The sequence below is a fragment of the Streptomyces lacaronensis genome, assembly GCF_047337785.1.
Classification (GTDB): Bacteria; Actinomycetota; Actinomycetes; order Streptomycetales; family Streptomycetaceae; genus Streptomyces; species Streptomyces lycopersici.
Genome location: NZ_JBLHDK010000003.1, coordinates 3,469,726 through 3,526,505 on the forward strand (window position 1 = coordinate 3,469,726; position 56,780 = coordinate 3,526,505).

General features: G+C 72.9%; 47 protein-coding genes and 1 pseudogene (2 of these 48 only partly in view). 24 read left to right on the forward strand and 24 right to left on the reverse strand.

The genetic code is table 11. From position 1 onward, the window contains the following. On the forward strand, positions 1-1,398 hold the 3' portion of the coding sequence (locus ACMTAK_RS14615; RefSeq protein WP_413806648.1) for an MMPL family transporter. Its footprint begins 912 nt before the window's first position; 1,398 of the gene's 2,310 nt are visible here — the last part of the coding sequence; the start codon falls outside the window, past its left edge; it ends in the stop codon at positions 1,396-1,398. A gap of 550 nt (positions 1,399-1,948) precedes the next feature. Continuing rightward, the gene (gene erm / locus ACMTAK_RS14620; protein ID WP_413806649.1) at positions 1,949-2,893 is read left to right on the forward strand and encodes an ErmE/ErmH/ErmO/ErmR family 23S rRNA (adenine(2058)-N(6))-methyltransferase; all 945 of its coding nucleotides are present in this window, start codon (positions 1,949-1,951) and stop codon (positions 2,891-2,893) included. Here erm and ACMTAK_RS14625 read toward each other — a convergent pair. From ACMTAK_RS14625 to ACMTAK_RS14640, 4 genes are all read right to left on the reverse strand, one after another. After that, positions 2,794-3,846, reverse strand: a complete 1,053-nt coding sequence (locus tag ACMTAK_RS14625; RefSeq protein ID WP_413806650.1) for a CDP-alcohol phosphatidyltransferase family protein — start codon at positions 3,844-3,846, stop codon at positions 2,794-2,796. The genes erm and ACMTAK_RS14625 overlap by 100 nt on opposite strands. A gap of 159 nt (positions 3,847-4,005) precedes the next feature. Beyond that, positions 4,006-5,292 (reverse strand): ABC transporter substrate-binding protein, encoded by a 1,287-nt coding sequence (locus ACMTAK_RS14630; RefSeq protein WP_413806651.1) that lies wholly within the window; start codon positions 5,290-5,292, stop codon positions 4,006-4,008. Continuing rightward, positions 5,292-6,143, reverse strand: a complete 852-nt coding sequence (locus ACMTAK_RS14635) for a carbohydrate ABC transporter permease (protein WP_413806652.1) — start codon at positions 6,141-6,143, stop codon at positions 5,292-5,294. Before ACMTAK_RS14635 ends, ACMTAK_RS14630 begins: the two co-directional genes overlap by 1 nt. Then, positions 6,140-7,009, reverse strand: coding sequence for a carbohydrate ABC transporter permease (locus ACMTAK_RS14640; protein WP_413812889.1), 870 nt, complete (start codon positions 7,007-7,009; stop codon positions 6,140-6,142). Before ACMTAK_RS14640 ends, ACMTAK_RS14635 begins: the two co-directional genes overlap by 4 nt. A 382-nt stretch (positions 7,010-7,391) precedes the next feature. Here ACMTAK_RS14640 and ACMTAK_RS14645 point away from each other — a divergent pair, with 382 nt between their 5' ends. Then, positions 7,392-8,306 (forward strand): phosphotransferase enzyme family protein, encoded by a 915-nt coding sequence (locus tag ACMTAK_RS14645; protein WP_413806653.1) that lies wholly within the window; start codon positions 7,392-7,394, stop codon positions 8,304-8,306. A 487-nt stretch (positions 8,307-8,793) separates the two neighbouring features. Here ACMTAK_RS14645 and ACMTAK_RS14650 read toward each other — a convergent pair whose 3' ends face one another. Both ACMTAK_RS14650 and ACMTAK_RS14655 read right to left on the reverse strand, forming a co-directional pair. Further along, positions 8,794-9,435, reverse strand: a complete 642-nt coding sequence (locus ACMTAK_RS14650; protein WP_413806654.1) for a TIGR03086 family metal-binding protein — start codon at positions 9,433-9,435, stop codon at positions 8,794-8,796. Between the two features lie 121 nt (positions 9,436-9,556). Beyond that, positions 9,557-10,279: an exonuclease domain-containing protein gene (locus ACMTAK_RS14655; protein ID WP_413806655.1), complete on the reverse strand. Its 723-nt coding sequence runs from the start codon at positions 10,277-10,279 to the stop codon at positions 9,557-9,559. Positions 10,280-10,458: 179 nt separating this feature from the next. Here ACMTAK_RS14655 and ACMTAK_RS14660 point away from each other — a divergent pair, with 179 nt between their 5' ends. Then, positions 10,459-11,268, forward strand: coding sequence for a FadR/GntR family transcriptional regulator (locus ACMTAK_RS14660; protein WP_413806656.1), 810 nt, complete (start codon positions 10,459-10,461; stop codon positions 11,266-11,268). Then, positions 11,265-12,101 carry an ABC transporter ATP-binding protein gene (locus ACMTAK_RS14665; RefSeq protein WP_413806657.1) on the forward strand — a complete coding sequence of 279 codons (837 nt, stop codon included), beginning with the start codon at positions 11,265-11,267 and terminating at the stop codon, positions 12,099-12,101. The genes ACMTAK_RS14660 and ACMTAK_RS14665 overlap by 4 nt, the downstream gene beginning before the upstream one ends. Positions 12,102-12,165: 64 nt before the next feature. Here ACMTAK_RS14665 and ACMTAK_RS14670 read toward each other — a convergent pair whose 3' ends face one another. From ACMTAK_RS14670 to ACMTAK_RS14680, 3 genes are all read right to left on the reverse strand, one after another. After that, positions 12,166-13,413 (reverse strand): SAV2148 family HEPN domain-containing protein, encoded by a 1,248-nt coding sequence (locus ACMTAK_RS14670; RefSeq protein WP_413103700.1) that lies wholly within the window; start codon positions 13,411-13,413, stop codon positions 12,166-12,168. 89 nt (positions 13,414-13,502) lie between these two features. Continuing rightward, positions 13,503-14,834 carry a copper amine oxidase gene (locus ACMTAK_RS14675; protein WP_413806658.1) on the reverse strand — a complete coding sequence of 444 codons (1,332 nt, stop codon included), beginning with the start codon at positions 14,832-14,834 and terminating at the stop codon, positions 13,503-13,505. A gap of 92 nt (positions 14,835-14,926) precedes the next feature. After that, positions 14,927-15,724 carry a Tat pathway signal sequence domain protein gene (locus ACMTAK_RS14680; protein WP_413812890.1) on the reverse strand — a complete coding sequence of 266 codons (798 nt, stop codon included), beginning with the start codon at positions 15,722-15,724 and terminating at the stop codon, positions 14,927-14,929. Between the two features lie 245 nt (positions 15,725-15,969). Here ACMTAK_RS14680 and glgX point away from each other — a divergent pair, with 245 nt between their 5' ends. The 5 genes from glgX (at position 15,970) to treZ (ending at position 24,985) form a co-directional block, all read left to right on the forward strand. Then, the gene (glgX, locus tag ACMTAK_RS14685; RefSeq protein ID WP_413806659.1) at positions 15,970-18,114 is read left to right on the forward strand and encodes a glycogen debranching protein GlgX; all 2,145 of its coding nucleotides are present in this window, start codon (positions 15,970-15,972) and stop codon (positions 18,112-18,114) included. A 176-nt stretch (positions 18,115-18,290) separates the two neighbouring features. After that, positions 18,291-20,741 carry a malto-oligosyltrehalose synthase gene (treY, locus tag ACMTAK_RS14690; RefSeq protein WP_413806660.1) on the forward strand — a complete coding sequence of 817 codons (2,451 nt, stop codon included), beginning with the start codon at positions 18,291-18,293 and terminating at the stop codon, positions 20,739-20,741. Between the two features lie 224 nt (positions 20,742-20,965). After that, positions 20,966-21,724 (forward strand): lytic polysaccharide monooxygenase auxiliary activity family 9 protein, encoded by a 759-nt coding sequence (locus ACMTAK_RS14695; RefSeq protein ID WP_413806661.1) that lies wholly within the window; start codon positions 20,966-20,968, stop codon positions 21,722-21,724. A gap of 493 nt (positions 21,725-22,217) precedes the next feature. Continuing rightward, the gene (locus ACMTAK_RS14700; RefSeq protein WP_413806662.1) at positions 22,218-23,126 is read left to right on the forward strand and encodes a GNAT family N-acetyltransferase; all 909 of its coding nucleotides are present in this window, start codon (positions 22,218-22,220) and stop codon (positions 23,124-23,126) included. 101 nt (positions 23,127-23,227) lie between these two features. Beyond that, a complete protein-coding gene (treZ, locus tag ACMTAK_RS14705) occupies positions 23,228-24,985 on the forward strand; it encodes a malto-oligosyltrehalose trehalohydrolase (protein ID WP_413806663.1) in 1,758 nt (585 codons plus the stop codon). Positions 24,986-25,029: 44 nt separating this feature from the next. Here the strand turns inward: treZ and msrB are convergent, their stop codons facing one another. The 4 genes from msrB to ACMTAK_RS14725 all read right to left on the reverse strand — a co-directional run bounded on the left by msrB (position 25,030) and on the right by ACMTAK_RS14725 (position 28,461). Further along, on the reverse strand, positions 25,030-25,437 hold the full coding sequence (msrB, locus tag ACMTAK_RS14710; protein ID WP_262699380.1) for a peptide-methionine (R)-S-oxide reductase MsrB: 408 nt from the start codon (positions 25,435-25,437) through the stop codon (positions 25,030-25,032). Positions 25,438-25,451: 14 nt separating this feature from the next. Then, entirely contained in the window at positions 25,452-26,873 is a 1,422-nt protein-coding gene (murC, locus tag ACMTAK_RS14715) for a UDP-N-acetylmuramate--L-alanine ligase (protein ID WP_413806664.1), read from the reverse strand. Positions 26,874-27,027: 154 nt separating this feature from the next. Beyond that, positions 27,028-27,504, reverse strand: coding sequence for an indole-3-glycerol phosphate synthase (locus tag ACMTAK_RS14720; protein WP_413806665.1), 477 nt, complete (start codon positions 27,502-27,504; stop codon positions 27,028-27,030). 75 nt (positions 27,505-27,579) lie between these two features. Then, complete coding sequence (locus tag ACMTAK_RS14725; protein ID WP_413806666.1) at positions 27,580-28,461, reverse strand: pyrimidine reductase family protein; 882 nt, start codon at positions 28,459-28,461, stop codon at positions 27,580-27,582. Positions 28,462-28,528: 67 nt separating this feature from the next. Between ACMTAK_RS14725 and zapE the strand changes: the two genes are divergently transcribed. Both zapE and ACMTAK_RS14735 read left to right on the forward strand, forming a co-directional pair. After that, complete coding sequence (gene zapE / locus ACMTAK_RS14730) at positions 28,529-29,653, forward strand: cell division protein ZapE (RefSeq protein WP_413806667.1); 1,125 nt, start codon at positions 28,529-28,531, stop codon at positions 29,651-29,653. Positions 29,654-29,762: 109 nt separating this feature from the next. Further along, a complete protein-coding gene (locus tag ACMTAK_RS14735; RefSeq protein WP_413806668.1) occupies positions 29,763-31,190 on the forward strand; it encodes a PhoX family protein in 1,428 nt (475 codons plus the stop codon). A gap of 73 nt (positions 31,191-31,263) precedes the next feature. Here ACMTAK_RS14735 and ACMTAK_RS14740 read toward each other — a convergent pair whose 3' ends face one another. From ACMTAK_RS14740 to ACMTAK_RS14750, 3 genes are read right to left on the reverse strand one after another with little or no spacing between them, the layout of a single operon-like run. Further along, the gene (locus tag ACMTAK_RS14740; RefSeq protein WP_167442760.1) at positions 31,264-31,416 is read right to left on the reverse strand and encodes a hypothetical protein; all 153 of its coding nucleotides are present in this window, start codon (positions 31,414-31,416) and stop codon (positions 31,264-31,266) included. Positions 31,417-31,426: 10 nt separating this feature from the next. Further along, the gene (locus tag ACMTAK_RS14745; protein WP_413806669.1) at positions 31,427-32,095 is read right to left on the reverse strand and encodes an ABC transporter; all 669 of its coding nucleotides are present in this window, start codon (positions 32,093-32,095) and stop codon (positions 31,427-31,429) included. Next, a complete protein-coding gene (locus tag ACMTAK_RS14750) occupies positions 32,092-33,054 on the reverse strand; it encodes an ABC transporter ATP-binding protein (protein WP_413806670.1) in 963 nt (320 codons plus the stop codon). The genes ACMTAK_RS14745 and ACMTAK_RS14750 overlap by 4 nt, the downstream gene beginning before the upstream one ends. Before the next feature lie 363 nt (positions 33,055-33,417). On the opposite strand from ACMTAK_RS14750, the gene ACMTAK_RS14755 reads away from it, so the two are divergent. Then, entirely contained in the window at positions 33,418-34,161 is a 744-nt protein-coding gene (locus ACMTAK_RS14755) for a peptidyl-tRNA hydrolase (protein WP_413812891.1), read from the forward strand. 95 nt (positions 34,162-34,256) lie between these two features. Here ACMTAK_RS14755 and ACMTAK_RS14760 read toward each other — a convergent pair whose 3' ends face one another. Continuing rightward, positions 34,257-35,168 carry a class I SAM-dependent methyltransferase gene (locus ACMTAK_RS14760; protein ID WP_413806671.1) on the reverse strand — a complete coding sequence of 304 codons (912 nt, stop codon included), beginning with the start codon at positions 35,166-35,168 and terminating at the stop codon, positions 34,257-34,259. A gap of 285 nt (positions 35,169-35,453) precedes the next feature. Here ACMTAK_RS14760 and ACMTAK_RS14765 point away from each other — a divergent pair, with 285 nt between their 5' ends. After that, entirely contained in the window at positions 35,454-36,524 is a 1,071-nt protein-coding gene (locus tag ACMTAK_RS14765; RefSeq protein ID WP_413806672.1) for an NAD-dependent epimerase/dehydratase family protein, read from the forward strand. Positions 36,525-36,552: 28 nt separating this feature from the next. Here the strand turns inward: ACMTAK_RS14765 and ACMTAK_RS14770 are convergent, their stop codons facing one another. Then, the gene (locus ACMTAK_RS14770; RefSeq protein ID WP_413806673.1) at positions 36,553-37,668 is read right to left on the reverse strand and encodes a sensor histidine kinase; all 1,116 of its coding nucleotides are present in this window, start codon (positions 37,666-37,668) and stop codon (positions 36,553-36,555) included. Further along, positions 37,661-38,539, reverse strand: a complete 879-nt coding sequence (locus tag ACMTAK_RS14775; RefSeq protein WP_413806674.1) for a response regulator transcription factor — start codon at positions 38,537-38,539, stop codon at positions 37,661-37,663. The genes ACMTAK_RS14770 and ACMTAK_RS14775 overlap by 8 nt, the downstream gene beginning before the upstream one ends. 116 nt (positions 38,540-38,655) lie before the next feature. Here ACMTAK_RS14775 and ACMTAK_RS14780 point away from each other — a divergent pair, with 116 nt between their 5' ends. From ACMTAK_RS14780 to ACMTAK_RS52665, 4 genes and pseudogenes are all read left to right on the forward strand, one after another. After that, positions 38,656-39,378: a glycosyltransferase family 2 protein gene (locus ACMTAK_RS14780; RefSeq protein ID WP_413806675.1), complete on the forward strand. Its 723-nt coding sequence runs from the start codon at positions 38,656-38,658 to the stop codon at positions 39,376-39,378. 155 nt (positions 39,379-39,533) lie between these two features. Beyond that, positions 39,534-40,160 (forward strand): TIGR04282 family arsenosugar biosynthesis glycosyltransferase, encoded by a 627-nt coding sequence (locus ACMTAK_RS14785; RefSeq protein WP_413812892.1) that lies wholly within the window; start codon positions 39,534-39,536, stop codon positions 40,158-40,160. Then, complete coding sequence (locus ACMTAK_RS14790; RefSeq protein ID WP_413806676.1) at positions 40,157-40,990, forward strand: methyltransferase domain-containing protein; 834 nt, start codon at positions 40,157-40,159, stop codon at positions 40,988-40,990. The genes ACMTAK_RS14785 and ACMTAK_RS14790 overlap by 4 nt, the downstream gene beginning before the upstream one ends. 516 nt (positions 40,991-41,506) lie before the next feature. Beyond that, positions 41,507-42,502: pseudogene (locus ACMTAK_RS52665) on the forward strand (glycosyltransferase 87 family protein); the annotation flags it as partial. Between the two features lie 226 nt (positions 42,503-42,728). On the opposite strand, the gene ACMTAK_RS14800 reads toward ACMTAK_RS52665, so the two are convergent. Then, complete coding sequence (locus ACMTAK_RS14800; protein ID WP_413806677.1) at positions 42,729-43,319, reverse strand: hypothetical protein; 591 nt, start codon at positions 43,317-43,319, stop codon at positions 42,729-42,731. Between the two features lie 26 nt (positions 43,320-43,345). After that, positions 43,346-44,629, reverse strand: a complete 1,284-nt coding sequence (locus tag ACMTAK_RS14805) for a molybdopterin-dependent oxidoreductase (RefSeq protein WP_413806678.1) — start codon at positions 44,627-44,629, stop codon at positions 43,346-43,348. Positions 44,630-44,782: 153 nt separating this feature from the next. On the opposite strand from ACMTAK_RS14805, the gene ACMTAK_RS14810 reads away from it, so the two are divergent. Further along, a complete protein-coding gene (locus ACMTAK_RS14810; RefSeq protein ID WP_413806679.1) occupies positions 44,783-46,261 on the forward strand; it encodes a hypothetical protein in 1,479 nt (492 codons plus the stop codon). 143 nt (positions 46,262-46,404) lie between these two features. Then, on the forward strand, positions 46,405-47,661 hold the full coding sequence (locus ACMTAK_RS14815; protein WP_413806680.1) for a polysaccharide deacetylase family protein: 1,257 nt from the start codon (positions 46,405-46,407) through the stop codon (positions 47,659-47,661). Positions 47,662-47,697: 36 nt separating this feature from the next. Here the strand turns inward: ACMTAK_RS14815 and ACMTAK_RS14820 are convergent, their stop codons facing one another. Next, positions 47,698-49,677 carry a transglycosylase domain-containing protein gene (locus tag ACMTAK_RS14820; RefSeq protein WP_413812893.1) on the reverse strand — a complete coding sequence of 660 codons (1,980 nt, stop codon included), beginning with the start codon at positions 49,675-49,677 and terminating at the stop codon, positions 47,698-47,700. Positions 49,678-50,135: 458 nt separating this feature from the next. Between ACMTAK_RS14820 and ACMTAK_RS14825 the strand changes: the two genes are divergently transcribed. The 4 genes from ACMTAK_RS14825 to ACMTAK_RS14840 all read left to right on the forward strand — a co-directional run bounded on the left by ACMTAK_RS14825 (position 50,136) and on the right by ACMTAK_RS14840 (position 55,610). Next, positions 50,136-51,470: an MbnB/TglH/ChrH family RiPP precursor modification enzyme gene (locus ACMTAK_RS14825; RefSeq protein WP_413806681.1), complete on the forward strand. Its 1,335-nt coding sequence runs from the start codon at positions 50,136-50,138 to the stop codon at positions 51,468-51,470. Positions 51,471-51,475: 5 nt separating this feature from the next. Next, positions 51,476-52,474 (forward strand): TIGR04222 domain-containing membrane protein, encoded by a 999-nt coding sequence (locus ACMTAK_RS14830; RefSeq protein ID WP_413806682.1) that lies wholly within the window; start codon positions 51,476-51,478, stop codon positions 52,472-52,474. 378 nt (positions 52,475-52,852) lie between these two features. Then, positions 52,853-53,659: a TIGR04222 domain-containing membrane protein gene (locus ACMTAK_RS14835; RefSeq protein ID WP_413806683.1), complete on the forward strand. Its 807-nt coding sequence runs from the start codon at positions 52,853-52,855 to the stop codon at positions 53,657-53,659. 325 nt (positions 53,660-53,984) lie between these two features. After that, the gene (locus ACMTAK_RS14840; protein ID WP_413812894.1) at positions 53,985-55,610 is read left to right on the forward strand and encodes an alpha/beta hydrolase; all 1,626 of its coding nucleotides are present in this window, start codon (positions 53,985-53,987) and stop codon (positions 55,608-55,610) included. 216 nt (positions 55,611-55,826) lie between these two features. Here ACMTAK_RS14840 and hemQ read toward each other — a convergent pair whose 3' ends face one another. Together hemQ and hemG are read right to left on the reverse strand one after the other, a co-directional pair. Next, the gene (hemQ, locus tag ACMTAK_RS14845) at positions 55,827-56,543 is read right to left on the reverse strand and encodes a hydrogen peroxide-dependent heme synthase (protein WP_198281541.1); all 717 of its coding nucleotides are present in this window, start codon (positions 56,541-56,543) and stop codon (positions 55,827-55,829) included. Positions 56,544-56,547: 4 nt separating this feature from the next. Continuing rightward, a protein-coding gene (hemG, locus tag ACMTAK_RS14850; RefSeq protein ID WP_413806684.1) for a protoporphyrinogen oxidase crosses the window boundary here: on the reverse strand, positions 56,548-56,780 show its 3' end. The gene runs 1,423 nt beyond the window's last position; the window shows 233 of its 1,656 coding nt (coding positions 1,424-1,656); its start codon lies beyond the right edge, outside the window — the gene reads right to left on this strand; the stop codon is at positions 56,548-56,550.

Sequence of the window (56,780 nt, forward strand, 5' to 3'; positions counted from 1 at the left end):
GTCTCCGGCGTCACGGTGATCGTGGCGATGGCGGGCATGCTCTTCACCGGTATCGCGGAGTTCAAGGCGATGGGACTCGCCACGCTGATGGTGGTGGCGGTGGCGATGGTCGGCTCGGTGACGGTGCTGCCCGCGCTGCTCTCGCTGCTCGGTGAGCGGGTGGAGAAGGGCCGGTTGCCGTTGCTGGGCCGCGCCAAGCGGCGCGGCGGCACCGAGAGCCGCGTCTGGCGCGCCGTCCTCGGCCCGGTGCTGCGCCGCCCCAAGCTGTCCCTGGCCCTCGCCGGTGGCGCGCTGATCGCGCTGGCCGTCCCCGCCGTGGGGATGAACACCGCGAACCTCACCATGGACCAGGAGTTCGGCGACCGGCTGCCGGTCGTGAACGCGTACAACCACATCGACGAGGCGTTCCCGGGCGGCTCCGACCCGGCCAGGGTCGTGGTGAAGGCGGACGACATCGACGCGGCACCGGTGCGCGACGCCCTCGCCCGCTTCCGCGCCGAGGCAGTGGCGAAGGGCGCCTCCAAGGGCCCGGTCGAGGTGACCGTCCACCACGAGCAGAACCTGGCCGTGGTGGAGGTCCCGCTGATCGGCGGCTCGGACGAGGGCAAGGCCGAGAAGAGCCTGGACGTGCTGCGGAACGAGGTGCGCCCGGCGACCCTCGGCACGGTGGACGGGGTGGACGCCCCCATCGGCGGCTCGACCGCCTCCTCCAAGGACTTCAACGACAAGCTCGGCTCGGCCGTCACCCCGGTCTTCGCCTTCGTGGTGGTCTTCGCCTTCCTGCTGATGCTGATGTCCTTCCGGTCGCTCACCGTCGCCGTGACCTCCATCGTGCTCAACCTGCTGTCGGTGGGCGCCGCGTACGGCGTCCTCACCGCGGTCTTCCAGCACGGCTGGGGCGCGGGGCTGGTCGGCGCGGAGGGCGTGGGCGCGATCGTGTCCTGGCTGCCGCTGTTCCTCTTCGTGATCCTGTTCGGGCTGAGCATGGACTACCACGTCTTCGTGGTCTCCCGGATCCGCGAGGCGCGCCTGGCCGGCCGCACCACCAAGGACGCGGTGGTGCACGGCGTGGTGACGACGGCGGGCGTGGTCACCAGCGCCGCCGTCATCATGGTCGCGGTCTTCTCCATCTTCGGAACGCTGTCGATGCAGTCCATGAAGCAGATGGGCGTGGGTCTCGCGGCCGCGGTCCTCATCGACGCCACCGTCATCCGCGGGGTACTCCTCCCGGCTGTGATGTCGCTGCTGGGCGAGCGCAACTGGTACCTGCCGAAGTGGCTGGGGTGGCTCCCGGACCTCGCCCACGACGAGCCCGCCCCGGCCCAGCGGTCCAGCACCCTGGTGGGCGCGTCCCCGATGCCGGAAGCGGAGGAACGGCCCCGGCACGCGAGGGTCTGACGCCCACGTCCCGGCACACCCTGACAACCCTCAACCGGTCGCACGGCCTTCGGGCCGTGTGACCGGTTCGGTGTGTGGGGTGGAAAAGGCGTTGCGGGATGTGCCGGCCGATCCCTACGGTGCGGGGATACGGCGGAGATCCGCATACGCGTCCTTTCGCGTACGCGCGCACGGGAGGAGTACACCGATGGGCGGAAGTCCCGGCATCGGCGTGTTCACCCGCATCACCCGCGGCTGTGCCGGGGTGGCGTGTGCGTGCGCCTTTCCTATGCCTGCCCGCCGCCCGCGGCGCGGCCCCGGTGCCCTGGCCGGCCCGGACGCGCCCGGTGTCTCTCCGAGTCTGTGATCGGTTCGCGCTCGAGGTGGTACCCCTCCACCTGAGCGGCTGACCCGCCGGACTTCCCATCGGTCTCTCACCGTGAGCTGAGCTCACCCATCCACGCGCCCTCGGCCAGGGCCCCCGCCAGTCCAGGAATCACTCGTTCCGGGACGGGCGGCAGGGCCCGTTCCGCGCTGCTGCCGCCCGCCCGGCTCCGAAAGGACCGTGGCCGTGGCCCGCAATCGACACCATCCCCATGACCCACGCGGTGGCGAACCGCGCCGAAAGACCGAGTCCCTCCGCACGGAACCGCGCCGTACCGAACGCGACCGCGCGAGGCGTGCGTACGGGCAGAACTTCCTCATCGACCCGGGCGCCGTCGCCCGCGTCGTACGCGCCGCCCGCCCCGGGCCCGGCGATCTCCTGGTGGAGGTCGGCGCGGGCAAGGGGGCGCTCACCGAGGCGCTGGCCCCGCGCTGCCGTGAGCTGATCAGCTATGAGATCGACCGGCATCTGATCCCGGGGCTGCGGGAGCGGCTCGCCCGCTGTCCGCGGGTCCGGGTCGTGCACCAGGACTTCCTCAAGGCCGCGCCGCCTCGCGAGCCGTTCGCCCTGGTCGGCAACGTGCCCTACGCCCGTACCGCCGAGATCGTCGCCTGGGCGCTGCGGGCGGTGCCCAGGCTGACCTCGGCGACGCTGCTCACCCAGGCGGAGTACGCCCGTAAGCGCACCGGGGACTACGGCCGCTGGTCCCTGCTGACCGTACGGTCATGGCCGGAGGTCGAGTGGCGGCTGTGCGGGCGCGTGGCGCGGGCCGCCTTCCGGCCGGTGCCCGCGGTGGACGGCGGGATCCTGCGACTGACCCGCCGGCCGCGTCCGCTGCTCACCGACCCGGCGGCCCGGTCCGCCTACGCGGACCTGGTCGAGCTGGGCTTCACCGGGGTCGGCGGCTCGCTCCACGCGTCACTGCGCCGGGTCTGCCCCGCCCGCGCGCTCGACCGGGCGTTCCGGGCGGCCGGGCTGGGGCGGGACGTCGTGGTGGCGTATGTGACGCCGGAGCAGTGGCTGGTCCTCGCTCAGGAGTTGACCGAGGTGGCGGCCGGAATGCGTTCTTCGGCCGTTTCGAAGGAGTTGATGGTGCGGGTGAAGTCCCGGGTGGACAACAGCAACTTGTAGATGATGGCCAGCTCGAAGACGAGCAGCAGCGCAGCCGATACGACGGTCGTCGCCACCACCGCGTCGACGGCCGGGCCGATGATGAACACGCCCATCTGGAACTCGATACCGCTGATGAGATGAGCGCGGATGCGGTGGCGCTGCAGGAAGTTCCGGCACCGGACCCACCACGGGAAGCGGCGCCGGAACTCCTGGTGCAGATCGACGACGGCGGGGCGGCGGCGCGCGGCCGGGACCGGGGCCGGGGCCGAAACCGGGGCGGCCGTGGATTCCATGGTCGCCGTGGCCTCCAGAGGCGCGACGGGCTCCAGAGGCGCGAGGGGCTCCAAGGGAGCCACCGTGTCGCGGTCCGTCTCCAGGTCGGCCTCGGGGTTCTCCCGCAGCAGATCCTCCATGAAGGCCAGTTCGGCCTGGTTCTCGGCCTTGCGGGCCGCCCGCATCCGGGCCTTGATCTGCTTGCGCATCCCGTGCCGGATCTTGAAGATCTCCAGCGAGTCGATGTAGCGCAGCGCGTCCAGGGAGGCGACGGCCAGCGCCAGCCACAGATACAGGACGTCATCCGTGCGCGCGTACTGACCGCCCATCAGGGCGATCGAGCAGACCAGCACCCGGATCCGGTCGAAGACGAAGTCCAGCCAGGCCCCGAAGACCGAGCCGGTGCCGGTCAGCCGGGCCAGCTTGCCGTCCATGCAGTCGAAGATAAAGCTCACGTGGTAGAGCACGGCCCCGAGCAGCAGCCATCTCCAGTCGCCCTGAGCGAAGCACGCGGCGGAGCCGAGGCCCACCAGGAAGGCACCCCAGGTGAGCTGGTTGGGCGTGGCCCGGGTGTACTTGGCGATCCAGCGGACCAGCGGTGTGGCCACCGGGTCCACGAGCATGACGGTCCACCACGCGTCTCGCTTCTTCTCGGTGATCCGGCGGACCTCGGCGAGCGGCGGTATGTCTCGGGGCATGGTCAATCTTTCTGGCGTTAGGCATGAGTTCACCTGAAGGTAAGAAGTCGTTAAGTGAAAGGACAAGATCGGGCAAGGGCAACCTTTGCCGGGGGGTAACGGTCTGCTTGGAGGACCGGGTCTATGGCAGGACCAGGTGCGTCGGCGGCGCAGCGGGTCCTACCGCTGGTAGCGGGCGAGCACCAGGTTCCCGTCGTCGACGAGCCGCTCGCGCAGCTCCCCCATTCCGATTGCCCCGCTGTAGTACTCCTGCAGCGCCGGGGTGGCCACTTTGTCCTTCCACTCCGGGTAGCCGCGCACCGTCTGCGCGGGCGCCGGGCGCAGCTGCCCGGCCAGGGCGGTGCCGGTGGCCCAGCCGTGGCGGCGGGTGCGCAGGGCGGGGTCCCGCAGCGCGGTCCGGCCCGTGGGGAGCATCCAGTCGCCCCGGGCGAGCCGCACCATATGCGGCGGGCGCAGGAAGAAGTCGATGAAGCGGGCGGCCTCCCGCTGGTACGGGCTGTCGGCGGCGATGGACAGCGTCTGCGGGCTGACCCCCTGCCGCTGGTCGCCGCCGGGCCCGGCCGGGGACGGCAGTACGGTCCAGGCGAACCCCTTGGGCGCCTGCTGCACGATCTGCTGGCGGTAGGAGAAGCCGAGCGGCACCATCGCGTACTTCCCGCCGAAGAAGCCGGGGAGGGTGTCGGAGCCGCCCATGCCGAGGGTGGTCCGCGCGGCGGTGCGGTCGCCGCCCAGCTGGTCATGGATGACGCGGGGCACCCGCTGGTCTGCGGCGTCGAACCGGACGGTGACCTTGCCGTCCGTGCCCCGGTGGAAGACCTTGCCGCCGGTGGAGAGCGAGAGGTTGAGGGTCGCGGAGACCGGCTCCTTGAGCGGCCAGGCCACGCCGTACGCCCCGTCCCGGGTCAGCTCCTCGGCCGCGTCCTCGAACTCGGCCCAGCTCCAGGGCCGTTCGGCGGTGGGCATCCGCACCCGGGCCCGCTCCAGCAGCGCGCGGTTGGCGATGAGCACGCGCGGCTCCTGGAGAAACGGCACACCGTGGACGCCACCGTCGAAGGTGGCGGTCTGCCAGGTCCGGGGCGGGATCTCGTCCTTGAGCCGCCGGGGCAGCAGACCGGTGAGATCGGCGAGATAGCCGCCGTAGGCGAAGTCGGCGAGGTCGTCGGTGGCGTCATGGATGATGTCGGGCGCCTCACCGCCCTCGAAGGAGGTGAGCAGCTGGTCGTGGACGCCGTCCCAGCTGCCCTGGACATACTCGACCCGGATGTCGGGATGGGCCGCGTTCCACTCCGCCACCAACTGCTTGTTGGCCGCCACCGATTCCTGCTGCCAGGCCAGGGACTGGAAGCGCAGGGTGATCCGGCCGCCGGTCGCCCGCCGCCGCTCGGGCGCGCAGCCGGACAGCAGCGCCCCGGTGGCCGACGCGGCCAGCAGCGTTCGGCGGCGCATCAGTGCTTCACCGCCCCGGCCAGGGTGCCGCTGGTGATCCGGCGCTGGATGAGGGCGAACAGCACGAGCGAGGGCAGCGTCGCCAGCAGTGAGGCGGCGGCGAGCGGGCCGAGGTCGGCGACGCCCTCGGTTCCGATGAAGTGGGTGAGGATGATCGGCATCGTCTGTTTCCGCGGGGATTTGAGCAGGACGAGAGCGAAGAAGAACTCGTTCCAGGCGGTGATGAACGCGAAGAGGGCGGTGGCCACGATGCCGGGGGTCAGCAGCGGCATGGTGACGGAGATCAGCACCCGCAGTCTGCCCGCGCCGTCCACGGCCGCGGCCTCCTCCAGCTCGCGCGGTACGGCCCGTGCGTACCCGGCCAGCATCCACAGGGCGAACGGCAGGGACCACACCACATACACCATGATCAACCCGGAGAGGGAGTCGATCAGACGGACCTCCTTGAGCACCAGGAACAGCGGAATGATCACCAGGACGAAGGGGAATGCCTGGCTGACCACGATCCAACCGGTGGCCGCCCGGGACAGCGCGGAGCGGTGGTGGCGGGCCATCACATAGGCCATCGGGGTGGCGATGACGACGGTGATGACCGCGGCGGCGAGGGAGGCGATCAGGCTGTTGCCCGCGGACCGCAGCAGCGGCTGCTCCTCGAAGGCCTGGCGGAAGTTGTCGAGGGTGGGGTGGTCGGGGATCCAGCCCGGGTGGAGGCTCGCCAGCTCGCGCGGCGGCTTGAACGCGGTGGAGATCAGCCACAGCAGGGGGAAGGCGAGGAAGACCAGATAGCCGAGGAGGGCGAGGTACTGGCCGGTGCGCGCCGCGCGGCGCCTGGCGGTGGGGCGGGGGCTCATGCCTCGTCGTCTCCCCTCAGCCGGGCCACGAGATGGACGGCCAGCAGGATGGCGACCACCGCCACCAGCACACAGCCCATCGCCGCCGCGTAGCCGAACTGGCCGTAGCGGAAGGCCTCTTCATAGGCGAAGAGCATCGGCAGCCGGGTGCGGCCGCCGGGTCCGCCGCCCGTCAGGACGTAGACCAGCGCGAAGGAGTTGACGTTCCAGATGAAGCTGAGCGCGCTGACGGCGAGGGCGATGGGCCTGATGGCGGGCCAGGTGACGGTACGGAAGCGGCGCCAGGCACCGGCGCCGTCCATGGCGGCGGCCTCGTGCAGTTCGCGCGGCACATTCGAGAGCCCGGCCAGCAGGGTGACCGTGACCTGCGGAAGCCGTGCCCAGATGCCGACCACGACGACGGCGGGCAGGGCGGTGGACAAGCTGCCGAGCCAGTCGCGGTGAGTGCCCAGCGTCTCGTTGAGCACCCCCGCGTCGGGGTGGTAGACCAGCCGCCACATGATGCCGACCACGACCTCCGGCATCGCCCAGGGAACGATCGCGAGCGCCCGCGACAGCCAGCGGAACCGCAAATCCTGGTGGAGCAGCAGCGCGAGGCCGAGCGCGAGCAGGAACTGCGGTACGGAGACGGCCACCGCCCACACCAGGCCGATCCGGAACGACTCCCAGAAGAGGGTGTCGCGCAGCAGGTCCTGGAAGTTGAGCGGCCCGATCCACTGGGTGGGGTCGGTGCGGCCCGCCTGGGAGTCGGTGAAGGCGAGCGCGATGCCGTAGAGGAGCGGGCCGACGCTGAGGAGGAGGATCGGGATCAGCGCGGGCAGAACCAGGAACCACGCCCCGTGGGCGGAGCCCTGACGGCGCGTCACGCCGCTGCCCCGGCCCTTGTCGGAGCCCCGGCCCTTGTCGGAACCCCGGCCCTTGTCGGAACCCCGGCCCTTGTCGGAACCCGGGTCCGAGCGCGCCGGGTCGGCGGTCACGGGTATCACGGCGGGTCCCCCTTCGGACGCGGTGAGAGGGCGGTCCGGGAGGGAGAGCCCACGTCATCGTGCGAAGGGCGGGCGGTGCAGTCAAGCGGTTCTACCTGCGACAGTCGACGCGGCGGTCGGTACGGCGCTACGGACGTCGATGCGGCGGTCGGTACGGCGGGTGGCGCACGGCTCGATGCGAGACTTGGCCGTCGGCAACGAGAGGTCGGCAACGAGAAGACGAGAATCGGCGACGAGAATCGGCGAGGAGAAGGGGCATGCGGTGGCGGAGGTCGCGTTCACGGAGGAGCGGGCGCGGGCGGTGCTCTCGGCCGCGCTGCCGCCCTACCGGGCCGGTACGGCGGAGGCCCGGCTGCTGGCCCTCGGTGAGAACGCCGTCTTCGCCGTCGACAGCCTCTCCCTGGTGGTCCGGATCAGCCGCGACCTGGAGGTGTGGGACCGGGCCGCCCGGGAGCTGAGGATCGCCGACTGGCTCGCCCGGGAGGGGCTGCCCGCGGTCCGCCCCGACCGGCGCTTCGGTCCCGAGCAGCCGCTTCCGTTCGCCAACCATCTCGTCACGTACTGGCAGCGGCTTCCCGACCCGGTACGCCCCGCCGGGGCCCGCGATCTCGCGGAGCTGCTGCGGATGGTGCACGCCCTGCCCGACCCGCCCGGCGACCCGGCGCCGCTTCCGCTGCCGCGCCGCGATCTGCTGGGCGGGGTCGAGCGCTGGCTGCGGCTGGCCGGGAACGCGGTCAACGCGGCGGACGCCGCGTATCTGCGCGCCCGCCGGGACGACTTCGCTGCCGCCGTCGAGGAGCTGACCCCGCGCCTCGCCCCCGGCCCGATCCACGGCGACGCGCTGCCGCGCAATGTGCATATCGGCCCGGAGGGTCCGGTGCTGGTGGACCTGGAGACCTTCTCGCACGATCTGCGCGAGCACGATCTGGTGGTGATGGCCCTGTCCCGGGACCGCTATGGGCTCGACGCGGCGGAGTACGACGCGTTCGTGGCGGAGTACGGCTGGGACGTCCGCGAGTGGCCCGGCTGCGCGGTGCTGCGGGGCGCGCGCGAGACCGCCAGCTGCGCCTGGGTCGCCCAGCACGCCCCGGGCAACCCGGCGGCCCGCGCCGAGTTCGCGCGCCGCATCGCCTCTTTGCGGGAGGGCGACACGGCGGTGCGCTGGCACACGTTCTGAACGAGCAGCTCCGCTTCGGGCCCACCTTCAGGGCCCACCACGCGCCGCACCACGCGGCGGAGCCGCATATCGGTGCTTTCCCCTCCCCGCCCCTTCCCGATACCAGGGGCTCCGCCCCTGGACCCCGGGACCTGGGGGCGGAGCCCCTGCCAATCGGCGGAGCCACGTATCGACGCTGCGGGAAGGGGCGAAGCCCCGGTTCCAGGGTCCAGGGGCGGAGCCCCGGTTCCGGGGTCCAGGGCGGAACCCCGGTTCCAGGGTCCAGGGGCGGAACCCCGGTTCCAGGGTCCAGGGGCGGAACCCCGGTTCCAGGGTCCGGGGCGGAACCCCGGCTCCGGGGTCCGGGCTGAAGCCCCGGCTTCGGGGGCTGGGGCGGAGCCCCAGATTTGGGAAGGGGCGGGGAGGGGAACAGCTCGCCGCAGGCGTAAAGGGCCGCAACGCCCCACCGGGCCGCCACCCGGGCCCCGACGCGCCCTGCGGCATTCGCTCAGGCGCGCCATCCCGGGTCGCGGCCGCTCAAGGCAATCGCGCGGTCCAGCGGCGACGCGTCGGCCGGGACGGGGACCATGGGGCCGAACAGCTCCTTCGGGCGCTCCTCGTCCGGGACCGCCGCCAGCCATTCGATGATGGTCTCGACACTGCGGGGATCGCAGTCGTAAGGCTGCCCGGTGGCGCGGGCGAGATCCCAGCCGTGGATCACCAACTCGTCCAGCGCCACGATGCCCATCATCTGGGCAGGCATGGTGACGCCCCCGGCCTCCGTGGTGCCCAGCCAGGCGGACGGCTCGCGCCAGGCCACGGCCAGCGCGTCCAGGCGGCGCGGCAGCTCCTGCCGCCAGTCGGGGTCCAGCCGGTCGGCCGACCCCTGTCCGGGGGCGGGGCCCGCCGCGGACGTGGTCTTCTCGGCGGCCTGGCGCATGGCGAGGGCGAGCCCCATGAAGTGGTCGAGCAGATCTGCGACGGAGTAGGCGCCACACGGTGTGGGCGCGCTGAGCTGCTCGTCCGTGACGCCGCTGAGCAGCGCCGTCACCCGCTGGGCCGTGGGTCCGAAATCGATCATGGTTGTCTGTTCGTCGGTCACCGTCGTCTTCTCCTCGCTCGAGTCCGTGGTCCGTGGTTGGTGGTCCATGGTGGTGGTCCGTGGTGGTGGTCCGTGGTCCGTGGTCCGTCCCCCATACGTACGGACCGGCCCGCCGCCGGAAAGTCATCGGTGCGGCGCGCTCCGATCCGCCCGGCGGGCCGCTGCGCCGCTACCCCACCACGGCCCCCGCCTCCCGCAGCGGCCAGCCGCCGTCCACGACCGCGTCCGGGCTGCCCTTGCGGCGCAGCCAGGACTGGAAGTCGGCCGCCCAGTGCGCGTACCACCCCACCTGCTTGCGGTGGAGGTCCCACAGCTCGAGCCCGGCGACCTCGCCGTACCGCTCGGCGAGCGCGCAGGCGACCAGCACGGCCGCCAGCGCGTCCGCCCCGGCGTCATGGGCGCGGTCGTGCACCACCCCGTACTCCCCGCAGACCGCCTCCAGCGTGCGCTTGCCCTTGCGATAGCGGTCGACGGCGCGGTCTATCGTGTACGGATCCACGACCGGGCCGGTCTCGGCGCCCTCCAGCCGCTCGCTCAGCGGTCGCAGCCCGTGCCGCCCCAACTCGGCGGCGAGCAGGCTGAGATCGAACGCCGCGTTGTACGCCACCACCGGGGCGCCGGCCCGCCAGTGAGTCACCAGCACCTCGGCGACCTCCTCGACCACCTCACGCGCGGGCCTGCCCTCCGCCGCCGCCCGCTCACCGGTGATGCCGTGCACCGCCACGGCGTCCTCGGGGATGGGCACTTGGGGGTCGGCCAGCCACTCGCGGCGCCCGACCGGCTCCCCGCCCCTCACCTCGACCACGGCCGCCGTCACGATCCGTGCGGTGCGCGGATCGGTGCCCGTCGTCTCCAGGTCGAATCCGATCAGCAGCCCCCGGTGCCAGCCCATGGCCGCCCCTCCCTTTGTCGTACTTCCCCCATGTGTGCACCACCTTCCCATGCACCACTGACAACGACCGGTGCGCCCAACCGAGTCCTCAGACGTCTGAGGACTCTGTGTTAGAGTCCCCGCCGTCCTCGGTTGATCGTTCAGGGAGAGGCGGCGCGGTGGCGGCGGAGACGGCACGCTTGCGGCACGGACCCGTGGTGCCACGGGTCGAGAGCGCCCTGCGCGCGATGCTCGACGAGGGCCGCTGGCGGCCCGGTGAGCGGCTGCCCAACGAGATGGCACTCGCCGCCGAACTGGGCGTCGGCCGCTCCTCGGTGCGGGAGGCCGTACGCCTGCTGGCCCATGACGGGCTGGTCGAGGTGCGCCACGGCTCGGGCACCTACGCCGCGCGGCCCCCGGCCCCCGCCGGGGAGGGAGATATGCGGCGGCTGCTGCGCCGGGCCCGGCTGCGGGAGGTGTACGAGGTGCGCCGCGCCCTCGATGTCGAGGCCGCCCGGCTGGCCGCCGGGCGCATCCGCCCCGAGGACATCGAGCGGCTGCGGGACCACCTCGCGCTGCGCGAGGAGCGGGCCGGAGGCGATCCGGCCGCCTTCGTGGACGCCGATCTGGCCTTCCACCGGACCGTGGTGGAGCTGTCCGGGAACGCGGTGCTGCTCGGCCTGTTCACCTCCGTCCTGCCGGTGCTGCGCGAGGCGCTGGTGGAGATGGTCAGCCACGAGCCCGCCCTGCCCGATGTGTCGTGCGCCCACGCCGAGCTGCTGGACGCCCTGGCGCGCGGGGACGCCGACGCCGCGATCGCGGCCACGGTCTCCCACCTCGAGGCCGTCATGGAGCTCTTCGACGGCGACGGCAACGGAGACGGGGACAGCCACAGCGACAGCCACAGCGACAGCCACAGCGACAGCCACAGCGACAGCGACAGCGACAGCGACAGCGACACAAGCGAACTCGAAAGCGACAACAGCGAAAAGGAGGTGGCGGCCCCGTGACCGCCCCGGCCGTCCCCGTACTCAGGCTGCGCGAGGTGGATGTGGTGCGCGACGGCACCCCGCTGCTGCGCTCGATCTCGCTCACCGTCCACCAGGGCGAGCACTGGGCGCTGCTCGGCTCCAACGGTGCGGGCAAGTCCACCCTGCTCAGCCTGGCGGGCGCGCTGGTGCACCCCACACGCGGCACGGTGGAGGTCCTCGGCCGCACGCTGGGGCGGGTGGATCTGCGGGAACTGCGGTCGTTCGTGGGCCATGTGGATCCCCGTCATCCGCTGCGCTCCCCGCTGCGGGTGCGGGACGTGGTGCTCACCGGGCTGACCAACACCGTGGAGCCGGTCCCCCGCCACCGCCCCGGCCCCGACCAGCGCGACCGGGCCGATCGGCTGCTGACCACCCTGGGCATGGGCGGGAAGCTGGACGCGCGCTGGCCGACCCTGTCGCAGGGTCAGCGCGGCCGGGTACTGATCGCCCGTGCGCTGATGCCACTCCCCCGGCTGCTGCTGCTCGACGAACCGGCCACCGGTCTGGATCTGGCCGCCCGTGAGCAGCTGCTGGAGAGCCTGGACACCCTGCGCCGGGACCACCCCGAACTGGCCACGGTCCTGGTCACCCACCACCTGGAGGAGCTGCCCGCCAGCACCACCCACGCCATGCTGCTGCGCACCGGGGAGTGCCTGGCGTCGGGCGCGGTGGACGAGGTGGTGACCACGGACCACATCACCAAGTGCTTCGACCACCCGGTGCACATCAGCCGCACCGACGGCCGCTGGGCCGCCCGCGCCCTGCGGCCGCCGCACCAGGACTCAGGCTCGTACCAGGGCACCGGCTCCTGAGGGTGTCCGGCGGTACGCGTACGCCTGCGGCGGGCTGTTCCCCTCCCCGCCCCTTCCTCACAGTTCAGGACACCGGCCGGGAGTCCGCCCAGACGCTCTCGAACTCCTCGCGGTAGGTGCCGAAGAGCCCGCCCTCGCCCTCCTCGGCCGCACCCTCGCGGACGACCTCGCGGCCCCGTCCGCCGCCGCGCAGCACCAGGACCGGGGCCTCCATGCCCCGGGCCTTGCGCAGATACGACTGGACGACGGCGAGGCCGTCCGCGCCGTCGCCGTTGACCAGGTAGGCGGTGAAGCGGGGCGTCTCGTCGAAGACATGGATCTCGAACGCGTCCGGGTCCCGCAGCCGGGCGCGCACCCGCCGCATATGGAGGATGTTCATCTCCACCGAGCGGCTCATCTCGCCCTTCTTCAGGCCCAGTTCGCGCTCCCGCCGCCGCACCGCGCTGCTCGCCGGGTTGAGGAAGAGCAGCCGGGCCCGGCAGCCGGATTCGGCCAGCCGGACCAGCCGGCGGCCCGAGTAGTTCTGGACCAGGAGGTTGAGTCCGATGCCGACGGCGTCGAGGCGGCGGGCGTTCCCGAAGAGATCCTCGGCGGGCAGCTGGCGCTGGAGTCGCACCCGGTCGGAATGGACGCCGACCACATCGGCGTAGCGGTCGCCGACGAGGTCCTCGACGGCGTCGATGGGCAGCCGGTCGGCGGAGGGGGAGCCGGTGCCGCTGCCGAGGATCTCCAGCAGCCGGGCGGAGGCCCGCTCGGCCTGGGCGAGGACCGTCTCGGACAGGGCGCGGTTGCGGGAGACCACATTGCGGGAGACCTCCAGCTCGTCCAGGGCCAGCTCCACCTCGCGGCGGTCGTCGAGGTACGGCTCGAAGCACGGCCAGTGCTGGACGAGGAGCTCCCGCAGCTGCGGCAGGGTCAGGAAGCTGACGACATTGTCGTCGGCCGGGTCGAGCAGATAGCCCTTGCGCCGGCTGACCTCCCGTACGGCGACCGCCCGCTGCACCCACTCCTGCCCGGCGGGGCCGGCCGCGGCGATGACCCAGTCCTCGCCGTGGACCGGTTCGTAGATGGGCCGCAGTACGGCGCTGACGACGGCGCGCAGCCGCTGTTCCACGAGGTTGAGCCAGATATAGGCCCGCCCGGCCCGGCGTGCGCGTGTGCGTACCTCGCTCCAGGCTTCGGCGCCCCAGTCCAGTTCCGCTCCGATCTCCATCGGCCGCACCAGGGACACCGCGCCGGGAGGTGCGTCGGTGGAGCCGTCACCCCCGGGACCTCCGTCACCGGGGGGCAGCTCCAGCCCGCCCGAGCTCACCTGTGCACCGCCTTCCGCCCCCGTCCAACGATCACCGCAGACTACTGCGCTGGCGGGGGCGGTGCGACACTCAGGTCCTGCCTATCAGGTCAACGTTCCTCTTCTGTATGGCCGTTGTGTCCGGACAGTGCAGGCGGCGTGAGGGGATTCATAGCGGTGACGTCGCGCGGGGAGAGCTGGAAGCCCTGCCAGTGCAGCGGCATGGGCTCCTGGTCCTCATCCCGGGCGATGTGATGGAACCCGATGTTGACCCACACGATGGGGTGCTTGAGGGTCTGTCCGTTGACCCACTTTTCGACGCTCTTACCGGCACCGGCGCCGCAATTGCGCAGATTGTTGCTGGCGAACTGCTCACACTTGTTGTACTCGGTGAAGTAGACGTCGTGTTTGGTGAAACTACGTCCCTGGTACTTGGTGGTGTGGCCGGGAACGATCTCGTAGCTGCGCGGATGGCCGTCCTTGTTCTTTCCCGCCGTGCTGACCACGCGCCACCAGCGCGCCGCCGCCGCGTCACCGGCCAGCTCCTTGCCGACCGAGGTGCGGGTGGTCCTGGTCTTCGGGATCCGCCCGGAGGCCGCGGTGGTCTTGGAGTCGTACTGCTCGACCTTGCTCTTGGGCGAGCCGTCCAGCCCGAAGTTCAGCCGCCAGAACACGTTGTGCGCATGGCTGGTGGCGTAGTCCTTGGCACCCTTGCCGATGGGCCAGCCGCGGCCGTCGCCCGCGTCGTAGTCCATCGGGGAGAGCGTGCCGGTGGCGCCGACCTGCATGGTCATGGTGCCGTCACCGGCGAACCGCCACTCGGTGATGTACTCGTACCAGCCGACCTGGTTGACGGTGTAGAGCAGCAGGTCCTTGCCCTGGAGCTGGTAGACCTTGTTCTCACTGCCCGCCCCGAAGCCGCCCTCGCCCATGCGGTAGGCGTGGCCGCGGGCCCGGGTGGTGGCGCACAGCCCCTTCACATTCGGGTGATCGGGGTCCCAGGCGTCGGGCACCCGTACGGTCTTGATGGTGCCGCCGGGGCACTCGGCCGGATCCAGCTGCTGCAGCCCCTGGGCGAAGTCCTGCCCGGTGAGGTCGTCGTACTCATTGCTGCCGTCGTCGTAGGGCACATGGATCTGGCCCAGCTTCGCCGAGGTCAGCACCTTGATCGGGGCACTTTCGCCCTTCGGCTGGTACGAGACGTCGTCGAGCACCAGCCCGGCCTTGCTCTCGTAGTGCCAGCACATCCGCCAGACGGTGCCGCCGTCGAGCTTCTGCTCGATTCTGTACGGGGCGCTGCAATCCGCCGCGGCAGCGGTCCGCGGGGCCGCCTGGGCGGTGCCGACCGGCCCGGCGGCGATCGCCACGGTGCCGAGCAGCGCCGAGGCGCCGATGGCCGCCGCGACCCGGGCACGGGCGCGGCGGAGCCTGCTGTCAGGCATGGGGAGACTCCTGTAGTGAAGCGTCGAGGGGTGTGCGAAGCGCCGGTGCCGGGCGCTTCGGCCGTCAGCCGTCGGCCGTCAGCCGTCGTCGGTCAGCCCAGCTTGGTGACCCTGTGGGCGCTCAGGTCGACCACCATCTGCCGGGCGTCGATCCAGGGACCGTTCACCACCCGGGTGAACAGCCGTACGCAGCGGTGCTTGCCGCAGTCCTGGACCGAGGCCGGACCGGGGTTGCTGCCCTCGCCCGCGCGGTAGACGAAGCCGGTGACGGTCAGCTGGTCCGGGCGGGTCAGCGCCTTGCCGGTGGCGTCCTTGAAGTCCTTCTTCAGCCCCTCGCCCAGCTTGTCGGCCATCAGCAGCCGCGCGGCCTCCATCACCTCGTCGCGGTTGGGCGGCGGCTGCACCCCGCGCTGGGTGTCGGTGCCGGTGACCTTGCCGCTGCCGAGGTCGACCGTCTTGGTGACGTAGGTGTCGTCCTTGTAGTCGTAGTACGTCACCTCGGCGCGGCGCGGCGGGTCGGCTGCCCCCACCTCGTCGGGGCTCAGCTCGGCGAGGTCGGTGGAGAGCCGCTCGGGGCCCTTGGCGCCCTTGACGTCCTCGCTGCTCATGCGGAAGTCACGCCCGGCCGCGAGGCTCTGGGCGCGCTTCATCTCGTCGTCGGTCAGCGGATCGCGGCCGCTGCCGGTCCTGCCCTGCTCGGGCGCCTCTTCCACCACTCCGGGCTGCTGCTGCCGGGCCGCCTGGCCCTGCTCCGCCGAGGAGCTCTGGGGTCCCCCACCCGAACCCTCCTCGCCGGACGCGCTCCCCGGGAGCGTCACCCCGACCATGACCGCCGTGGCGGTGATCGCCACGGCCGCTCCGGCCACCACCTTGCCCAGGTGGCGGTGCATCACCTTGCGCACATCCTCCCCCAACCCACTCTGTCGTCTTATCAGACCGCATAGCGGGATACGCGTATGCGCCAGGTCACCCGGTAGGACGAACCGATATGGCCGTAGGTTGCCTCACTTTTGAGGAAGTTCTGTCGAAAGAGCGGATGGCTCCGGTGAGTTGGGAAAGGATGCATGGTCGGTCATGTTCCGTCCGGTGCCCGGGGTGCTCGCGGCCCCCGGAGAAGAAGTGGAAGAGTCGACGTATGCAGGTCTGGCCGGGACAGGCTTATCCCCTTGGCGCCACCTACGACGGCGCCGGAACCAACTTCGCGGTGTTCTCCGAGGCCGCCGTCCGCATCGAGCTGTGCCTCCTGCACGACGACGGCTCGGAGACGGCGGTCGAGCTGCGGGAGTCCGACGCGTTCGTCCGCCACGCCTATCTGCCGGGGATCATGCCGGGGCAGCGCTACGGCTTCCGGGCCCACGGCCCGTACGAACCGGAGCTCGGCCACCGCTGCAATTCCGCCAAGCTGCTGCTGGATCCGTACGCCAAGGCGATCAGCGGGCGGATCGACTGGGGCGAGGAGGTCTACGGCTACCACTTCGGGCGGCCCGACAAGCGCAATGACCTCGACTCCGCCCCGCACACCATGGCGTCGGTGGTGGTCAATCCGTACTTCGACTGGGGCGACGACCGCCCGCCCCGCACCGACTACCACCGCGTGGTCATCTACGAGGCGCATGTCAAGGGGCTGACCATGCGCCATCCCCGGCTGCCGGAGGAGCTGCGCGGGACCTACGCGGCGCTCGCCCATCCGGCGATCATCGAACACCTGACCGAGCTGGGCGTCACCACACTGGAACTGATGCCCGTACACCAGTTCGTCCACGACCACCGGCTGGCCGACGCGGGGATGGCCAACTACTGGGGCTACAACACCATCGGCTTCTTCGCCCCGCACAACGCCTACGCCTCCTGGGGCGACCGGGGCCAGCAGGTGCTGGAGTTCAAGTCGGCCGTCCGGGCGCTGCACCAGGCGGGCATCGAGGTCATCCTGGACGTGGTCTACAACCACACGGCCGAGGGCAACCACCTGGGCCCCACGCTCTCCTTCCGGGGCCTGGACAACGCCTCGTACTACCGGCTGACCGAGGACCGCCGGTACTACATGGACACCACCGGCACCGGGAACTCCCTGCTGATGCGGTCCCCGCACGTGCTCCAGCTGATCATGGACTCGCTGCGCTACTGGGTGACCGAGATGCATGTGGACGGCTTCCGCTTCGATCTGGCGGCGACGCTGGCCCGGCAGTTCCACGAGGTGGACCGGCTGTCGTCGTTCTTCGACCTGGTCCAGCAGGATCCGGTGGTGAGCCAGGTGAAGCTGATCGCCGAGCCCTGGGACGTCGGCGAGGGCGGCTATCAGGTCGGCAACTTCCCGCCCCTGTGGACCGAATGGAACGGCAAGTTCCGGGACACCGTGCGGGATCTGTGGCGCGGTGAGCCGAGAACGCTGGCCGAGTTCGCCTCCCGGCTGACCGGCTCCTCCGACCTCTACCAGGGCGACGGGCGGCGCCCGCTGGCCTCGGTCAACTTCGTCACCTGCCATGATGGCTTCACCCTGCGCGACCTGGTGAGCTACGACGAGAAGCACAACGAGGCCAACGGCGAGTCCAACCAGGACGGCGAGAGCTACAACCGGTCCTGGAACTGCGGCGTCGAGGGCGAGACCGACGATCCGGCGGTGCGGACGCTGCGCGAGCGCCAGATGCGCAACTTCATCGCCACCCTGATGCTCTCCCAGGGCGTGCCGATGCTCAGCCACGGCGATGAGTTCGGACGCACCCAGGGCGGCAACAACAACGCGTACTGCCAGGACAACGAGGTGTCCTGGGTGCGCTGGCCGGATCACGCCAAGGGGCAGGACGGCGAGTGGGAGGACCGCTCGGCCCTGGAGCTGCTGCGCTTCGCCCGCTCGCTGGTGTGGCTGCGCCGCGACCACCCCGTCTTCCGGCGCCGCCGCTTCTTCCACGGCCGGCCGGTGGAGGGCACTCATGACGAGCTGTCGGACATCGCCTGGTTCACCCATGAGGGAGAGGAGATGACCCCACGCGACTGGCAGGCGGCGCACGCCAAGTCCCTCGCGGTCTTCCTCAACGGCAGCGCGATCTCCGAACCGGGGGCGCGCGGGGAGCGGATCACCGACGACTCGTTCCTGCTGCTGTTCAACGCCCACCACGAGCCACTGGACTTCGTCGTGCCCATCGACCATGGCAAGCAGTGGCAGCTCATCGTGGACACGGCGGTGCCGGAGGGCGTGGAGCCGGGCAGCGGGCCGAAGGTGGCGGCGGGCGACCGGCTGACCCTGGTGGACCGCAGCCTGATGGTGCTGCAACGGCCGGCCTAGGGGCGGGGGTCCGCTCAGGTCCGGGGCCCGCCTGAGCCAAGGGGTCCGCTCAGGTCCGGGGCCCACCTGAGCCAAGAGGTCCGCTCAGGTCCAGCGCCCGCCTGCGGGGTGTCCGGCGCGTCCGTTCGGGTGCGCGGAGCTCTGGTGGGGCGTGCCGGGTGGGTACGTACGTTCATATGACGGCTGACCCCGGCACACCCACCGCCACCTATCGCCTCCAGCTCCAGCCCGCCTTCCCCTTCGCGGCGGCGGAGCGAGCGGTGCCGTATCTGGCCTCGCTCGGCGTCTCCCATCTGCATCTGTCCCCCGTGCTGGAGGCGGTGCCCGGTTCCACCCACGGCTATGACGTGGTGGACCACTCCGCCGTCCGGGCCGAACTGGGCGGTGAGGAGGGGCTGCGCGCGCTCGCCCGTACGGCGTGGGCGCACGGCCTCGGGCTGATCGTCGACATCGTGCCGAACCATATGGCCGCCCCCGCCCCCGAGCGGCTCAACGCCCCGCTGTGGGAGGTGCTGCGGGAGGGGCCGGAGTCGCCGTACGCGCGGTGGTTCGACATCGACTGGCGGGCCCACGGCGGCAAGGTGCTGCTGCCGGTGCTCGGCGGTCCGCTCGGCCAGGAGTGGGACCGGCTGCGGATCGAGGACGGGACGCTGCGCTACTACGACCACGCCTTCCCGCTGCGACCCGGCACCGAGGGGCTGCCGCTCGCCGGGCTGCTGGACGCCCAGTGGTACCGGCTCGGCTGGTGGCGGCTGGCCCGCACCGAGCTCAACTACCGGCGCTTCTTCACCATCTCCGAGCTGATCGCCGTGCGGGTGGAGGATCCGGAGGTGTTCGACGCGACCCATGCCACGCTGCTGGAGCTGGTGCGGGACGGGGTCGTGGACGGGCTGCGGATCGACCATCCGGACGGGCTTGCCGACCCGGAGGGCTATCTGCGGCGGCTGGACCGTGCGGTGCGGGCGGCGACGGGAGACGGGGAGGGCGGCGGCGGGCGGCGGGCCGCACCGGACGGCGGCGGCGCCCGCTGGACCGTCGTCGAGAAGATCCTCGCCCGGGACGAGCGGCTGCCCGCCACCTGGCCGGTCGCCGGGACCACCGGCTATGACGCGCTGCACCACATCGACGGGCTCTTCCTCGACCCGGACGGTCTGGAGAAGCTGACCGCCCTCTACCGCGCCTTCGCCGCTCCCCCGGCCGACCTGGGCGGCGACTGGGCCGCCACGGTCCGCCGCGCCGCCCATGAGGTGGTCACGCATGAGCTGGCCGCCGAGGTGGAGCGGCTGACCCGCACCGCCTCCCGCATCTGCGCGGCCGATCCCCGGCTGCGCGATCACGCGCCCTGGGCGCTGCGCACGGCGATCCGGGAGCTGCTGGTGCGGCTGCCGGTCTACCGTCCGTACGCCTCCGTGGGCGGCCCGCCCGCGACGGACGCCGACGCGGTGATGCTGCGCTCGGCGGCGGCGGACGCCCGGGAGGCGTTCACCGTGGCGCAGGAGGCCCAGGTGGTGCGGGTGGTGCGGGACGCCGCGCTGGGCGGGCTCGGGGATGGCCCGGACCACCGCGACTTCTGCGCCCGCTTGGCCCAGACGGCGGCCGCGCTGCGTGCCAAGTCGGTCGAGGACACCGCCTTCTACCGCTACGCCCCGCTGCTGTCGGCCGCCGAGGTGGGCGGCGATCCGGGGCGACCGGCCGTGGCGCCGGAGGAGTTCCACGCCTTCGCGGCCCGGCGCTCGAGGGACTGGCCCGCCACCGGCACGGTGCTCTCCACGCACGACACCAAGCGCAGTGCCGACGCCCGGGCCCGGCTCGCGGCGCTCACCGAATGCCCGGACTGGTGGGGGCGGACGGTCGAGGAGCTGACCCGCTCGGCCCCCGCCCCCGATCCCCATCTGGCCTGGACCGCCTGGCAGACCGCGCTCGCGCTGGGTCAGGGGGACGCGGAACGGCTGGTCCCGGCCGTGCTCAAGGCGGTGCGCGAGGCGGGGCTGCGGACGACGTGGACGGAGCAGAACGCGGCGTACGAAGCGGAAGTGACCGCCTTCCTGGAGGCCGGGCCCTGCGCGGCCGGCCCGTCGGTGTGGGCCGCGATCGGCGCCGAACTCGACGGTCCGGCGCGGGCCAACGCGCTCGGCGCCGCCCTGCTCCAGCTCACCATGCCGGGCGTTCCCGACCTCTATATGGGCACCGAACACGTCTATACGGCCCTGGTCGACCCGGACAACCGCCGCCCGCCCGAGCTGGGCGGCGAGCCGACGGACGGCCCGTCGGCCGAAAAGCTGCTGCTCACCCGGGCGGCACTGAACCTGCGACGGGAGCGTCCGGGGTGGTTCGGCCCCGGGAGTACGTATACGCCGCTGCTCGCCTCCGGTACGTCTGCCGAGCACTGCGTGGCCTTCTTACGGACAGAGGGCACGGACGGGACGGACGGCACACCCGGCGGCGCCGTCACCGTGGTCACGCGGCTGTCGCGGCGGCTGGGGGAGGCGGGCGGCTGGGGCTCCACCCGGCTGCCGCTGCCACCGGGCCGCTGGCGGGACCTGCTGACCGGGCGGACCGCCGAGGGTTCGGCAGTGCTGGACGAACTGCTGTCCCGGCTTCCGGTGGCGCTGCTGGTCCGGAACTGACGGGCCCATCGGAACAGCCCGTGGGAGGCCACCGGATCAGCCCGTCCGGGTCCACCGGAACGGCCCCGTCCGGCAGTTCGCCTGACGGCCCGGCAGAAAGCCTGCGCCTTCACGTCCTGAAGCATTTACAGCTGCCCGGGGGCGCGCTACGTTCACCAAGGAATTGGGAGCGCTCCCACACCGACGGTTCCTGACCCGTTCACGTCGAAGGGAAAGTACGCGCAATGCCTCGACGATCATTGGCTCTCGCCCCCTCCGGACACCCGCCGGTCCGCTCCCGCGCGCGCCGGTCCGCACTGCTGGTCCTGCTCTCGGTCCTGCCCGCCCTGGGCCTTGTCTTCTTCTCCGGAAGCAGCGCTTCCGCCCATGGCGCACCGTTGGCACCTGGCAGCCGCACCTATCTCTGCTGGAAGTACAGCCTGTCCTCGACCGGTGAGGTCAAGCCGACCAACCCGGCGTGCAAGGCCGCGTACGACAAGAGCGGTGCGACGCCGTTCTACAACTGGTTCGCGGTGCTCCGCTCGGACGGCGCGGGCCGCACCAAGGGGTTCATCCCGGACGGCAAGCTGTGCAGCGGCGCGGCCACCGTCTATGACTTCTCCGGTTTCGACCTGGGCAGCAAGGACTGGCCGGTGACCCATCTGACGTCCGGCAAGTCGATGCAGTTCTCGTACAACGCCTGGGCAGCGCACCCGGGCTCGTTCCGCAGCTATGTCACCAAGAGCCCCATCGACCCGACCAAGCCGCTCACCTGGAACGACCTGGAGGACCAGCCGTTCAACACGGTGACGAACCCGCCGCTGTCCGGTCAGGTCGGCACGGTCGACGGCAAGTACACCTGGACGGCCAATCTGCCCTCCGGTAAGAGCGGACGCCACATCATCTACACCGTGTGGACGCGCTCGGACAGCCAGGAGACCTTCTACAGCTGCTCCGACGTGGTCTTCGACGGCGGCAACGGCGAGGTGACGGTCCCGCAGTGAGCGGGGGCAGCGGCGGCGACCCCACGGATCCGCCGGGCAACCCGCCACCGGCCTCCCGCGCCGCCACTCAGACCTTCGGCCATACGGCCGGCGGCGGCTCTCCTGACACAACGGCCGCACCGATCCGCATGGTGCACTAGTCTGCGTTTCACACCGGTCCACGCAGGTGCTCCGACCCGCTCATTGATCTGTCAGGTGCACCTCATTCCGCGCGCCGGTCTGCCGCTCCTTCCCCCTCGCGGGCGGCAGACCGGCCCCGCCCGCGAAAGCTCCGTGGACATGAAAACCCCGTGGACACGGAGACATCGGCGCCCATAGAGTGCGGGCGCGCCCTTGATCGAGGAAGGAGGCGAGAGCAATGGACATCACGACGTTTCCGCGCTCCCGCCCCCTGTCCCCCGGGCGTACCCACGTCTGATCACACATCGTTCGATCAGGCATCTGCCGATATGGCATCCGACCGGGAGCGCATCACTCTCCTGGAAGGAATTCCATGACCGATCTGGTCATCCGTCCCCTCACCGAGGGCGACGCCCATCTGTTCCATGATCTGCACGTGCCCTCGCTCGTCGGCCGGGGCATCCTCGGCCACACCTACGCCACCGTCGGCCAGGGCGGCGAGTACCGCCCCGACTGGACCTGGGTGGCGCTGCGCGAGGGGCGGGTCGTGGCCCGCGCCGCGTGGTGGGCCGGGCCGGAGGACTCCGCGCCCATCGCCCTGGACTGGTTCGACTTCGCCGAGGGCGAGGCCGACGCCGCCGCCGAGCTGCTGCGCACCGCACCGCTGCGCACCGAGTACAGCCTGCTGGCCCCGCCCGGCTGGCGCGATCGGCCCGAGGTGCGGGCCGCCGCCCAGGCCCGTGTCGACGCCGCTGTGGCGGGCGGGCTCGAGCCCCTGGTCGAGCGCTACCGCTATGAGTGGACGCCGGAGTGCGGACTGCCCGCACGCCCGGGGCGTCTTGAGTTCCGGCCGGAGCCCGATGACGCGGCGATCGAGGACGTGCTGCGCCGCATCATGCCGGGCTCGCTCGACGCCCACGACCGGCGCGCCATCGAACGAGGAGGGGTCGAGGCCGGGGTGCGGGAGCTGATGGACTTCTTCTCCTGGTGCCCGTCGCCGCGCGAGTGGCGGCGGCTGGCGTGGACGCCCGAGGGGGAGCTGGTCGGCATCCAGGTGCCCGTGCACAACCCCAGCGGCCCGTGCGTGGGCTTCATAGGGGTCGTCGCCGAGCAGCGCGGCCACGGCTACGCGTACGACCTGCTCGTGGAGTGCACCCACGATCTGGTGGAACGGGGGGCCACGAAGATCGCGGCGGCGACGGACCAGCCCAACCTCCCCATGGCCGCGCACTTCGCCAGGGCGGGGTATCCCCTCACCCAGGAGCGCATCGACCTCGTCTGACCGATGCCGCCCTGCTGCGCCGCCGGCGCCGCGTCCCGCAGCATGGTCGAGGACCGCAGCATGGTCGAGGACCGCAGTCAGGTCGAGGTGAGGAGACGCCAGTGCTGTTCGAGGTGTGGGCGCCGCACGCCGAGCGGGTCGGGCTCCATGTGGACGGGCGGGACCGCCCCATGGAGCCCGACCCGGGCCGCGCCGGGTGGTGGCGGGCCGAGGTCGAGGCCGGGCCCGGCACGCGGTACGGCTTCGCGCTCGACGACGGCCCGCCGCTCCCCGATCCGCGCTCCCGCCGCCAGCCGGACGGCCCGGAGGGGCTGAGCGCGGTGGTCGACCACTCCCGCTTCCGCTGGGAGCGGGAGTGGTTCGGGCGGCCACTGCCGGGCGCGGTCCTCTACGAGCTGCACATCGGCACCTTCACCCATGAGGGCACCTTCGACGCGGCGGCCGAACAGCTGCCGCACCTGGCCGAGTTGGGCATCACCCATGTGCAGCTGATGCCCGTCTGCCCGTTCCCCGGGACTCACGGCTGGGGTTACGACGGGGTGGCGCCCTGGGCGGTGCACGAGCCGTACGGCGGGCCGGAGGGGCTGGCGCGCTTCGTGGACGCCGCGCACGGGCACGGCCTCGGCGTGGTCCTCGATGTGGTCCACAACCACCTGGGCCCCTCCGGGAACCACCTCCCGGCCTTCGGCCCGTACTTCACCGACACCCACCACACCCCCTGGGGCGCGGCGGTCAACCTCGACGCGCCCGGCTCCGACGAGGTCCGCGCGTACTTCCTCGGCAGCGCGCTCGCCTGGCTGCGCGACTTCCGGCTCGACGGGCTGCGGCTGGACGCGGTGCACGCGCTGCGCGACACCCGGGCCCGGCACTTCCTGGCCGAGCTGTCGGCAGCCGTGGACGCGCTGGCCGCCCGCACCGGCCGTCCGCTGTTCCTCATCGGCGAGTCCGACCTCAACGATCCGCGTACCACCGCCCCGCGCGAGGCGGGCGGCCACGGTCTGCACGCACAGTGGAACGACGACTTCCATCACGCCCTGCACACGTTCCTCACCGGTGAGCGGCAGGGCTACTACGCCGACTTCGCCGCCGAGGGGCCCGGGGCCCTGGTCAAGACGCTGATGGGCGGCTTCTTCCACGACGGCACCCATTCGGCGTTCCGGGGCCGCCGCCACGGCAGTCCGCTGAACACCCACACCACCCCCGCGCACCGGCTGCTGGGCTACGCCCAGACCCATGATCAGGTGGGCAACCGCGCGATCGGCGACCGGCTCTCCGCCCGGCTCTCCCCCGGGCTACTGGCCTGCGCGGCGGCCGTGGTGCTGTGCGCGCCCTTCACCCCCATGCTCTTCATGGGCGAGGAGTGGGGCGCCCGCACGCCCTGGCAGTACTTCACCGACCACCAGGATCCGGAGCTGGCCGAGGCGGTGCGATCCGGCCGCCGCCGGGAATTCGCCGCCCACGGCTGGGCGGCGGGGGACGTGCCCGACCCCCAGGACCCGGCCACCCGGCTGCGGTCCTGCCTCGACTGGCGGGAGCCGGAGCGGGAGCCGCACCGGGCGCTGCTCGACTGGTACCGCCGGTTGATCGCGCTGCGCCGCGCCGAACCGGCCCTGACCGACCCCACCTGGTCGTACACGGGCCTGTCCTCCGGTTCGGACGGCTGCTTCAGCTTTCAGCGCGGACCGCTGCGGGTCCTGCTCAACCCGGGCGACCGGCCGGTCAAGACCTGGCTCGGGCCCCGGACCGGCGAGGTCACCGAGGTGGTGGCCGCCTGGCGGCGGATCGAGCTGCCGGGCCCGGACGGCATGCTGAGACTGCCGCCCGAGACCGCCGCCGTGCTGCGCTGCGGCTCACGCTGAGGAGCCCGAGGCTCAAGCCGAGACGCCTGGGCCTCGCCGCGGGCTCAGCTCTCCTCGGGGGTCAGCCGCAGCGAGATGGAGTTGATGCAGTACCGCTGGTCGGTCGGGGTGGGGTAGCCCTCGCCCGAGAAGACATGGCCCAGATGCGAACCGCAGCGGGTGCACCGCACCTCGGTGCGGACCATGCCGTGCGAGCGGTCCTCGATCAGTTCGACGGCCGAGCTGTCCGCCGGGTCGTAGAACGACGGCCAGCCGCAGTGGCTCTCGAACTTCGTCTCCGAGCGGAACAGCTCCGCCCCGCACGCCCGGCAGGAATAGACGCCGACCGCCTTGCTGTCGGTGTACTCACCGGTGAAGGCGCGCTCGGTACCGGCCTCCCGCAGCACGTGGTACTCCTGCGGAGTCAGCTCCGCGCGCCACTGCTCCTCCGGCTTGTCGATCTCGTACGCCATGGGGACGGACCTCCTCAGTTCTCCGGGCTCTGCAGACGCGCGAGGATCTCCGGACCGAGGTCCGTCACATCGCCGGCGCCCATGGTGAGAACAAGGTCACCGGGCTTCGTCATTCCGGCGATCAGCTCGGGCACCGCGTTCCGGTCGTGCTCGGCGGTCACATCCGCCCCGTGGCGGGCCGCGGCGTCGATGATCAGGGCGCTGGTGACGCCGGGGACCGGGTCCTCGCGGGCGGGGTAGATGTCCAGGACCACGGAGGCGTCGGCGAGCGCGAGCGCCTCGCCCATCTCGGTGCCCAGCTCCTGGGTGCGGCTGAACAGATGCGGCTGGAAGACCACCAGCACCCGGCCCTCCCCGGCGCCGCCGCGGATCGCCTCGAGGTCCGCGGCGATCTCGGTGGGGTGGTGGGCGTAGGAGTCGATCACCTGCACCCCGGCCGCGGTGCCCTTGAGCTGGAGCCGCCGCTTGACGCCCGTGTACGAGGCGAGGGCGGGGGCCAGCTCGGCGGCCGGGACGTCGAGGGCGGCACCGGCGGTGAGGGCGGCCACCGCGTTGAGCGCGTAGTGGCGGCCGGGGACGGAGACGGTGAAGGTGAGCTCCGCACCGCCCAGGGACTCCGCGAGCCGGACGGTGACCTCGCTGGTCAGCCCGTGCGGCTCGATGGCCAGGACTCTCACGTCCGCGCCCGCGTCCTCGCCGTAGGTGAGCACCCGCAGGCCGTCGCGCCCGCCGACCCGGGCGGTCAGCTCACGGGCGCCGGGGTGGTCGGCGGAGATCACCAGCGCGCCGCCGGGCCGGACCCGGTCGACGAAGGTCTGATACGACTCGTAGATCTCGTCCATCGAGGCGTAGTTGGCGTGGTGGTCGAGCTCCACATTGAGGATGATCGCCACCTCGGGCGCGTACTTGTGAAAACTCCGGTCGCTCTCGTCGGCCTCGGCGACGAAAATCTCGCCCTCGCCGTGGAGGGCGCTGGAGCCGGGCGCGTCCAGATCGCCGCCGATGACGTACGACGGGTCCAGGCCGAGGGTGCGCAGCGAGACGGCCAGCATCGAGGTCGTGGTCGTCTTGCCGTGGGTGCCCGCGACCGCGATCGGCCGGGAGCCGTCCATCAGCGCGGCGAGCGCGTCGGAGCGGTGCACCACCGGGATGCCGCGCTCCCGCGCCGTGACCAGCTCGAGGTTGTCGTCGCGGATGGCGCTGGAGACGACGACGCCGGTGGCGTCGGCGGCGACGTTCCCGGCGGCGTGGCCGATGTGCACCGTCGCGCCGAGCTCGCGCAGCGCCCCGACGATCGGCGAGTCCTTGGTGTCGCTGCCCGAGACCCGCGCCCCGCGCATGGTGAGAACCTTCGCCACGCCCGACATCCCGGCGCCGCCGATGCCGATGAAGTGCGGTCGATCCAGCGTGTCGGAGGCGGTGCCGGCCGGTGCCATGTACGGGTCTCCCCTGGTTCGCGGTGTGTGCTGTCGGCCCGATTCTCGCACCCCCGGCGGCCCGCCCCGCCGATGGCCGACGGGGGCCGGGGCCGGGTCGGGACCGGTGCTCAGCCGATGGCCGCCCGGACCGGGGCCGCGACCGGGCCGCGGCTCAGCCGCCGGTCGAGGGCTGGTCCTCGTCCACCGCGTGCGCGAAGAGCTTCAGCACCGGGACCCCCACCTTGTGGCGCGCCCGCGAGGCCCAGTCCCGGTGGAAGAACTCCTCCACGAAGTGCGGGGCGGTGAGCACGATCACCTCATCGGCCCCGGTCTCCCCCACCACCCCGCGCAGCACCTCCAGCGGACGGCGCTGGACGACATGGCCCCGGGCCCGGCTCCCGGCCGCCTCGAGCGCCGCCACCGAGTGGGTCAGCGCCCGCTCGGCGGGCTCCAGCGCCTCCTTGCCCTCCGGCTCGTCCCCCTCCTGGGCGGCCTGCTCCAGCTCGCCGAGGGCGATGTCGTCGATCGCGCGCAGCAGCCGGTCCTTGCTGCCCCGGGGTTGCATCAGGACGACGAAGGAGACCGGATCATCGCCGTGCAGGGTGGTGACGAATTCAACGTCGGCGGGGGTCAGGGGCTTCTCAATCATCAATACGCTCGTGAACACGGCGGATGCCCTTCTCCTTCGCGATCCCATTCGCGGGTTTACAGACGTTTTTATGAGTTATTGGTAAATCCGACGGTAGCGGGTGAAAAGAAACCCGGCTTCCTCCAGAACGGAAGCGAGAGTGAAGCGTTCCGGTTCCCCCAGTACGGGACCGTTCATGATCCGCTTCGCGTCTCCCGCGGTGACCAGGGGGGCCACCGCGAGACACAGCTCGTCCAGCACCCCGGCCGCCGCGAACTCCGCCAGCAGCGTGGGGCCGCCCTCGGTGAGCAGCCGGGTGTGGCCGAGCTCCGCGAGCGCGGCCACGATCGCCGCCGCGTCCACCCGCCCGGACGGCCCCGCCCCGGCGAAGACCACCACGGCCCCCGCCGTACGGGCCGCTTCGATCCGCTCCTCCGCGGCCGTCGCGCCCGTGATCACGATCGTCGGGACCAGCGGCTCGGTGAACAGCGGCTGCGCGAAATCCAGCTCCAGGCTCGCGCTCACGACGGCGATCGCGGGCGCGGGCGACTGGCCGAGCGCCGCTCGCCGCTCGGCGAACGCCTCCCGGGCGCGCGCCGGGCGGTAGCCCTCGCGGCGCACGGTCTCCGCGCCCACGACGACGGCGTCGGCGAGCCCGCGCAGCACCCCGAAGATCCGCATGTCCGCGTCGGAGGACAAGGGCTTCGACCGGCCGTCGTGATGGGCCGCCCCGTCCAGCGAGGACACCATGTTGGCCCGCAGCCAGGCGCCGGAGGGGCCGTGCGGCGGCTCCGGGTACGCATAGGCGTCGGCGAGTTCACCCAGGGCCCATTCGCGGTCCTCGGCGGGCGTTTCGGCGGAAATGCGCGCAGGCGTCGCGGCGGACGTCTCGACAGGCGTTCCGGCGGGCATTCCGGCAGGTGCTTGGGTGGGCGTTTCGGCAGGCGCGGGGACAGGCACGGGGAACAGGCGTCGCATAGGCCGCAGTGTGACATGCCTCCCTCTCGGACAGTGGTCGGGTGAAGAGCGACTACCCTGGACATCCGTGTCCGCACCAACTACCGCATCCGGCTCGGCAGGCCGCATAGCCGCCGAAGCCACCGAAGCCCCCGCAGCCCTCACCGCCCGTGCGCCGCAGGTTCCGGCGGAGCGCCTGGTCGCCGAGATGGTGCCGCCGCCCCGCTTCGCCACCGTGAGCTTCGACAACTACATCACCGACCCCGGCCGGCCCAGCCAGGCCGAGGCGGTCGAGGCGCTGAGAGCCTTCGCCGCACGGCTCGGCGACGGCGCGGACGCGAAGGGCGGGCGCCGCAGGCGCTGGTTCCGCCGGGAGGCCAAGCCCGCCGCGAACGGCGGCCCGCGCGGGATGTACCTCGACGGCGGCTACGGCGTCGGCAAGACCCATCTGCTGGCCTCCCTGTGGCACGCCACCCCGGCCGCCCCCGAGCTGAAGGCGTTCGGCACCTTCGTGGAGCTGACGAACCTGGTCGGCGCGCTCGGCTTCCAGCAGACCGTGAAGACCCTGAGCGGGCACCGGCTGCTGTGCATCGACGAGTTCGAGCTGGACGACCCGGGCGACACCGTCCTGGTCTCCACGCTGCTGGGCAAGCTGGTCGAGGCGGGCGTGGCCCTCGCCGCGACGTCCAACACGCTGCCCGGCAAGCTGGGCGAGGGCCGGTTCGCCGCGGCCGACTTCCTGCGCGAGATACAGGGGCTGTCCGCCCGCTTCCGTACGCTGCGCATCGACGGCGAGGACTACCGCCACCGCGGCCTTCCCGCGGCCCCGGCCCCACACTCCGACGAGACGGTCACCCGGGCCGCGCACCGCGTCCCCGGCGCCTCCCTGGACGACTTCCCCGCCCTGCTGGACCACCTGTCCCAGGTGCACCCGAGCCGCTACGGCGCGATGTGCGACGGCGTCCAGGCCGTCTGCCTGACCGGGGTCGCGCCGGTGCCCGACCAGTCCACCGCGCTGCGCCTGGTGGTGCTGGCCGACCGGCTCTACGACCGCGAGGTGCCGGTGCTGGCCTCCGGGATGCCGTTCGACCGGCTCTTCAGCGAGGAGATGCTGAGCGGCGGCTACCGGAAGAAGTACTTCCGGGCGATATCCCGGCTCACCGCGCTGGCCCGGGACGCGAAGGGGCTGGCCGACGCGTCGTACGCACGCTGATCGGGACCGGATGGTTCTCGCGCATCGCTGATCGAATGGTTCCCGCGCGCCCGCGCGCGTGATACACACATCCGGTCATCTTCTCTGTCCGCCAGCAGGGAGTTACCGCATGTCAGCGACACGACGTCAGCTTCTCGGCCGCACCGGCGCGCTGGGGGCCACCATCGCCTCGATCGCCTTCACCGGCAGCGTCTCCGAGCTCTTCGCCGGAACGGCCGCGGCCGCCGAACCGGATTCCCCACCACTCGGCCGGGATGGCTACGGCCCCCTGGTCCCCGACCCCGACGGACTGCTCGACCTCCCGGAGGGATTCCGCTACCGGGTGCTCTCGCGCGAGGGCGATGAACTCCGCTCCGGCGAGGGCAAGGTCCCCAGCCACTGCGACGGCATGGCCGCCTTCCCGGGCCGCGCCGGCGGCCACCGCGGCCGTACGCATCTGGTCCGCAACCATGAGAACCGTAAGGACGCCACGATCCGCGTCCCCGCCGTGGACGGCCTCACCTACGACCCGATGGGCCTGGGCGGCTGTACCGCCCTGGAGCTCGACTCCGGCAACCACGTACTGTCCGAACGGGTGGCCATCGCGGGCACCGCGGTCAACTGCGCGGGCGGCCCCACCCCCTGGCACACCTGGCTGACCTGCGAGGAGACCGAGGACCGGGCCGGTACGAACGGCTACACCAAGGACCACGGCTTCATCTTCGAGGTCGACCCCTACGATCCCCGCCGCACCGGCGCCGTGCCCCTCACCGCCATGGGCCGCTTCCAGCACGAGGCCATCGCGGTCGATCCGCGCAGCGGCGTCGTCTACGAGACCGAGGACGCCTTCGAGAGACCCTTCGGGCTCTTCTACCGCTTCCGGCCGGAGAAGCCGCTCGGCGGCATCGGCTCGCTGCGCGCGGGTGGGCAGCTGCAGGCGCTGCGGGTGCCGGGGGTGCCCGATCTGTCCACCATCCAGGAGCCGGGCACCACCTTCGACCGCGTCGAGTGGGTGGACGTCCCCGACCCGCTCGCCCGCGAAACCCCCATCCGCTTCCAGGACTTCGGCCCGGGAGGCATCACCCACGCCCAGAAGCTGGAGGGGTGCTACTGGGGCGGTACGTCGGTCTACTTCGTCTCCAGCTTCGCCAAGAGCGCGGACGGCTCGGCGGCCGACCACTTCGGCCAGATCTGGCGCTACGACCCCGACCGGAGGCGCCTCACGCTGGTGATCGTCTTCGGCCCCGGGACGGATGTCCAGCTCCCCGGCGAGTCCCCCGACAACATCACGCTCGCACCCAGCGGCGGCCTGATGGTCTGCGAGGACGGCAACGGCGCACAGCATGTCTTCGGGGTGACCCGGCGCGGCGAGGTCTACGCGATGGCGCGGAACCGCCAGGCTCTGACATCAGCCGCTACCGCGGCGGGCGGCACACCGGAGGAGCCGGAGTGGGGTGAGTTCGCGGGCGTCACCTTCGCACCGGACCGCCGCACGATGTACGTGAACTGCTATACCCCGGGCACGACGTTCGCCGTGACGGGGCCCTGGCGTCGTTGAACGCCTGTCCGGCGGAGCGGAGCTTCGTGGCGCCGCGCGGCGGGCGGCCCGCTGGGCGAGCGATGCACGATCGCTAGCCCGAACAGGCGGTGCGCTGGGCCTCCTGCCATTCGCAGACGGGGCACAGCGTCGCTCCGGGGCGCGCGGCGGGGTACTCGGTGGGCTCGCCGCACTGCACGCAGTCGGCGTACGGCGGGCCCTCGGGAAGGTCCGTACGGTCGTCCATGACCCGAACCCTACGACCGGCGGGAGCTCAGCGCGCAGGCCAGCGCGGTCGCCCCGGCGGCGGCCGCGCCGGTCAGGGCCAGGGGCAGCAGGGGCATCGGCACGGTGCCGCTGTGCGAGCCGTCGACCAGCCCCGACACGGCCGCGTTCGCGGGTGAGGCACCGGCCACCGACACCAGCAGGGCGGCGAGCAGCGTGGCCGGGATCGCCCAGCCGGGGCGGCGCAGCAGCGGCCGGTTGCACAGCGCGCCGACGGCCGTGCCGAGCAGCGCGCAGGCGACCGCGGTGAGCAGCCCGGAGACGGTCGCCTCGGGCACGGGGATCTCGTGCAGGTGATCCGCGGTGTACGGATCGCTGACCGCCGCGACGAACAGCGTCCCGGCGGTGCCGAGCACCAGCGCCGCGCCCAGCGCGGTCAGCACCGAGGCGAGGTGCACCCGGCCCGGCCCCACCGCCGCCGAGGCGCAGTCGCGGGCCGCGGCGGGCTCCTGGGTGACGCACACCCGCACCAGCCACGCGGCGACGGGCAGCAGCGCGGCGGCGGTGTAGCCGAGCGAGTCGAGGATCGGCTGTCCGGTCTGCACCCCGATCCCCAGGAACGCGCCGTAGAGCAGCAGCGGCGGCAGCCAGCGGTGCGAGCGTGCCAGCAGGGCCGCCTGATAGCGCAGCAGCGCGGTCATGCCTTCTCCTTCGCCCCTTGGGCGGGCTCCTGGGTGTCGTTGTCGTTGATGGTCGTCACCGCCCGGATGTGCCAGGGCGGGTCGGCGGTCAGGAGGGCGCGGAGCAGACCGTCGGAGTCGGCGGCGCCGACCTCGACCGTCAGCCGTACGCCCCGCCCCGCCGGACCGTCGGCCCCGCTCCCGTGCGCGGGCGCGGGGCCGTACTCCCGCACCACCGCGCCCGCCAGCTCACCGGGCAACCCGGCCCCCGGCCGTCCCTCGGCGTCCACCCGCACCCGCGGCCCGACGCCGGGCCCGTCCTGCTCCTGCGCCGCCGCCGGCCGAACCGTGCCGTCCACCGGCTGCAGCCGGGTCTCCGGCTCCAGCCGGGTCTCGGCGACGCGCAGGACGCGGTCCGGGGCCCCGGCCAGACGGCGTGGGTCGTGGTCGACGAAGACGACCGCGCCGCCGTCGGCGACGCGCTCGGCGACCGCCGTGTCCAGCACCCCGCGTGCGGCCTGGTCGAGGCCGGTCCACGCCTCGTCCAGGACCAGCAGGCCGGGGGCGGCCAGCAGCGCCTGTGCCACGGCGATCTTCTGGCTGGTGCCCTTGGACAGCTCGGCGAGCGGGGTGCCCGCGTAGCCGTCCGCGCCGAACCGCTCCAGCCACTCCCCCGCCCCGCACGCCGCCGCGGCGCGGGACAGCCCGTGGATCCGGCCCAGGTGGGTGAGGTAGCCGAGGGCGGAGAAGGGCAGCTCGGCCGGGAACCGCTCGGGGACGTAGGCGGTGGGCGGGCGGCCGGTGATCCGGCCCGCGCTGGGGGCGTCGATCCCGGCGAGCAGCCGCAGCAGCGTGGACTTGCCGCTGCCGTTGCGCCCCTGGATACGGGTCAGCGAACCCGGCGGCACCTCAAGGTCGACACCCCGCAGCACCCAGGGTCCGCCCAGGCCGTAGCGGCGGCCGACTCCTCGCAGTCTCATGCCGGTTGAGCATAGGCGCGCCCCTCGGCGAGGGGAGGCCATGGGAGAGGGGAGGCCCTCGGCGCGGGGAGGCCCCGGGCCCGGTCCGCGGAATCGCCGCGGGTCCGCGAGGCCTGGGATCGCCGCGGGTCCGCGAGGCCTGGGATGGTCGCGGGTCCGCGAGGCCTGGGATCGCCGCGGGTCCGCGACGCCCGGCACCGCCCCCCCGGCCAGAGGCGCGAAGATCCCGGACAGGTCTGGCGGCGGTCCTGGCACACTTGGCGCGTGACCAGCACCGACACCGACACCGAGACCGGCACCCGGACAACCGCTCACCAGGGCACCGGATCCGCCGCCCGCAGCAGCCCCTTCCGGCACGCCGAGATCGACCGGGACGCCGCGCCACAGTTCGTCCTGCCCCTGGTGGTCCGGATCGAGAAGGCCGCGCCCCCGACGCGTACGGACGCCCTGGAGACGGCGGCGCGCGCGGTGCTGGTGCTGCTGTCGGACGAGCGGGCGACGGCCGCCGACGGCGAGTGGGCCCAGGCCGTACGGGACTGGCAGGACGCCCGGATCCGCAAGGTCGTACGGCGGGCGCGCGGCGCGGAGTGGCGGCGCGCGGCCGGGCTGCCGGGCATCACGGTCGCGGGCCGGGCACCCGACCGCCCGTACCCGGCCGAGGACGTAAACGGGCACGAGGACGGGGGCGAGGCCCCGTCGGCGGCCGCCGAAGTGCGGGTGTTCCCGCCGGTACCGCTGGACGGCTGGCCCAAGGAGCTGGCCAAGCTCCAGGTCTCCGGCACCGACCTGGACGACCCCGAGCCGCCGCCCGCCCCCGACCCCACCGATCCGGTGCTGTGGCTGAGCCCCCATGTGGAGATGTCGGCGGGCAAGGCGATGGCCCAGGCCGGTCACGGCGCCCAGCTGGCCTGGTGGGAGCTGGACGACGCGGCGCGGGCGGCCTGGCGCGAGGCCGGGTTCCCGCTGACGGTGCGTACGGCCTCGCCCGCGCGGTGGGACGAGCTCACCGCGAGCGGCCTGCCGGTGGTGCGCGACGCGGGGTTCACCGAGATCGCGCCGGGGTCCTGCACGGTCGTGGCGGACCACCCGGCCCTGCGGCGGGGTTGAGGCCGTCCGCGGCGCCGGGGGTCTTCGGAGCCCGGGGACAGACTCCGGGAGCCCTGGGGCGGACGGCCCCCGGACTCCCCTCCGCGCCCGGGGAGCTATCCCTTGCGGCGGCGGATCGCCCGGGTGACGACCGGCGGGAGCACATCGGCGGCGAACCGCCGGACCGCGGTGGGGCGGCGCGCCGCGGGTGCCGACGCCGGTGCGGTGGACGCGGAGCGCGGCTCGGGAGCCGGGTCGCGCGGCTCATGGGCGAAGCGGGAGGTGGGCGGGGTCGGGTTCGCGGGCTTCCCCGAGAACCGCAGCACCCTGCGGCCCGCGATCTCCTGCACGCTGGTGTGCATCCCCTTGCGCCACTCCTCGTCCGCGAGCATCTCGTCCTGGATCGGCTCCGGGTCGCCCCAGGTGCCGTAGAGCTTCTGTGTGGACAGGCAGATGGGCCGCAGGCCGCGGGTGAACACCGCCTCCCAGGTCGCGGCGGCCACGCCCGGGGTGTGCTCGGAGCGGAAGTCGTCGAGGACGACGAGACCGTCGGGCACCAGCGTGTCGTGCGCGGTGTCGATGTCGCCCGCCACGTGCTCGTACAGATGCGAGGCGTCCACGTGGATGAAGCGGCAGGTGTTCGCGCCGACGTGGTCGGGCACGACCGAAGTGGGGCCCTGGATGACGTTCGGCAGCTCGTCCCAGAAGGCCAGGTAGTTCTGCTCGAAGGCGGTGCGGGTCAGGGTGGAGTACGACTTGCGCGCCTCCGCCGCGTTCTTCTCGTCCGGCGCCTCGGCGTCGAAGAGATCACAGACCGTGAACCGCTCGTTCGCCCTCAGATAGGCGGCGGTGAAGATGGCGCTCTTGCCCATGTAGGCACCCATCTCCATCAGGTCCCCGCGCTGGCCGAGGCGCTCCTGGCGGCTCAGAAAGCGGTCGAACAGCACTTGGTCAAGGCTGGGGAACCATCCCTTGACATCATTGAGGCAGCGGGGACGCTGGGCCGCGGGGGCGGTGGTGACCGTCATGTGGCTCTCTGTTCGTCGATGGCGGCGGTCTTGAGAGACGTGTCCGGTTGAACGTGTCCAGTTGAACGTGTCCGTTTGAACGTGCCCGGGGGCCCCAGGAGGACAGGCCTCGGGGACGGAGTCCAGGGGACGCGAGTGGGCGCCACGGTCGCAGTGAAAGGCAACGCGGGGCAGTCCCCCTTGTGACCATTCTGTGACCACGCCTCCTCCGGAAGGTCTTACGGAGCGGTGACGGAACGGCGCGGGGGCGGGCCCGGACGCCCGCTCGGGCCTAGCGTCGCCCCCATGCGCGTACTGGTCACCGGAGGTGCGGGCTTCATCGGCTCGCACATCGTCACCGCCCTCGTCGAGCACGGCCATGAGCCGGTCATCCTCGACGCCCTGCTTCCCGCCGCTCACCCGACGGCCACCCATCCGGCTCCGCCATCCGTGGCCGGGGAGTGGATCCATGCCGATGTGCGGCACCGTGAGGCGGTGGTCGCGGCGCTGCGCGGAGTGGACGCCGTATGCCACCAGGCGGCGATGGTCGGTCTCGGCAAGGGCTTCGCGGACGCCCCGGCCTATGTGGGCTGCAACGACCTGGGCACGGCGGTACTGCTGGCGGCGATGGCGGAGCGCGGGGTGCGCGAACTGGTCCTCGCCGGGTCGATGGTCGTCTACGGCGAGGGGCGCTACGACTGCCCCCGCCACGGCCGGGTCCGTCCCGGCCCGCGCGCCGAGGCGGATCTCGCGGCGGGCCGCTTCGACCCCCTCTGCCCCGAGTGCGACACCCCGCTGCGGCCCGGTCTGGTGGGGGAGGACGCACCGGCCGATCCCCGCAATGTGTACGCGACGACGAAGCTGGCCCAGGAACACCTGGCGGCGGCCTGGGCCCGGTCGGTGGGCGGCCGCGCGGTGTCGCTGCGGTACCACAATGTGTACGGTCCCGGGATGCCGCGCGACACCCCCTACGCGGGCGTCGCCTCCTTCTTCCGCTCGGCCCTGGCACGCGGCGAGGCGCCCACGGTCTTCGAGGACGGGGGCCAGCGCCGGGACTTTATCCATGTCCGTGATGTGGCCGCCGCCAATGTCGCCGCCCTGGAGGCGGCGCCGGAAGTGGTGGCCCCGGCCGCGCTGACCGCGTACAACACCGGCAGCGACGACCCTCACACGGTGGGCGAGATGGCCACGGCCCTGGCCACGGCGTTCGGCGGCCCCGCGCCCGTGGTCACGGGCGGCTACCGGCTGGGCGACGTCCGGCACATCACCGCGTCGTCCCGCCGGATCCGCGACCAGCTGGGCTGGCGCCCGGCGGTCTCGTTCCACGAGGGCATGGCCGAATTCGCCCACGCCCCGCAACGAGAAGCGGAGGTGTGAGGGAGGGGCGTGAGGGGAGCGGGGTTGCTCAGGACGTGACGGCGGCGGGGAGGCGGACCTCGAAGCGGCAGCCGCCGTCGACGTTGCGGACCGCCGCCTGGCCGTCGTGGGCCTCGACGATGCCACGGACGATGGCCAGGCCCAGACCGGCGCCCGCCGGGGGTGTTCGGGCGTCGCTGCCGCGCCAGCCGGTGTCGAAGACGCGCGGCAGGTCCTCCTCCGGGATTCCGCCGCAGCCGTCGGTGACCGACAGCACGACCGTGTCCGCCTCGCGCTCGGCGGACACCGCGACCGTGCCGTCCGCCGGGGTGCGGCGGACCGCGTTCACGAGGAGGTTCCCGAGCACACGGGTCATCTCCTTGCCGTCGACCTCCACCGGCACGGGGTCCACGCGGTCGCCGATCAGCTGGACGCCCAGCTCACGGGCGAGCGGATCGACCCCGGCCAGGGCATCGCCGACCAGGTCGTAGACGGAGATCCGGGTGGGGGCGAGAGAGAGCGCCCCGGCGTGGATGCGGGAGAGCTCGAAGAGGTCGCCGACCATCGTGTTCAGCCGCTCCACCTCGGTACGTATCCGGCGGAGGTAGCGGTCCGGGTCCGGAGCCACCCCGTCCTCCAGCGCCTCGGACATCGCGCGCAGCCCCGCCAGCGGGGTGCGCAGATCGTGGGAGATCCAGGCGACCAGCTCCCTGCGGGAGGACTCCAGGGCGCGCTCACGCTCGCGGGAGGCGGCCAGCTTGGCGCTGGTGGCGGCCAGTTCACGGCCGAGCGCGGCGAGTTCGGCGGTGGCCTGGCCGTCGGGGGCGGCGAAGCTCCCGCCGTCCCCGAAGGAGCGGGCGGCCAGGGCCAGCGCGTTGCTGCGCGCCACCACCCAGCGGCCCAGCAGCAGCGCGGTGGCCAGGGACACCACGGCGGCCATGGCACAGACGGTCGTGACCACGGTCAGGTCGTGCGGGGACAGGAACATCGCCCAGGCGACCGCCAGCGTCCCGGTGAGCATCGCCGTGACCGCGACGGCGGCGACGACGGCGAGCGACACCGCGACCGAACGACCGCGCACCAGCCGCAGCGCCAGCGCGCCCAGCAGTCCGGCCGCCGCCGCGCCGAGGAAGGCGAACACCGCCATGAGGAGCACATCACGCATCGGAGCCCGGCCCCCATCCCTCGTCCCGCCCCTGGTCCCCGCGTCCCTCGTCCTGTCGCCCCTCGCCCCCGCGTCCCTCGTTCCCCCGTCCCTCGTCCCGCCGTCTCTCGCCGTGGGTCTCGTCGTCGGCCTCGGGCGGGGCGTCGAAGCGGTAGCCGATGCCCCATACGGTCTGGATGAGCCGGGGCGCGGCGGGATCGTCCTCGACCTTTCCGCGCAGCCGCCGCACATGGACGGTGACGGTGGACAGATCGCCGAAGTCCCAGCCCCACACCTCGCGCATCAACTCCTCGCGGGTGAAGGCCACCCCGGGGTGCCGCAGCAGAAAGGCCAGCAGGTCGAACTCGCGCACGGTCAGGGCGAGCTCCCGGCCGTCCCGGATGGCGCGCCGGGCCAGGGGGGCGAGGGTGATCCCGGCCCGGTGCGTCACCTCGTCCGGGTCGGGGCGCGGGCCGGAGCCGGGGCCTGACGAGCCGGGGGCCCGCGGGCCGGTCCGGCCGCGGCGCAGCACCGACTCCACGCGCAGCACCAGCTCCCGGGGGCTGAACGGCTTGGTGACGTAGTCGTCCGCGCCGATCTCCAGGCCGAGGATCCGGTCCTCCTCGTCGCCGCGCGCGGTGAGCATGATGACCGGCACCGGGCCCTTGTCCCGCAGCGCCCGGCACACCTCGAGCCCATCCATGCCGGGCAGCATCAGGTCGAGGACGACCAGGTCCGGCCGGCGGGCGGCGGCGCGGGCGAGCGCCCCGGGGCCGTCGGCGGCCCGGTCCACGGCGAAACCGGCCCGGCCGAGGTACCCGGCGACGACCTCGGCCACGGTCGGGTCGTCGTCGACGACGAGCACGCGGGTGGGAGTGGGGTTCTGCTGCATGCCCCACAGCGTGACACCGCGCGCCGCACCAGGGGGCGCCGGGGAGCCAGCTGACCGGCCGACGTCCGTGTTTCGTAAGAACCTGAAGCCCGAAATGTCACTTTCTCCTTCGTAGTGTGGTGCGGGTGACGAACTCGACCACCCCCTGTGCGGACGTCGTCCTGCCGTGTCTGGACGAGGCCGCCGCCCTGCCCTGGGTGCTGGCCCGCATCCCCGACGGCTGGCGCGCCATCGTCGTCGACAACGGCTCCACGGACGGCTCGGCCACCATCGCCCGTGCCCACGGCGCCACCGTCGTCCACGAACCCCGCCGTGGCTTCGGCGCCGCCTGCCACACCGGGCTCCTCGCCGCCGAGGCCGACATCGTGTGCTTCTGCGACTGCGACGCCTCGCTCGACCCCGGGCTGCTGACCGCCTTCGTGCGGACCGTGGCGGCGGGCGACGCCGACCTCGTCCTGGGCCGGCGACGCCCCCAGGAGCGGGGGGCCTGGCCGGTACACGCCCGGCTCGGCAACCTCGCGCTGACCCGCATGCTGCGGCGGCGCACCGGCCTCACGCTGGGCGACCTGGGCCCGCTGCGGGCCGCCCGGCGCGAACCGCTGCTCGCCCTGGACCTCACCGACCGCCGCAGCGGCTACCCGCTGCAGATGGTCGTGCGGGCCGCCGACGCCGGATGGCGGATCGAGGAGCGCGAGGTGCCGTATCGGCCGCGCACCGGGAAGTCGAAGGTCACCGGCACCTGGCGGGGCACCTGGCACACGGTGCGCGATATGCGCGCCGTGCTGCGCCGGCCGCCGGAGGCCCACGACCCGGCCACCCCCACGAGGGCCGCGCGGTGAGCGCCGCGCCGCACGAGGGTGCCCACGCGGCGGAGGCCCCCTCGGCTCCGGACCGCCCCGACTCCGGCCCAGGTAGCGCCGACGGGCGGCCGGTCGCCGGTGCGGACGTCCGCACGGACCCCGGCTTCCGGGCGGCCCACGGGGACGGGACGACGCTGCTCATCATCGCCAAGGAGCCGGTGCCCGGGCGGGTGAAGACCAGGCTCACTCCCCCGTACACCCCCGCCGAGGCCGCGTGGCTCGCCGAGGCATCCCTCGCCGACACGCTGCACGCCGCGCTCGCCATGCCCGCCCGGCGCCGGGTGCTGGTGCTCGACGGCCGGCCCGGGCCGTGGCTGCCGCCGGGGTTCGAGGTGGTGGGGCAGTGCGACGGCGGTCTGGACGAACGGCTCGCCGCGGCCTTCGCCGCCTGCCGGGGCGCCACCGTGCTGATCGGCATGGACACCCCGCAGGTCACCCCCGCTCTCCTCGCTCCCGCGCTCGGCCCGGGGAGCTGGCACGACTGCGACGCCTGGTTCGGCCCGGCCGCCGACGGCGGCTTCTGGGCCTTGGGCCTGGCCGAACCGGACCCCGAACTGCTGCGGGGCGTGCCGATGTCCACCGCCACGACCGGTGCCGCCCAGCGGCGTCGGCTGACGGACGCGGGGCTGCGGGTGCGCGACCTGCCCATGCTGCGCGACGTGGACACGGCCGAGGACGCCGTATTGGTGGCGTCCGACGCCCCGGGCGGGCGGTTCGCCCGGACCCTCGCCCGTCTGTCGTCCCGGACCACCGCCCGATGAGCACGGCTGAGACGGTGCGCGAGGGAGCGGTGCATGAGGGATCCGTACCCGACGGAGCGGTGCGTGAGGGGTCCGTACATGACGTATCGGTGCGCGAGGGATCCGTACATGACTTGTCTGTGCACCACGGAGCGGTGCGCGAGCGGACGCCCGCTCGCCGCGCGGCCGCACCCTGGCACGCCGATCCCTATGTCCGAGCGCTCCACGCGGGCCGGGGGCCGCTGTTCCTGCGCCGGGCCGACGGCTGGATGCTGCCCTTGGACGTCGAACGCTGGTGTGCGGACGCCGACGCGGCCGACCGGACCGTGCTGCGGCGCTGCCAGGGCCCGATACTCGACATCGGCTGCGGACCCGGCCGGCTGGTGGCCGCGCTGGCTCTGCACGGCCGCCGCTGTCTGGGCATCGACGTCAGCCAGGCGGCGGTCGCCCGTACGGTCCGCGCGGGCGGGCCCGCGCTGTGCCGCTCGGTCTTCGAACCACTGCCCGGCGAGGGACGCTGGGGCACGGCGCTGCTGATCGACGGCAATATCGGCATCGGCGGCGATCCGCGCGCCCTGCTGGCGCGCGTCGCCCAACTCATGGCCCCCGACGGGCTGCTGATCGTGGAGGCCGCCGCGGCGGATGTGGACGAGCGGGTGAGGGTGCGCGTGGACGACGGCCGGGGCGACGCGGGAACGGCCTTCCCCTGGGCCCGCGTCGGCGTCCGGGCGCTGCTGCACCACGCACACGCGGTGGGCTGGTGCCCGGTCGAGCAGTGGACCGCGCGGGACCGAGGCTTCGTATCGCTGCGCCGCACGCCGCCGCTGCCCCGGTCCGGCACGGAGCGCTGACCCGTGCCCGCGTCGCCGCGCGGCCTGCCGCGGCCCGGCCGGCTCGCCCGGTGGACCGGCCGGGCGCCCGATCAGGCGCCCCGGCCACACTCCGTCCCGGCCCCCCGGCCATCGGCCGGCGACCGCCCCGCACCACCGCCCGACGGCGCGGACGAGCCCCGTCCACCTGAGCGCCCCACCCCGCCCGCGCAGGTACGGACCGCCCCGCCCGCGCGGGCGCGGACCGCCCGCCGCTGGATCACCCCGCTCGCTCTGGCCGCGCTGCTCGGCTCGCTCGTCGCCGTCCTCGCCCTCACCTTCCGCAGGGACGACTTCCACACCGCGCCCGGCGTACTGTCCCGCTGGTACGCCATCGCCTGGGCGCTGTTCGCCGCGGCCGCCTGGGCCGTCCGCCGCCTGGGAGCCCGTCAGGCCGCGGTGTTCGTGCTCGCGGGCAGCGCGGCGGTCGCCGCCACGGGCCTGCTCGCCCCGCCGCGCACCAGCACCGACGCCTACCGCTACGCCTGGGACGGGCGCGTGCAGGCCGCCGGCATATCCCCCTATGACCACGCGCCCGAGGACCCCGCACTCGCTTCGCTGCGCGACCGCTGGCTCTTTCCGCGGGGCCCTGCCTGCCATGGCCCCGACCGCGCCCCGGTCCGCCCCGCGCCCGAACGCCCCGCGCCCGAACATGCCACGCCCGGCGCCGCCCCGCGCGCCCATCCGGAACCCGATCACCCGCCAAGCGCCGCCGCCGAGCCGCAGTGCACGCGCCTGAACCGCCCCTCGGTCCATACGATTTATCCTCCCGCCGCAGAGGGCTATTTCTTGCTTGTACACCGCTCGGCGCCGTCAGGTTCCACCCTCCTCCCCCTCCAGACCGGCGGCGCGCTGCTCTCCGTCGCCACCACCGCCGTACTGCTCGCCGCGGCACGGCGCCGCCGCGATCCGCGCCTCGCGACCGCCCGTGCCGCGCTCTGGGCCTGGTGCCCGGCCGTGCCGGTGGAGGCGGTGAACAACGCCCATGTCGACGCGCTGGGCGTGCTGTTGACGGTCGCGGGCCTCGTCGCCGTCCCCCGCCGCCGCGCCCTGGGCGGTGCGCTCCTCGGCGCGGCGACCGCGGCCAAGCTGCTGCCCGCCGTGACCCTGCCGGGCGCCCTCTCCGGCGTCCTCGCCACGGCCACCGCCAAGCCCCTCACCGCGCTCAAGAGGTCCAGGCCCGCCGGACGCCCCACCACGCAGACCGCGCCGACCGCGCCAATCCGCCGCGCCGCGGCCATCGTGCTGCCCGCCACCGCCGTCGTCGCGCTCGGCTACCTCCCGTACGTCCTGCTCTCGCGCTCCTCCGTCCTCGGCTATCTCACCGGCTACGTGGCCGAGGAAGGCTACGAGACGGGCTCCACCGCCGCCGACGACAAGAACCGTTACGCCCTGCTGCGCCTGCTCCACCCCGACCCGGAGACCTGGGCCCTCCCCGTGATCGCCACCGTGCTGCTCGTGGTCGTGGTCCGGGTGCTGCTGCGCGGCGACCCCCAACGGCCCTGGTGCGGCGCGCTGGTGGTGACCGGGACCGCGTTCCTGCTGATGACGCCCGGCTACCCCTGGTACGCACTGCTGGTGGTGGCGCTGGTGGCCCTCGACGGGCGCTGGGAGTGGCTCGGCCTGCCGCTCGCGGGAGTCGCCCAGTATGTGACGGCCCGTGCGGTGGACGACGGCGCGTGGGTCGGGACGCTGGGGTACGCGGTCGCCGCTGCGGCGGTCATGGTCGGCTGGGCCCTGCGGGCCCAGCAGGCCCGGCGGGCGGCTTCCGCTCCCCTGCCGAGGCAGCCGACTCGGCCTGCGCGGCCCCGCTCCGAGCCCCCGGGCGACGCCGCCACCCCCGGATCGCCACCCTGATCACCAGCCACAGGGCCGAGGCGCCGAAGAGTACGGCGGTGATCAACAGCCAGCGCGGCCAGAAGACGTCGGCGCTCAGCCCGGTCGCGTTCTCGTAGCGGCGCTCCTGCCGGCCGAGGATCAGCGGGAACCACACCAGCAGCAGCACACCGGAGACGAAGGCGGGCACCCGCACATGGTTGGTCCACCCATGCTTGATCCCCCGGGCCGGGGCCGGGGCCGGGAGCACGGCCGCCACGGCCCGGTCGGCGAGCGCGTACAGCGGCAGCAGCACCAGGTCATGGAGGACGGCGGCGCCGATGAACCACAGCGCGATCCCGAACCAGTCACCGCTCAGCAGCCTGACCCCGGCGTAGCCGGTCAGCGCGAAGGAGCACAGCAGCAGCACCAGCCTCAGCGGGGACTCCCCGTCCAGTCGCCGCAGCCCAGCACGGCTCCGCCCGAGAAACCTCATACCGTCCCCCCGAAGTCCGGGAATCCTCACGCCGTCCCCCCGAACGTCAGCCGCCCGACCCACTTGGTGTTGTGCACCCCCGGGGCCCCGGGCACGATCACCCGCGCCGGATAGCCGTGGTCCGGCGACAGATCCGCGCCGTTGACCTTCAGGGCCAACAGCGAGCGCGGGTCCCGGGCCTGGTGCTCGCTCAGCACGACGCTGCGGAAGGAGCCGTGCCGCTGCACCGACTCCACCAGGACCCTCGGCGGCCGGTCGGCATGCCCCACCAGCGCGGCGAGGTCGGCCAGCCGTACCCCCTCCCACCGCTGGTCGGCCGTGGACCACCCCTCCACACAGGCGATGGGCAGCGCCGCGCCGTGCTGCTCCAGCCGCAGCAGCCGCTCCCGGGTGAGGACGGTCTCGTGGCCCACCGCGCCCCGCACCACCAGCCGCCAGTCGGGCCCGATGTCGCGGGCGCGGATGCCGACGGCCACGGTGCTCTTGTTGATCTGGAAGCCGTTCGGCCCCCGGCCCGGCTCGCGCCCGTGCGGGGCGAGCAGCGCGCTGCCGCGCAGCGGGCCGCCGATGCTCTGACCGGCCGTCACCACCAGCAGCGCGAGGGAGCCGGTGCCGACCATGGCGAGCGCGCCCCGCCGCGACATGGTCGGCGCGGCGGGCCGCGGGCTGACCAGGCCGGTCTCGTCGGGCGGCTCCGGCCGGGTGTCGGAGGTGCGGGTGCGCAGCTCTGCCCGCAGCTCGCGGCTCCGCAGCGTCCGCACCATGAGCGGGATCCGCAGCGCCACATGGACCACGAGGGCGGCCATGAAGATCCATGCCCCGTAGAAGTGCAGCGGGTAGAAGGAGCCGGGGAAGATGTAGTCCAACTGGACGTTGAGCACGCCGGTCGCGAACTCGAACAGCCCCCCGCCGACCAGCAGGAGCAGTGAGAGCCGCTCCAGCGCGTGCCCCAGGGACCGCACCGGCGGCCAGGCGAACAGCTTGGGGATGACCGACCACAGCTTGGCCAGCAGCACGGGGACGAGCACGACCCCGAGCGTGACGTGCACCCCCTGGGTGACGCGGTAGAGCCAGGAGGGGTCGGTCGGCCAGGAGAAGAGATAGAAGCCCAGCAGCCCCTTGTCCGGTGTCTTGTCGTTGACCGGGGACAGATCGGGGTTGTAGGCGGCGTACGACAGCAGTCCGGTCACGAAGAGCACGGGGATGCCGAAGAGCAGGATCAGGCCGAAGACGGACGTCAGCCAGGGGCCGCGCAGCGGGCTGCGCCACAGGGTGCGGCGATCACGGTCGGTACGGGGAGGGTGGCTCATGGCATGACCGTAGGACCGCCGCACCGCCTCCAGTGGCCTTGAGCCCATGACGAAACGGTGACGTCACGGGCCCTGGCCGGGAAGATCTGACGGTCCGGTGACAGCGCGCGGCGCGGCGGCCCGGCGGCGGGCTTGGCGACGTAGCGTGACGTCGTGAAGCTCCCTCTCCGCAACGACGTCGACATCCAGCCCACCCGGGACGACACGCGGACCGGCCGTCGCCGGGATGTGCTCGCCGCCGCTGCCGCCGCCCTGCTCTTCGCCGTCGCCGCCGTCGTCGGCACCCTGATCCAGCGGACCGATCACTCCCTGTACGTCGACTGGGCGCCGCTGTACGCCGACTGGCTGCCCCATGTCGGCCCCGGTACGCCTCTCGCCCTGGCCGTCGCCGCGGCGGTCGTCCTCCACGGCCACCGGCTCGCTGCGCGGCTGCCGTGGCGGGGGCTGCTGGGGGCCGTCTGGGCGGCGGCCATGGCGTGGATCTGGTCGCTGGCGCTGGTCGACGGATGGCGGCGCGGGGTGGCGGAGCGGCTGACGGCGCGTCACGAGTATCTGCGCGGCATCGACCGGTTCCAGGACGTCGGCGCGGCCCTGCGCGGCTTCACCAGCCATATCCTGCTCACTCAGCCCGACCACTGGCCCGCCCATATCGCGGGCCATCCGCCGGGCGCCGTGCTCACCTTCGTGGGCCTGGACCGGCTGGGCCTGGGCGGCGGCGGTTGGGCGGGGGCCTTCTGCGTCACCGTGGGCGGCTCGGCGGCGGTCGCGATCCTGGTCACGCTGCGCGCCCTGGGGCAGGAGCGGGCGGCGCGCACGGCCGCCCCGTTCCTTGTCCTGGCGCCCGGGGCGGTATGGGTGGGCGCCTCGGCCGACGGCTACTTCGCGGCCGTCGCGGCCTGGGGGCTCGCGCTGCTGGCGCTCGCGGCGACGCGTACGGTCCGGGCGCCCGGGGCGGTCGCGCTGGGCTCCGGGCTGCTGCTGGGGCTGACGGCCTATCTCTCGTACGGGCTGACGCTGCTGGCGCTGCCCGCCGCCGCCGTACTGCTGCTGGCCCGCACCGCGCGGCCGCTGCCCTTCGTCCTGACCGGGGTGGCGGTGGTGGCCGGGGCGTTCACGCTGGCCGGGTTCCGGTGGTGGGAGGGGTACTCCCTGCTGGTCGAGCGCTACTACCAGGGGGTGGCCTCCGATCGCCCGTACGCGTACTGGGTCTGGGCCAATCTGGCCGTCGCGTCGGTGGTCGCCGGTCCCGCCTGTGTCGCGGGCGCGCGGCGGATGCTGGCGGCGGCGCCCGACGCCGCCCGGCGGCTGCGCCCGGTCAGGCCGGGCGGTCCGGGCGGTCCGGGCGGTCCGGGCGCTCCCGGCGGTCAGGGGGGTCCAGGCGGTCCAGACGGTCGTGGTGGTCCAGGCGCGCCGGACGGGCTCGTCGTGCTGACTTTCGCCGCGCTGCTCGCGCTCGTCGTGGCCGATCTGTCCGGGATGAGCAAGGCCGAGACGGAGCGGATCTGGCTTCCCTTCCTCGTCTGGCTGCTGCCCACCACCGCGCTGCTGCCCGCTCGTGATCGCCGCCGATGGCTCCTGGTCCAGGCCTGCCTCTCACTGCTCGTCAACCACCTGCTTTTGACCGGTTGGTGAGGATGACCGATGTGAAGGGTACGTGATACTTCTGTGATACTGAGGGGGACGTACATCTGTACTGTTGCCAGGGGGCGGGACCCGTGAAGGCGCTGAAGATCGTGCAAGCGTTGAAGGCTTTAAACGCGAGGAACACCTATGGCGTGGCCGCGCCCATAGGCGCGCTGACGGCCGTGGCCGTCGTGGTGGCGCTGCTGATAGCGCTGACCTCGCCGGGGGACGCGGGGGGCGCGCAGGACGGGGACCTCCCCGCCGCCGCGGCGTCCCCCAAGTCGGACCGGGTCCCCAAGGAGCCCAAGAAGGAAGACAAGTACGCCCGTTGGGACGGCAAGGTCAAGGTGCTCGGGGACGGCTCGACGTCCTACACCGGACCGCAGCCGCACCAGCTCAAGCCCAAGAAGCTCAAACCGGGTGAGAAGCCCCCGCAGTTCGTGGTCTTCTCCTGGGACGGCGCGCTGGAGAACGACGACCATCTCTTCTCCCGCTTCCGCGAGGTGGCCAAGGAGACCAACGCCACCATGACGTTCTTCCTGAGCGGCATGTATCTGCTGCCCAAGTCGAAGAGCGACCTCTACCGGCCGCCCCAGCACAAGCCGGGCTCGGCCGCCATATCCTTCCCCACCGACGAGCACATCAGGGAGACCCTGGAGCAGCTGCGCGGGGCCTGGCTGGACGGCAATGAGATCGGCTCCCACTTCAACGGCCATTTCTGCGGCGCCAAGGGCGGGGAGGACTGGTCCACCCAGGAGTGGAAGAGCGAGACGGAGCAGGCATATTCATTTGTGAAGCAGTGGAAGACGAACACCGGCTTCACCGACATCAAACCGCTGCCGTTCGACTATGACGTGGAGCTGGTGGGCGGGCGCGCGCCATGCCTTGAGGGCCAGAAGACGCTGATTCCGGCGATCAAATCCCTCGGCTGGCGCTATGACGCGAGTTCCCCGGGCGACTTCCAGCTCTGGCCGTCCAAGATCGATGGAATCTGGAACTTCCCGCTGCAACTGGTGCCGTATCCGGAGAGCGAGAAGCAGGTCCTCTCGATGGACTTCAACTTCCTCTTCAACCAGTCCGGTGACAGCACCGAGGGCGATCCGGCGAAATACGCGGAGTGGGAGCGGCTGACCCGCCAGGGATATCTGAACGGATTCGAGCGGGTCTACAACGGAAGCCGGGCGCCGCTGTTCATCGGCAATCACTTCGAGACCTGGAACGACGGCATCTATATGCAGGCCATCGAGGACGTGATGAGGAGTGTCTGCCGCCGCGACGGAGTGCGGTGCGTGTCGTTCAAGCAGCTCGCCGACTGGCTGGACGCCCAGGACCCGAAGGTTCTGGCGAAGCTGCGGATGCTGGACCCGGCGGAATCGCCGGACTGGTCCACGTACGCCAAGACCAAGTAAGCCGTCGCATTGCGGGGCCCATTCCGCCGGTGCGGCTCATTCGGCCGCCCTGTCCGTCATATAGCTCTTCCAGATGTCCATGGGGTAGGTGTCACCCGGAGTGTCGGCGCCTCCCCCGCCCATTCCCTTGAGCGGCATCAGCTCCTGCGACTTCGGATCCACCCGGGACAGCGAGACCGCCGTCGAGAGCTTCTTGGTGTACCCCACGAACCAGGCGGAGGTGCCGTCCTGCGCCGTGCCGCCCTTACCGGCCACCTCACCACCGCCCACGGCGGCCTCGCGCGCCGAACCGTCCGGGCTCTGGACCGCGCCGCGCAGCGCGTCGTCCACCTGCGCCGCGACCGCCGCGCTGAAGGCCCGCTTGGCGCGGTCCTTGCGCAGTTCGAGCCTCTGCCCGCCGTGGGTGAGCCCGCTCACCGAGTACGGCGCGTGGTGCGTGCCTTCGGCGGCGAACGTCCCGTAGGCGCTGGCCATACGGATCGAGCTGGGGGTCGCGGTGCCGAGCGAGAACGCGGGCACCCGCGCGCCGAAGCTGCTGGGCAGCAGCCCCGCGTCGATGGACGCCTGCCGGACCCGGTCCAGGCCGACGTCCATGCCCAACTGGATCATCGGGGTGTTGATGGACCGCACGATCGCCTGGCGCAGCGAGACCTGCCCATAGGAGGCGTCGTCGTCATTGGTGGCCCGCACGATCTTGCCGCCGCGGTCCCAGTACGGGCCCTCGGGCGTATGCACCGCGATCTTGTTGTCACCGTTGTAGAGCGTCGAGGGCGTCACGGGCGTCCGCGCCCCGTTGCGCTCCAGCAGGACGCCGTCGCGCAGCGCCGCGGCGTAGACGAAGGGGGTGAAGGAGGTGCCGGCCGGGACGGTGGAGGCGTTCGCGTCGTTGAATCCCTGCTCCAGATAGCCGGGGCCGCCGTACAGGGCGCGTATGGCGCCTCCCGGGGCCACGGACGCGGCGCCTATGCGCACATGGCGGTCCTCGGGGCGCTCCTCGGGGTCGAGGTTGTCCCGGGTCTCCTTCACCGCCTTGGCGAGCGCCTGGACCTTCGGCTTCTCGAAGGTGGTGTGGATCTGATAGCCACCCAGGTCGAAATCGGCGTCGGATATGTCGGTGTGGGAGCTGACGTACGCCTTGGCCGTCTCCACCAGATAACCGACCTGACCGGTGAGCCCCACCGGCCTGGGCTGTGCCTTGGGCTCGGGGAACGTCGTATAGCGCGCCCGCTCGGACTTGGACAGCCTTCCGATGTCCACCATCCGGTCCAGCACCCACTTCCAGCGGTCGACGGCCCGCTTGTGGTTCTTGGCGCTGAGCGTCGGATCGAAGGTCCCGGCGCCCTTGAGCAGCGAGGCGAGCAACGCGCCCTCGCTGGCGTTGAGTTCCGAGACGTCCTTGCCGTAGTAAGCGTACGCCGCCCGCTGAATGCCGTAACTGCCGCGCCCGAACCAGCTGGTGTTCAGATAGCGCTGGAGGATCTCCCGCTTGCTCATCCGGTCGTCCAGCTTGATGGCCATGAACATCTCGGTGAGCTTGCGGGAGAAGGTCTGGCGCTGATTCAGATAGGCGTTCTTCACATACTGCTGGGTGATGGTGGACCCGCCCTGCGTCTCACCACCCGTCACCATCCGCGTCACCGCGCGCATCAGCCCGCTCGGGGACACTCCGCTGTCGGTGTAGAAACTGGCGTTCTCGGCGGCGAGCACCGCCCACTGGACGTCTTCCGGCACCTTGTCCAGCGGCACTTCCTGCCGGTTGACCGGGCCGGTACGGGCCATCTCGGTGCCGTCGGCCCAGTAGTAGACGTTGTCCTGCTGGGTGGCGAAGTCGTTGAGGTTCTTCGGGATATCGGTCTGCAGATACAGAAAGCTCAGCAGACCCGTCAGACTGCCGAGGCAGAACAGGAAGAGCAGGGCTGTCTGACGCCACGACGGCAGCCATCGCCTCACACCGCGCCGCCCCGCCCGGGGGTAGTCCAGCCGGATCCGCGCGGCCGCCCAGCGGCGCAGCCGCATCCCCCGGCTGCTCGAGGGCGGCTTACGGCGGTGCTTGCGGTGCTTCCCCATGGCGTTGTCGCTGCTGCCCAGCACGTGTTTCCCCCACGCTCGCTCCGCGCGCGGGCGCGGCACAAAGGTGTGATCTTCCATCCCCCCAGACCAGACCGATCCTATTTTCCCTTCTGAACGTCTGTCGCCACAGGGCCCTAATTTTTTGTAACAGTGACCATATTCAGGGACTCCACCCACCCGGTGACCTTTCGCACCGCCCGAGCCGCCGCCCGAGCCGCCGCCCGAGCCGCCGCCCGAGCCGCCGCCCGCGGTGGCGTCCCCGCCGTCCCCCGCCGTGACACCCCGAAGCTCAAATGAACCTCTGAACCATGCGGCCGGGGGATTCGTCCTCCCTGTATGGGGTCATGACCCCGGCACGCGAGAACACACCGCGGGGACGCGGTACGGAACGAGGAGGGGGAGCCATGGTGCGCCTCGGTACCGGAATCGGCTGGCGACCGGAGATCGCCGACGACATCGCGCGGCTGCCCGGCATCGACTGGGTGGAGGTGGTGGCGGAGAACATCTGCCCCGGCCATGTGCCGGACGCGCTCCGGCGGCTGCGCGAGCGCGGGACCACCGTGGTCCCGCACGGGGTGTCGCTCGGCCTCGGGGGAGCCGAGCGGCCCGACCCCGGCCGCCTCCGGGCGCTGGCCGAACGGGCCGAGGCGCTGGGCTCGCCGCTGGTCACCGAGCACATCGCGTTCGTCAGGGCCGGGGGGCCGCTGACCGCGTCACCGGTCATCGAGGCCGGGCATCTGCTGCCGGTGCCGCGGACCCGTGACGCGCTGGACGTGCTGTGCGAGAACGTGCGCATCGCGCAGGACGCGCTGCCGGTGCCGCTCGCGGTGGAGAACATCGCGGCGCTGATCTCCTGGCCCGGCGAAGAGATGACCGAAGGCCAGTTCCTGGCCGAGCTCGTGGAGCGCACGGGGGTGCGGCTGCTCATCGACGTGGCCAATCTGCACACCAACCACGTCAACCGGGGCGAGGACCCGGCCAAGGCGCTGGACGAGCTGCCCACGTCGGCGATCGCCTACGTCCATGTGGCGGGCGGGGTGGAGCGGGACGGGGTGTGGCACGACAGCCACGCCCATCCGGTGACCCGGCCGGTGCTCGACGTGCTCGCCGAGCTGTGCGCCCGTACGACACCGCCCGGGGTGCTGCTGGAGCGCGACGAGGACTTCCCGGCGGCCGATGAGCTCGCGGGCGAGCTGGACGCGATCCGCGCGGTGACGGCGGCGGGGGCCGGGGGCGGAGCCGGGGGGCGAGCCGGGGCCGGGGGCGGAGCCGCCGAGGCTTCGGCGAGGGCGTCCGCCGCACCCGACGCGCCCGTGCCGGACGACGTCCGGGAGCGGCTGGCGCTCGCCCAGGCAGCGTTGCTGTCCGCGCTGGTCGGGGACACCCCGCCGCCCGAGGGCTTCGACCGGCGGCGGCTGCGGGTGCAGAGCGCGGCGCTGACCGCCAAGCGGGCGTCCGTGATCGCCAAGGTGGCCCCTGAGCTGCCCGAGATCCTGGGCACCGGCTACCGCCCGGCGTTCGCGCGGTACGCCGACGGCCGCCCGATGACCGGCGGCTACCGCCGCGACGCGATGTCGTTCGCCGAGCATCTGCTGGCGGACGGCCGGCCCGAGGACGCGGCCGCCCGGCGCCGGCTGACGCTGTGGTGGCAGGAGCGGTCCGGGCCCGCGCCCCTGCCGTCCCATCCGGCGGCGCGGCTGGCCCGCCGGGTCCGGCTCGCGCTGAGCGGGGGGCGGTGAGCGGCATGGGCGCGATCGTGACCCTGGTCTACCTGGCGGTCGCCGTGTCGTCGGTGGTGCTCATCTCCGGAACGGTCCGGGCCCGGCGCAGGGAGGTCGCGGGACCGGTGCACGCCTGGGCGCACGACCTGCTGGAGGCCGCCTTCCTGGCGGGCGGGCCGGGGCGGGTGGCGGACACCGTGATCAGCGCGATGTACGCGGACGGGCGGCTGGCGATCGGCCACCCCGGCGTGGTCTCGGTACGGCAGCCGGTCGCGCGCGGCCCGGTCGAGGAGGAGTTGCTGCGGCTGTGCGCCATCTCCCCGCACGGCGGCCTGAAGTGGCTGCGCCGGGAGCTGATGCGCAGTCCGGTGGTACAGGCGATCGGCGACCAGCTGGCGGGGCGCGGGCTGATGGTGCGGCCGGACGCCCTCCGGTTCTGGCGGGGCGTGGCACAGACGCAGATCGGGCTGTGCGCGATGGGGGTGTTTCTGGCCGTCCTGATCAGCATCGGCTCCGTCGCCGACAGCGGGCCTCCGCTGATCTTGTTGATCGCCCCCGCGCTGTTCACCGGCTTCCTCATCGGCGGAATCTGCGCCGGTGCGGGCAAGCGCAGGCTGACCGCCGACGGGCAGCGGGCGCTGGCGACGTACCGGAGGGACTCGGGGGTCGGCGTACGGCGCGCCCGGTCCGTCGGCCATCCGGCGACGGTCCCCCTGGCGGTCGTCGTCGCGCTGACCGGTGCGGCCGCCTTGGCGGACGATCCACTGCTGCGGGCCCAACTGCTGGACGCGCAAAAGGTGCCCGTCACTTCGGGGTCGTCGGCCGACTCGGGTTCGTCGGGGTGGTCGGGACCCTCGGACTCCGGCGGCGGATCGTGGTGCGGAGGCGGCGGAGGCGGTTCCGGTTGCGGAGGCTCCTCATGCGGCGGCTCGTCCTGCGGCGGAGGCGGCGGCGGTTCGGGCTGCGGCGGGGGCGGGGGCTGCGGTGGTGGTGGGGGCGGCGGCTGCGGGGGCGGCGGCTGAAGCATCGATATGCGGCTCCGTCGCGCGGCAAGGGCGTCGCCCCTGGGCCCCGCGGCTCCGTCGCGCGGCAAGGGCGTCGCCCCTGGGCCCCGGCGCTCGACGAGCCGACCGTCGCCGCCGCGGCCACCCGCACCGGCGGGCTGATCGCGGTCGGCGCGCCGACGCGGCGGACGCCCGCACACATCCGGGTCGTCCGGCCGCGGTCCGGGGCGGAGCCCCAGTTGAGGGAAGGGGCGGGGAGGGGAAGAGCCCGCCGCAGGCGTCACGATCCGTCGGACGGCCCGTCGCGGGTCTGCGCGGAGCGATCCGCATTCGCGCGAGTCGTTCATATCGTGAAAACTGTGGCGCGGTGGTGGCCGGGTCGAGTAGAACTCGGCCATGTTGTGGGTCCTCTTCCTGCTCGTCGCGTGGGGCGCGGCGGTCGTCAGTTGCACGCGGCTGTGCCTGGCGGCGGTGGCCGCCGCTCAGCCGATGGAGCCCGAGCCGGAGGCGGACGGGAAGGGCCTGAGCCTGTACGAGGCGGCGTTCCTGTCCGGCGGGCCGCGGCGGGTGGGGGATCTGACGCTCGTCACGATGTACCGGGAGCGGCGGCTGCTGCTCGCGCACACCGGCTGGGTCACCGTGGTGGATCCGGACGGACAGGACGAGCTGGAGCGGGCCGTGATCAGCGCGATAGGGCCGGAGGGGCAGGCCCCGGTGCGGCCGGTGCGGGTCGCGCTCGCCACGGCCACCCCGGTGCGGGCGCTGGGTGACCGGCTGGTGGCGGCTGGGCTCGCGGTGCCCGCCTCGGCCCGTACGAATGTGGCGGTCGCGGTGCGGCATGTGCGGGCGGCCTGCGTGCTGGTGCTGGTGACGGCGGCCGCCGCGCTGCTGCTGGTGCCGCCCGCGGCGGGGCGCGGTCCGGTGGCCGCGTGGTTCGTACTGCCGCTGCTGCTGACGGCGAGCTGTCTGCTGATCGCCCGGGTCGAGGCGCATCCGTACTCGCGGTGGGCCTCCCCCGTCGGTCAGCGGCTGCTGGGCCGGATCGACGTGCCCCCGCGGCGGTCCCTCGCCCAGCGCTCCGGCGGCGACGCGGACGGCGGTGGCGACGACGGCGACCTGCTCACCGCGCTCGCCGTGCACGGCACCGCCGCCCTCCCCGACCCGGCGCTGCGCGCGGCCCTGAAGACGCATTGGGGTCATTGACCCCGACACCGCGGCCCGGTGCTTTACATGGTCATCCGGCGCGCCAAATATCCCTTTCATCGCGTTCATCGCGCGATGCACGAAGGGACGGCCAGTGAGAGCAGCAGCGCTGTACGGCATCCTCGGGCCGCTGTCCCTGTCGCTTGCCATGAGCGCGCTGCTCGCGACGCCCGCCACCGGCGGCACGCTCGCCGCGCCCACCGCCCCCGCCGTGGCCACGAATCCCGCAACGCCCACCGCGTCCACCAGGTCCGCCACGGCCCCGGCCGGTGCGGCGGGCGCGCCCTCCGCGACCAGTTCGGCCTCCGCCGCCTCCGTCGCCCCCATGGCCACCGCCGCGCCCACCTGGACCACCTGGTCCGCCCCACCCGCCCCGGCCGCCCCGGCCGCCGCCCCGCCCGGCGACGCGGCCGCGACCCGCGGTGTGGCGTTCGCCGCCCGGCGCGCGGCGCAGCGCGGTATCGCCTTCCGCCGCTGTCCCCGCGCCGAGGCGCTGGCCGCCCCCATCACCTGCGGAAAGGTCTCCGTACCGCTCGACTACGCCCGTCCCCGCGGCAAGCACGTCTCCCTCACCGTCAGCCGGATCCGGGCCACCGGTCCCAAGGCCCGGCGTCAGGGCGCGCTGATCTACAACCCCGGCGGACCGGGCGCCTCCAGCATGGCGTTCCCCGAGTACGCGGCCGAGGACGCCTTCCGCCGGGTGGCCGCCGCCTACGACTTCGTCGGCTACGCCCCACGGGGTGTGGGCCGCTCCGCCCCGCTGTCCTGCCAGCGGCCGTCGGCCTACGCCAAGGCGCCGACCAGTTCCCCGCCGCACCCCACCGCCGCCTTCAAACGGCGGCTGGTGGCAGGGGCGCGCGCCTACGTCCGGGGCTGTGTGCGCCGCTCGGGCCGCGCGCTCGCGCACTACACGACGCTGAACAACGCCCGCGACCTGGAGGTGCTGCGCGCCGCGCTGGGCCAGCGGCGGCTCACCTTCGTCGGCGCCTCGTACGGCACGTACTACGGGGCCGTCTACGCCACGCTCTTCCCGGGCCGGGTGCGCCGGATGGTCTTCGACAGCGTGGTCAACCCCGCTCCCGGGCGGATCTGGTACCGCGACAACCTCGACCAGTCGCTGGCCTTCGAGCGGCGCTGGCGGGACTGGCGCCGCTGGGTCGCCCGGCACCACGCCGTCTACCACCTGGGCGCCACCGCGGACCGGGTGCTCGCCTCGTACGACACGGCGCGGCGGCGGCTGGCGCGGAAACCGGCGGGCGGGGTCGTCGGCACCGCCCAGCTCCAGAGCGCGTTCCTGAGGACCGGCTACAACGACGCCTACTGGGACCCGGCCGCCCGGGCGCTGGCCGCGTATCTGCGCGGCGACCCCGAGCCGCTGATCGAACTCGCCGCGCCCGATCCGGCGGAGGCGGCCGACGACGAGAACGGCAACGCCGTCTACACCGCCGTGGAGTGCAACGACGCGCCCTGGCCGCGCGCCTGGGCCACCTGGGACCGCGACAACACCGCCCTCGCCCGCCGCGCGCCCTTCGAGACCTGGGACAACGTGGCGATGAACCTGCCGTGCGCCTTCTGGCCGCTGAAGCCCGGCCGCCCCCTCGACGTGGGGAACCTGGAGGCCGTGGGCCCCCGGACCGGGCGCGTCGCGCTGCCGCCGGTGCTGCTGCTCTCGGCGGAGCGGGACGCGGCCACGCCGTACGCGGGGGCGAAGGAACTCTGGCACCGGCTGCCCAGGGCCTCGCTGGTGACCGAGCGGAAGGTGGGGACGCATGGTCTGTGGGGCGGTCCGAACGACTGCGTCAACCGCCATGTGGACACCTATCTGCTGACCGGCAAGACCCCGGGCCGGTCCGCCTTCTGCGACCCGCGCGCGGAACCCGCACCGCTGCCGGAACCGGCCCCGCTGCCCGAGTCGGGCAAGCAGCCCGCGACGATCCCGGGCACGCCGTAAGAGGGTCCCGGTGACGCCTGCGGCGGGCTGCTTTCCCCTCCCCGCCCCTTCCCGAAACCGGGGCTCCGCCCCAGGCCCCGGGCGCGCCGCAGGTGACACGATCGGCGCCCCGGCCGGTCAACTGACCGCGGCGACGATCGGCTCCTCGCCCCCGGAGTCCAGGGGAGCGGAGCCCCTGCCACGTGGCGGAGTCCGCCGGACAACCCCGTAAGGGCGTCAGGCCAGGCCGGCGACGAGTTCGGAGACCGCCTTGCGCCGCCCGGTGTAGAACGGCACTTCCTCGCGCACGTGCCGGCGCGCCTCGGAGCCGCGCAGATGGCGCATCAGGTCGACGATCCGGTGCAGTTCGTCCGCCTCGAAGGCCAGGATCCACTCGTAGTCGCCGAGTGAGAAGGACGCCACCGTGTTGGCGCGTACGTCGGGGTAGCCGCGGGCCATCTTGCCGTGGTCCGCGAGCATCCGGCGGCGGTCCTCGTCGGGCAGCAGGTACCAGTCGTAGGAGCGGACGAACGGGTACACGCTCACGTATTCGCGCGCGTTCTCGTCCGCGAGGAACGCCGGGATGTGGGACTTGTTGAACTCGGCCGGGCGGTGCAGCGCCATGTTGGACCACACCGGCTCCAGGTGCCGTCCCAGCCGGGTGCGGCGGAAGAGGTTGTACGCCTCCTGGAGGGCGTCGGAGGTCTCCGAGTGCCACCAGATCATGACGTCCGCGTCGGCGCGCAGCCCGGATACGTCGTAGGTGCCGCGCACGGTGACGTCCTTGGCGGCGAGCTGGGAGAAGAGCTCCTCGACCTCGTCGGCGTAGCCGGTGCGGTCCTCCGGCAGCACATCGCGCAGCCGGAACACCGACCACAGGGTGTAGCGGATGACCTCGTTGAGGTCCTTGGCCTTCTTACCGGCGTTGGGAGTCTTCTCAGGTGCAGCAGTCATGGCCCTATTCTCGCTCTCCGGCTCCGCCGCCCGGCCCCAGGGGGCCCGCCAGGGCGCCCAGCAGCTCATCGGCCGCCTTACGGGCGCTGCCGACGCACGCGGGGATGCCCACCCCGTCGTAGAGGGCGCCGCACACCGCCAGCCCCGGCACCTTGGCGACCTCGGCGCGGATGCGGGCGACCCGGTCGAGATGGCCCACCGGGTACTGGGGCAGTCCGCCGTCCCAGCGGTCCACGC

Coding starts and splice junctions, on each gene's coding strand:
- ACMTAK_RS14625 (WP_413806650.1), bottom strand. CDS start 3,846: ATGCCCCGAGACATACCGCCGCTCGCCGAGGTCCGCCGGATCACCGAG.
- ACMTAK_RS14630 (WP_413806651.1), bottom strand. CDS start 5,292: ATGCGCCGCCGAACGCTGCTGGCCGCGTCGGCCACCGGGGCGCTGCTG.
- ACMTAK_RS14635 (WP_413806652.1), bottom strand. CDS start 6,143: ATGAGCCCCCGCCCCACCGCCAGGCGCCGCGCGGCGCGCACCGGCCAG.
- ACMTAK_RS14650 (WP_413806654.1), bottom strand. CDS start 9,435: ATGGACCACCAACCACGGACCACGGACTCGAGCGAGGAGAAGACGACG.
- ACMTAK_RS14655 (WP_413806655.1), bottom strand. CDS start 10,279: ATGGGCTGGCACCGGGGGCTGCTGATCGGATTCGACCTGGAGACGACG.
- ACMTAK_RS14675 (WP_413806658.1), bottom strand. CDS start 14,834: ATGCCTGACAGCAGGCTCCGCCGCGCCCGTGCCCGGGTCGCGGCGGCC.
- ACMTAK_RS14680 (WP_413812890.1), bottom strand. CDS start 15,724: ATGCACCGCCACCTGGGCAAGGTGGTGGCCGGAGCGGCCGTGGCGATC.
- glgX (WP_413806659.1), top strand. CDS start 15,970: ATGCAGGTCTGGCCGGGACAGGCTTATCCCCTTGGCGCCACCTACGAC.
- treY (WP_413806660.1), top strand. CDS start 18,291: ATGACGGCTGACCCCGGCACACCCACCGCCACCTATCGCCTCCAGCTC.
- ACMTAK_RS14695 (WP_413806661.1), top strand. CDS start 20,966: ATGCCTCGACGATCATTGGCTCTCGCCCCCTCCGGACACCCGCCGGTC.
- ACMTAK_RS14700 (WP_413806662.1), top strand. CDS start 22,218: ATGACCGATCTGGTCATCCGTCCCCTCACCGAGGGCGACGCCCATCTG.
- msrB (WP_262699380.1), bottom strand. CDS start 25,437: ATGGCGTACGAGATCGACAAGCCGGAGGAGCAGTGGCGCGCGGAGCTG.
- murC (WP_413806664.1), bottom strand. CDS start 26,873: ATGGCACCGGCCGGCACCGCCTCCGACACGCTGGATCGACCGCACTTC.
- ACMTAK_RS14720 (WP_413806665.1), bottom strand. CDS start 27,504: ATGATTGAGAAGCCCCTGACCCCCGCCGACGTTGAATTCGTCACCACC.
- ACMTAK_RS14725 (WP_413806666.1), bottom strand. CDS start 28,461: ATGCGACGCCTGTTCCCCGTGCCTGTCCCCGCGCCTGCCGAAACGCCC.
- ACMTAK_RS14735 (WP_413806668.1), top strand. CDS start 29,763: ATGTCAGCGACACGACGTCAGCTTCTCGGCCGCACCGGCGCGCTGGGG.
- ACMTAK_RS14740 (WP_167442760.1), bottom strand. CDS start 31,416: ATGGACGACCGTACGGACCTTCCCGAGGGCCCGCCGTACGCCGACTGC.
- ACMTAK_RS14745 (WP_413806669.1), bottom strand. CDS start 32,095: ATGACCGCGCTGCTGCGCTATCAGGCGGCCCTGCTGGCACGCTCGCAC.
- ACMTAK_RS14750 (WP_413806670.1), bottom strand. CDS start 33,054: ATGAGACTGCGAGGAGTCGGCCGCCGCTACGGCCTGGGCGGACCCTGG.
- ACMTAK_RS14760 (WP_413806671.1), bottom strand. CDS start 35,168: ATGACGGTCACCACCGCCCCCGCGGCCCAGCGTCCCCGCTGCCTCAAT.
- ACMTAK_RS14765 (WP_413806672.1), top strand. CDS start 35,454: ATGCGCGTACTGGTCACCGGAGGTGCGGGCTTCATCGGCTCGCACATC.
- ACMTAK_RS14770 (WP_413806673.1), bottom strand. CDS start 37,668: ATGCGTGATGTGCTCCTCATGGCGGTGTTCGCCTTCCTCGGCGCGGCG.
- ACMTAK_RS14775 (WP_413806674.1), bottom strand. CDS start 38,539: ATGCAGCAGAACCCCACTCCCACCCGCGTGCTCGTCGTCGACGACGAC.
- ACMTAK_RS14790 (WP_413806676.1), top strand. CDS start 40,157: ATGAGCACGGCTGAGACGGTGCGCGAGGGAGCGGTGCATGAGGGATCC.
- ACMTAK_RS14800 (WP_413806677.1), bottom strand. CDS start 43,319: ATGAGGTTTCTCGGGCGGAGCCGTGCTGGGCTGCGGCGACTGGACGGG.
- ACMTAK_RS14805 (WP_413806678.1), bottom strand. CDS start 44,629: ATGAGCCACCCTCCCCGTACCGACCGTGATCGCCGCACCCTGTGGCGC.
- ACMTAK_RS14820 (WP_413812893.1), bottom strand. CDS start 49,677: ATGCGGCTGCGCCGCTGGGCGGCCGCGCGGATCCGGCTGGACTACCCC.
- ACMTAK_RS14825 (WP_413806681.1), top strand. CDS start 50,136: ATGGTGCGCCTCGGTACCGGAATCGGCTGGCGACCGGAGATCGCCGAC.
- ACMTAK_RS14830 (WP_413806682.1), top strand. CDS start 51,476: ATGGGCGCGATCGTGACCCTGGTCTACCTGGCGGTCGCCGTGTCGTCG.
- ACMTAK_RS14835 (WP_413806683.1), top strand. CDS start 52,853: ATGTTGTGGGTCCTCTTCCTGCTCGTCGCGTGGGGCGCGGCGGTCGTC.
- ACMTAK_RS14840 (WP_413812894.1), top strand. CDS start 53,985: ATGGCCACCGCCGCGCCCACCTGGACCACCTGGTCCGCCCCACCCGCC.
- hemQ (WP_198281541.1), bottom strand. CDS start 56,543: ATGACTGCTGCACCTGAGAAGACTCCCAACGCCGGTAAGAAGGCCAAG.